Origin of the sequence: Nocardia pseudobrasiliensis NBRC 108224 (assembly GCF_001613105.1) — a bacterium.
Classification (GTDB): Bacteria; Actinomycetota; Actinomycetes; order Mycobacteriales; family Mycobacteriaceae; genus Nocardia; species Nocardia pseudobrasiliensis.
The window spans coordinates 110,871-168,541 of sequence record NZ_BDBS01000018.1 but is presented as its reverse complement, the minus strand read 5'-3'; the positions used below and the strand labels follow the sequence as shown (position 1 = coordinate 168,541).

41 protein-coding genes and 1 pseudogene (2 of these 42 cut by a window edge) are annotated in these 57,671 nt (G+C 66.8%); 16 read left to right on the top strand and 26 right to left on the bottom strand.

Features of this window, described 5'->3' with window-relative positions; translation table 11 throughout:
* Positions 1 to 1,457, bottom strand: partial view of a PucR family transcriptional regulator gene (locus tag NP4_RS16310; protein WP_067998530.1) — the 5' portion only. It extends 142 nt beyond the left edge of the window; the window shows 1,457 of its 1,599 coding nt (coding positions 1-1,457); the start codon lies at positions 1,455 to 1,457; the stop codon falls past the left edge of the window.
* A 136-nt stretch (positions 1,458 to 1,593) separates the two neighbouring features.
* On the opposite strand from NP4_RS16310, the gene NP4_RS16305 reads away from it, so the two are divergent.
* Genes NP4_RS16305 through NP4_RS16295 form a run of 3 tightly spaced genes read left to right on the top strand, consistent with a single transcriptional unit; the run spans position 1,594 to position 5,487 of the window.
* The gene (locus tag NP4_RS16305; RefSeq protein WP_067998528.1) at positions 1,594 to 3,084 is read left to right on the top strand and encodes a CoA-acylating methylmalonate-semialdehyde dehydrogenase; all 1,491 of its coding nucleotides are present in this window, start codon (positions 1,594 to 1,596) and stop codon (positions 3,082 to 3,084) included.
* Positions 3,085 to 3,099: 15 nt separating this feature from the next.
* Positions 3,100 to 4,464, top strand: coding sequence for an aspartate aminotransferase family protein (locus NP4_RS16300; RefSeq protein ID WP_067998527.1), 1,365 nt, complete (start codon positions 3,100 to 3,102; stop codon positions 4,462 to 4,464).
* 27 nt (positions 4,465 to 4,491) lie between these two features.
* On the top strand, positions 4,492 to 5,487 hold the full coding sequence (locus NP4_RS16295; protein ID WP_245998070.1) for an SMP-30/gluconolactonase/LRE family protein: 996 nt from the start codon (positions 4,492 to 4,494) through the stop codon (positions 5,485 to 5,487).
* Here NP4_RS16295 and NP4_RS16290 read toward each other — a convergent pair.
* Positions 5,468 to 6,337 carry a LysR family transcriptional regulator gene (locus tag NP4_RS16290; RefSeq protein WP_067998525.1) on the bottom strand — a complete coding sequence of 290 codons (870 nt, stop codon included), beginning with the start codon at positions 6,335 to 6,337 and terminating at the stop codon, positions 5,468 to 5,470. The two genes, NP4_RS16295 and NP4_RS16290, sit on opposite strands and share 20 nt — an antisense overlap.
* Before the next feature lie 94 nt (positions 6,338 to 6,431).
* Between NP4_RS16290 and NP4_RS16285 the strand changes: the two genes are divergently transcribed.
* The gene (locus NP4_RS16285) at positions 6,432 to 6,707 is read left to right on the top strand and encodes a YciI family protein (RefSeq protein WP_067998523.1); all 276 of its coding nucleotides are present in this window, start codon (positions 6,432 to 6,434) and stop codon (positions 6,705 to 6,707) included.
* Positions 6,708 to 6,919: 212 nt separating this feature from the next.
* Here NP4_RS16285 and NP4_RS16280 read toward each other — a convergent pair whose 3' ends face one another.
* Genes NP4_RS16280 through NP4_RS16265 form a run of 4 tightly spaced genes read right to left on the bottom strand, consistent with a single transcriptional unit; the run spans position 6,920 to position 10,974 of the window.
* Positions 6,920 to 8,404, bottom strand: a complete 1,485-nt coding sequence (locus NP4_RS16280) for an MFS transporter (protein ID WP_067998521.1) — start codon at positions 8,402 to 8,404, stop codon at positions 6,920 to 6,922.
* 57 nt (positions 8,405 to 8,461) lie between these two features.
* Entirely contained in the window at positions 8,462 to 9,700 is a 1,239-nt protein-coding gene (cobA, locus tag NP4_RS16275; RefSeq protein ID WP_067998518.1) for a uroporphyrinogen-III C-methyltransferase, read from the bottom strand.
* Between the two features lie 11 nt (positions 9,701 to 9,711).
* Positions 9,712 to 10,506 (bottom strand): enoyl-CoA hydratase/isomerase family protein, encoded by a 795-nt coding sequence (locus NP4_RS16270; RefSeq protein ID WP_067998516.1) that lies wholly within the window; start codon positions 10,504 to 10,506, stop codon positions 9,712 to 9,714.
* Between the two features lie 60 nt (positions 10,507 to 10,566).
* Complete coding sequence (locus NP4_RS16265) at positions 10,567 to 10,974, bottom strand: PPOX class F420-dependent oxidoreductase (protein ID WP_245998074.1); 408 nt, start codon at positions 10,972 to 10,974, stop codon at positions 10,567 to 10,569.
* A gap of 71 nt (positions 10,975 to 11,045) precedes the next feature.
* On the opposite strand from NP4_RS16265, the gene NP4_RS16260 reads away from it, so the two are divergent.
* Entirely contained in the window at positions 11,046 to 12,011 is a 966-nt protein-coding gene (locus NP4_RS16260; RefSeq protein WP_067998512.1) for a poly(ethylene terephthalate) hydrolase family protein, read from the top strand.
* 6 nt (positions 12,012 to 12,017) lie between these two features.
* Here NP4_RS16260 and NP4_RS16255 read toward each other — a convergent pair whose 3' ends face one another.
* The 8 genes from NP4_RS16255 to NP4_RS16220 form a co-directional block, all read right to left on the bottom strand.
* Positions 12,018 to 13,097 carry a branched-chain amino acid aminotransferase gene (locus NP4_RS16255; RefSeq protein WP_067998510.1) on the bottom strand — a complete coding sequence of 360 codons (1,080 nt, stop codon included), beginning with the start codon at positions 13,095 to 13,097 and terminating at the stop codon, positions 12,018 to 12,020.
* Positions 13,098 to 13,106: 9 nt separating this feature from the next.
* Entirely contained in the window at positions 13,107 to 13,463 is a 357-nt protein-coding gene (locus NP4_RS16250) for a nuclear transport factor 2 family protein (protein WP_067998507.1), read from the bottom strand.
* 13 nt (positions 13,464 to 13,476) lie between these two features.
* Positions 13,477 to 25,572, bottom strand: coding sequence for a non-ribosomal peptide synthetase (locus tag NP4_RS16245; protein WP_067998504.1), 12,096 nt, complete (start codon positions 25,570 to 25,572; stop codon positions 13,477 to 13,479).
* On the bottom strand, positions 25,569 to 30,563 hold the full coding sequence (locus NP4_RS16240) for a non-ribosomal peptide synthetase (RefSeq protein ID WP_067998503.1): 4,995 nt from the start codon (positions 30,561 to 30,563) through the stop codon (positions 25,569 to 25,571). Before NP4_RS16240 ends, NP4_RS16245 begins: the two co-directional genes overlap by 4 nt.
* Before the next feature lie 110 nt (positions 30,564 to 30,673).
* Positions 30,674 to 31,885: an NAD(P)/FAD-dependent oxidoreductase gene (locus NP4_RS16235; RefSeq protein ID WP_067998501.1), complete on the bottom strand. Its 1,212-nt coding sequence runs from the start codon at positions 31,883 to 31,885 to the stop codon at positions 30,674 to 30,676.
* The gene (locus tag NP4_RS16230; RefSeq protein ID WP_082875913.1) at positions 31,867 to 33,714 is read right to left on the bottom strand and encodes a non-ribosomal peptide synthetase; all 1,848 of its coding nucleotides are present in this window, start codon (positions 33,712 to 33,714) and stop codon (positions 31,867 to 31,869) included. Before NP4_RS16230 ends, NP4_RS16235 begins: the two co-directional genes overlap by 19 nt.
* Before the next feature lie 25 nt (positions 33,715 to 33,739).
* Positions 33,740 to 33,964, bottom strand: coding sequence for an MbtH family protein (locus NP4_RS16225; protein ID WP_067998497.1), 225 nt, complete (start codon positions 33,962 to 33,964; stop codon positions 33,740 to 33,742).
* A 65-nt stretch (positions 33,965 to 34,029) separates the two neighbouring features.
* On the bottom strand, positions 34,030 to 34,800 hold the full coding sequence (locus NP4_RS16220; protein ID WP_082875912.1) for a thioesterase II family protein: 771 nt from the start codon (positions 34,798 to 34,800) through the stop codon (positions 34,030 to 34,032).
* A 468-nt stretch (positions 34,801 to 35,268) separates the two neighbouring features.
* Between NP4_RS16220 and NP4_RS16215 the strand changes: the two genes are divergently transcribed.
* The 3 genes from NP4_RS16215 to NP4_RS16205 are packed head-to-tail and all read left to right on the top strand — an operon-like array spanning position 35,269 to position 37,478.
* Positions 35,269 to 35,652 (top strand): helix-turn-helix domain-containing protein, encoded by a 384-nt coding sequence (locus NP4_RS16215; RefSeq protein ID WP_169813745.1) that lies wholly within the window; start codon positions 35,269 to 35,271, stop codon positions 35,650 to 35,652.
* Between the two features lie 33 nt (positions 35,653 to 35,685).
* Positions 35,686 to 36,255, top strand: a complete 570-nt coding sequence (locus NP4_RS16210; protein ID WP_067998491.1) for a hypothetical protein — start codon at positions 35,686 to 35,688, stop codon at positions 36,253 to 36,255.
* Between the two features lie 41 nt (positions 36,256 to 36,296).
* Entirely contained in the window at positions 36,297 to 37,478 is a 1,182-nt protein-coding gene (locus NP4_RS16205; RefSeq protein WP_147287992.1) for an MAB_1171c family putative transporter, read from the top strand.
* A 1-nt stretch (position 37,479) separates the two neighbouring features.
* Here the strand turns inward: NP4_RS16205 and NP4_RS16200 are convergent, their stop codons facing one another.
* Entirely contained in the window at positions 37,480 to 38,604 is a 1,125-nt protein-coding gene (locus NP4_RS16200) for a DoxX family protein (RefSeq protein WP_147287993.1), read from the bottom strand.
* Between the two features lie 512 nt (positions 38,605 to 39,116).
* Here NP4_RS16200 and NP4_RS16195 point away from each other — a divergent pair.
* From NP4_RS16195 to NP4_RS16185, 3 genes are read left to right on the top strand one after another with little or no spacing between them, the layout of a single operon-like run.
* Positions 39,117 to 40,259, top strand: coding sequence for a phosphotransferase family protein (locus NP4_RS16195; RefSeq protein ID WP_067998486.1), 1,143 nt, complete (start codon positions 39,117 to 39,119; stop codon positions 40,257 to 40,259).
* A 14-nt stretch (positions 40,260 to 40,273) separates the two neighbouring features.
* Positions 40,274 to 41,392, top strand: coding sequence for an Rv3169 family protein (locus NP4_RS16190; protein ID WP_067998484.1), 1,119 nt, complete (start codon positions 40,274 to 40,276; stop codon positions 41,390 to 41,392).
* A gap of 41 nt (positions 41,393 to 41,433) precedes the next feature.
* Entirely contained in the window at positions 41,434 to 42,465 is a 1,032-nt protein-coding gene (locus tag NP4_RS16185) for a DUF2293 domain-containing protein (RefSeq protein ID WP_245998076.1), read from the top strand.
* 79 nt (positions 42,466 to 42,544) lie between these two features.
* Here the strand turns inward: NP4_RS16185 and NP4_RS16180 are convergent, their stop codons facing one another.
* The 3 genes from NP4_RS16180 to cobO are packed head-to-tail and all read right to left on the bottom strand — an operon-like array spanning position 42,545 to position 44,923.
* The gene (locus tag NP4_RS16180; RefSeq protein WP_067998480.1) at positions 42,545 to 42,907 is read right to left on the bottom strand and encodes a cobalamin biosynthesis protein; all 363 of its coding nucleotides are present in this window, start codon (positions 42,905 to 42,907) and stop codon (positions 42,545 to 42,547) included.
* Positions 42,900 to 44,312: a cobyrinic acid a,c-diamide synthase CobB gene (locus NP4_RS16175; RefSeq protein ID WP_067998609.1), complete on the bottom strand. Its 1,413-nt coding sequence runs from the start codon at positions 44,310 to 44,312 to the stop codon at positions 42,900 to 42,902. Before NP4_RS16175 ends, NP4_RS16180 begins: the two co-directional genes overlap by 8 nt.
* Positions 44,309 to 44,923 carry a cob(I)yrinic acid a,c-diamide adenosyltransferase gene (gene cobO, locus NP4_RS16170; protein ID WP_062510373.1) on the bottom strand — a complete coding sequence of 205 codons (615 nt, stop codon included), beginning with the start codon at positions 44,921 to 44,923 and terminating at the stop codon, positions 44,309 to 44,311. Before cobO ends, NP4_RS16175 begins: the two co-directional genes overlap by 4 nt.
* A gap of 141 nt (positions 44,924 to 45,064) precedes the next feature.
* On the opposite strand from cobO, the gene NP4_RS16165 reads away from it, so the two are divergent.
* Positions 45,065 to 45,532, top strand: a complete 468-nt coding sequence (locus NP4_RS16165) for a DUF2867 domain-containing protein (RefSeq protein WP_169813744.1) — start codon at positions 45,065 to 45,067, stop codon at positions 45,530 to 45,532.
* Positions 45,533 to 45,534: 2 nt separating this feature from the next.
* Here NP4_RS16165 and NP4_RS16160 read toward each other — a convergent pair whose 3' ends face one another.
* A complete protein-coding gene (locus NP4_RS16160) occupies positions 45,535 to 47,481 on the bottom strand; it encodes a magnesium chelatase subunit D family protein (protein ID WP_067998478.1) in 1,947 nt (648 codons plus the stop codon).
* A gap of 193 nt (positions 47,482 to 47,674) precedes the next feature.
* Positions 47,675 to 48,511 carry an aminoglycoside 6-adenylyltransferase gene (locus NP4_RS16155; protein ID WP_211335894.1) on the bottom strand — a complete coding sequence of 279 codons (837 nt, stop codon included), beginning with the start codon at positions 48,509 to 48,511 and terminating at the stop codon, positions 47,675 to 47,677.
* 164 nt (positions 48,512 to 48,675) lie between these two features.
* Between NP4_RS16155 and NP4_RS42625 the strand changes: the two are divergent.
* A pseudogene (locus tag NP4_RS42625) lies at positions 48,676 to 49,026 on the top strand (type II toxin-antitoxin system VapC family toxin); the annotation flags it as partial.
* Positions 49,027 to 49,070: 44 nt separating this feature from the next.
* On the opposite strand, the gene NP4_RS16145 reads toward NP4_RS42625, so the two are convergent.
* Together NP4_RS16145 and mqo are read right to left on the bottom strand one after the other, a co-directional pair.
* Complete coding sequence (locus NP4_RS16145) at positions 49,071 to 49,520, bottom strand: GNAT family N-acetyltransferase (protein ID WP_067998474.1); 450 nt, start codon at positions 49,518 to 49,520, stop codon at positions 49,071 to 49,073.
* Between the two features lie 21 nt (positions 49,521 to 49,541).
* Positions 49,542 to 51,035, bottom strand: coding sequence for a malate dehydrogenase (quinone) (gene mqo, locus NP4_RS16140; RefSeq protein WP_067998472.1), 1,494 nt, complete (start codon positions 51,033 to 51,035; stop codon positions 49,542 to 49,544).
* Positions 51,036 to 51,226: 191 nt separating this feature from the next.
* Here mqo and NP4_RS16135 point away from each other — a divergent pair, with 191 nt between their 5' ends.
* Positions 51,227 to 52,255, top strand: a complete 1,029-nt coding sequence (locus NP4_RS16135; protein ID WP_067998470.1) for an alpha/beta hydrolase — start codon at positions 51,227 to 51,229, stop codon at positions 52,253 to 52,255.
* 4 nt (positions 52,256 to 52,259) lie between these two features.
* On the opposite strand, the gene NP4_RS16130 is transcribed toward NP4_RS16135, so the two are convergent.
* The 3 genes from NP4_RS16130 to map all read right to left on the bottom strand — a co-directional run bounded on the left by NP4_RS16130 (position 52,260) and on the right by map (position 55,422).
* Positions 52,260 to 52,823 (bottom strand): hypothetical protein, encoded by a 564-nt coding sequence (locus NP4_RS16130; protein ID WP_067998468.1) that lies wholly within the window; start codon positions 52,821 to 52,823, stop codon positions 52,260 to 52,262.
* 41 nt (positions 52,824 to 52,864) lie between these two features.
* Positions 52,865 to 54,427 (bottom strand): cobyric acid synthase, encoded by a 1,563-nt coding sequence (locus NP4_RS16125; RefSeq protein ID WP_067998466.1) that lies wholly within the window; start codon positions 54,425 to 54,427, stop codon positions 52,865 to 52,867.
* Between the two features lie 131 nt (positions 54,428 to 54,558).
* Positions 54,559 to 55,422, bottom strand: coding sequence for a type I methionyl aminopeptidase (gene map / locus NP4_RS16120; RefSeq protein WP_067998464.1), 864 nt, complete (start codon positions 55,420 to 55,422; stop codon positions 54,559 to 54,561).
* A gap of 77 nt (positions 55,423 to 55,499) precedes the next feature.
* On the opposite strand from map, the gene NP4_RS16115 reads away from it, so the two are divergent.
* Together NP4_RS16115 and NP4_RS16110 are read left to right on the top strand one after the other, a co-directional pair.
* Complete coding sequence (locus NP4_RS16115) at positions 55,500 to 56,507, top strand: LLM class flavin-dependent oxidoreductase (protein ID WP_067998462.1); 1,008 nt, start codon at positions 55,500 to 55,502, stop codon at positions 56,505 to 56,507.
* 142 nt (positions 56,508 to 56,649) lie between these two features.
* Positions 56,650 to 57,189, top strand: a complete 540-nt coding sequence (locus tag NP4_RS16110; protein WP_067998460.1) for a DUF8020 domain-containing protein — start codon at positions 56,650 to 56,652, stop codon at positions 57,187 to 57,189.
* A 59-nt stretch (positions 57,190 to 57,248) separates the two neighbouring features.
* Here the strand turns inward: NP4_RS16110 and NP4_RS16105 are convergent, their stop codons facing one another.
* Positions 57,249 to 57,671, bottom strand: the final stretch of a protein-coding gene (locus NP4_RS16105) for an NB-ARC domain-containing protein (protein WP_067998458.1). Its footprint extends 1,677 nt past the window's final position; 423 of the gene's 2,100 nt are visible here — the last part of the coding sequence; its start codon lies beyond the right edge, outside the window; the stop codon is at positions 57,249 to 57,251.

Below are 57,671 nucleotides of genomic sequence, written 5' to 3'. Positions count from 1 at the left end.
TTCATCCGGCGGGCCAGTTCGGTCTTGTTGCCCGCGACGTCGAGGAATGCCCGCAGCGTGGTGGCGAGATCACCGCGATGGCGGATGTCGTGGCGCAGCAGCGCGCTCAATTCGGTCTCGGCGAAGCGCTGGACGCCGGGTTCGTTGCGGATCAGCGACAGCAGCCCGCGCAGGCGCACATCGCCGCTGCGATAGAACGGCCGCGGCTGCACCGAATTCAGCGACAGCGCCACCTCGGCCACATGTCCGGCGTGGGTCAGCTCGCGCGCGGTGTCGAGCAGCGATTCCGAATCCGCGCCCACGCCGATCGCCACCCGCGCGACCCCGTCGACCCGGCGCACCTCAGCGGCTATCGCCGCGCAGATCGCGCCCAGTCGCTCGTCGAGATCCCCGCCGCGTCCGACCGCGAGCACCAGGGTGACGCGCTGCTGATCGGCCGCACTCAATGCCGTCGCCTTGGCCAGGGCCACCCCGTGTCCGACCGCGTCGAGTAGGGCCGCGCCGCGCCGCTGCCGGGCGACCGGATCGGTTTCCGGCGGCGCCGAGATGTGCACGGCCACCGGCACATAGCGCGCCCGCCGCGCCAGGCCCAGGGCCGCCGCGCGGGCCACGGCGTCCTGTTCGTCGGCGAGGCGGCCGCTGACCATATCCTCGACGAGTCCGGTCTGCGCCTGCCGGTGCAGGCCGAAGCGGTCGCGTTCGATCATGCGGTGCAGGGTCAGCGTCTGCGCGGCCCGCTCGAGCACCATGCGGGCGCGGGAGGTGGGAATTCGGCTGGAGCGCAAGATGAGTCGGCCCCAACGCTCGGTATGCGGCCCGACCGGGACGATGTTCTGATCCTCGGCCAGCAGACGCGAGGTCTGCTCCCAGTTGTCCAGCAGTTCCGCCGTCGAGGTGTGCCGGGCGGCGAGGGTGAGTACGCGATGGGCCAGATCCTCCAGGATCACCGACGAATCCAGCAGATTCGCGGCGGTTTTCACGATCTCGGCCAGTGAGGCCCGGCGCACGCTCAGCGCGGTGAAGGTCTCGTGCACCGACTGCGCGAATTCGAGTTCGGCGTACTGGTCGGCCACGATCACCCGATGCACAGCCTCGGTGACCTCCACGAACCGGGTGACTCGGCGCAGCGCCACCACCGGCAGGCCCAGTCGATCGGCCGCGGCGGCGATCTGTGGCCCCAATTCCGTTACATAGCTGCCGATTTCGACGGCCAGTCCCGAAACGCCAGCCGCCGAAAGCGATTCCAGATAAGCCACACTCGCCCGGGTGCCGTGCGCCAGCGGTTGTCCGGTGGTGAGAATGAGCTCGCGCCCGGCCAGCAGCGCCGCCACATCGGAGACCTCGCCGACATGCACCCACCGCACCGGCCGTGACAGGCCCTGCGCGCCGCCGACCACGTCGGGCTCGCCCGCGCGGACGGCAGGCATGGCGAGGACGTCGGCGACGGTCGGCAGCATCGACAAATCGTAATACGAATCGCCGGATTGTCGACGTTTTGTCGCGCCGACCGGGTGCTGACCTAAGGGATAGTTTTCGCAGGGCCGGGGTGAGGTCCTGCCATGAAGTCCCGCTGACCGGATCGAGGAGAACCCCATGCAGACCATCGCGCACTGGGTGGACGGCAAACCGTTCACCGGCACCAGCGAGGCCACGCTGCCGGTGACCAATCCCGCGACGGGTGTGGTCAGCGGGCAGGTCGCGTTGGCGACCGCCGCCGACGTCCGGGTCGCGGTCGAGGCGGCCGCCGCCGCCTTCCCGGCCTGGCGCGATACCTCGCTGACTCGGCGCACCCAGATCCTGTTCCGCTTCCGCGAGCTGCTCAACGAGCGCAAGGAGGACCTCGCGGCCCTGATCACCGCCGAGCACGGCAAGGTGCTCGCCGATGCGATCGGCGAGGTCACCCGCGGCCTGGAGGTCATCGAATTCGCCTGCGGCATACCGCATCTGCTCAAGGGCGGCTTCACCGAGAACGCCTCGACCAAGGTCGACATCTTCGCCATCCGCCAACCGCTGGGCCCGGTGGCGGTGATCTCGCCGTTCAACTTCCCGGCCATGGTGCCGATGTGGTTCTTCCCGCTCGCGATCGCCTCCGGGAACACCGTGGTGCTCAAACCGAGCGAGAAGGATCCGTCGGCGTCGCTGTGGCTGGCGCGGTTGTGGGCCGAGGCCGGACTGCCCGACGGGGTGTTCAACGTGGTCCAGGGCGATAAGGTCGCCGTCGACGAACTGCTGGACAACCCGGGGATCAAGGCGGTGTCGTTCGTGGGTTCGACCCCGATCGCCCGCTACGTCTACCAGCGCGGCACCGCCGCGGGCAAGCGTGTCCAGGCGCTCGGCGGCGCGAAGAACCATATGGTGGTGCTGCCCGACGCCGATCTGGACCTGGCGGCCGACGCCGCGGTCAACGCCGGATTCGGCTCGGCGGGCGAGCGCTGCATGGCCATCAGCGTGGTGGTCGCCGTGGGCGAGGTCGCCGACGAGCTGGTCTCACGAATAACTCAGCGTGCCAACACCATTCGCACCGGCGATGGCACCCGCGGTACCGATATGGGGCCGCTGGTGACCCGCCAGCACCGCGATCGGGTCGCCGATTACATCGCCGCGGGCGAATCCGAGGGCGCCGCGGTGGTTCTCGACGGCCGCGAGGTACAGGCCGACGGCGAGGCGGACGGCTTCTGGCTGGGCCCGACGATTCTCGATCACGTCCGCCCGGAGATGAGCGTCTACACCGACGAGATCTTCGGCCCCGTTCTGTCGGTGGTGCGCACCGAAACCTATGACGAGGCACTGGCTTTGATCAACGCCAACCCCTACGGTAACGGCACCGCCATCTTCACCAACGACGGCGGCGCGGCCCGACGCTTCCACACCGAGGTCGAGGTCGGCATGGTCGGTATCAATGTGCCGATCCCGGTGCCCATGGCCTACTACAGCTTCGGCGGCTGGAAGGCCTCGCTGTTCGGCGACTCCCACGCCCACGGCATGGACGGCGTGCAGTTCTTCACCCGGACCAAGGCCGTGACCACCCGCTGGCTCGATCCCAGCCACGGCGGGCTGAATCTCGGCTTCCCGCAGAACAACTGACGTCAGGAGGACGCGATGACGCTTCCCAACGGACTTACCGTCGAGGCGGCGCGCGCGGAGGCCGAGCACGCCTACGATCTGGATCGACGGCATGTGTTCCACTCCTGGTCGGCGCAGAAGCAGTTGCGGCCCATGACGATCACCGCGGCACAGGGCAGCTACGTCTGGGACGGCGAGGGTCGGAGGCTGCTGGATTTCTCCTCCCAGATGGTCAATACCAATATCGGCCATCAGCATCCGAAAGTCGTTGCGGCCGTGCAGGAGCAGGCGGCCAAACTGTGCACGATCGCGCCCCAGCACGTGAACGCGGCACGATCGGAGGCCGCGCGGCTGATCGCCGAGCGGACCCCGGGCGAGCTGGATCGGATCTTCTTCACCAACGGCGGCGCCGACGCGGTCGAACACGCGGTGCGGATGGCCCGGCTGCACACCGGGCGGCCGAAGGTGTTGTCGCGCTATCGCTCCTATCACGGCGGCACCGAGACGGCGATCAATCTGACCGGCGATCCGCGCCGCTGGCCCAATGATCGCGGCGCGTCCGGAGTGGTGCATTTCTTCGGACCGTTCCTGTATCGCTCGAAGTTCTACTCCGGCAACGAAACCGAGGAATCCGAGCGGGCGCTGGCTCATCTGGCGGACGTGATCGCCTTCGAGGGGCCGCAGACCATCGCGGCGATCGTACTGGAGTCGGTGCCGGGTACGGCCGGAATCATGGTGCCGCCGCCGGGATATCTGGCCGGGGTGCGCGAGCTGTGCGATCGGCACGGCATCGTCTTCATCGCCGACGAGGTGATGTCGGGGTTCGGGCGGACCGGGAAATGGTTCGCGATCGACCATTTCGATGTCGCCCCGGACCTGCTGACCTTCGCCAAGGGCGTGAATTCCGGCTACGTCCCGCTCGGCGGCGTCGCGATCGGCCCCCGTATCGCCGAAACCTTCGACGAGCGGGCCTATCCCGGCGGGCTGACCTATTCGGGACATCCGCTGGCGACGGCGGCCGCGGTCGCGACGATCACCGCGATGGCCGAGGAGGGCATCGTCGACAATGCCGCCGAGGTCGGGGCGCGGGTGCTGGGACCGAGCCTGCGGGAGCTGGCCGAGCGGCATCCGAGTATCGGCGAGGTCCGAGGCCTGGGCGTGTTCTGGGCGCTGGAACTCGTGCGCGACCGGGCGACCCGTGAACCGTTGGCGCCCTACGGCGGGACGAGTCCGGCGATGGCCGAGGTCGTCGCCGCGTGCCGCGACGCCGGGCTGCTGGTGTTCGTGAATTTCAATCGGCTGCATGTGGTGCCGCCGTGCACGGTCACCGATTCCGAGGCCAAGGAGGGGTTGAACATCCTCGACGAGGCCCTCGCGGTCGCGGATCGTTACACCGTGTGAGAGCGCTCGCGCGCGGTACCGTGAGGCATGTCGTTCCAGCCTCAGCGGTGGTCGCCGCCGTCGGCCACGCCGCGCGCCCGCGAAACCCACAGCACGCCCCCGATGCCCGCGCCGCGGCTGCTGCCGCTGCCGGGTGTCGGGCCCGAGGATGTGGTGGTGGCGGCGGACGGCAGAGTGATCGCCGGGGTCGCCGAGGGTCCGGTGTTCGCGGTCGATCCGGTCGACGGCAAGGTCGACAAGATCACCGACACCGGCGGACGGCCGCTGGGTCTGCATGCCAATCCCGATGGCTCACTGCTGATCTGCGATTTCGAGCGGGGGCTGCTGCGGTTGGACAAGCCGCACGGCACGCTGGAGGTGCTGGTCGACGAGATCGACGGGCAGCGACTCTCGTTCGCCAGCAATGTCGTCGAGGATGTCGATGGCACGATCTATTTCTCGGCGTCCACCTCGCGCTACTCCCTCGATGAATACGTGGGCGACATCCTCGAGGGGTCGCGGACCGGCCGGCTGTTCCGTCGCACGCCGGACGGCACGGTCGAAACGCTTTTGGACGGGCTGAAATTCGCCAATGGCGTGGTTCTCGCGCCCGATCGCTCGTGTGTGCTCGTCGCCGAGACCGCGGGCTATCGCGTGACTCGCTGCTGGCTCACCGGGCCGAAGGCCGGTACCTCGGATCATCTGGTGGAGAACCTGCCCGGCTTTCCCGACAATATGGGCCTCGGCTCGGACGGGCTCGTCTGGGTCACGTTGGCCACGCCGCGTAATCCCCTGCTGGACAGGCTACTTCCGCTGCCCGGCATTCTGCGCCGGTTGGTGTGGGCGATTCCGCAATCGCTGCAACCCAAACCGGATAAGACGGCGTGGGTGCAGGCGTACGACTTCGAGGGGGTCCTCGTGCACGATCTACAGCGCGAGGGGGACGACTACGCCATGGTCACCGGCGTCGCCGAACAGGACGGCACGGTATATCTGGGCAGTCTGATCGAGCGCTCGATCGGGGTCATCGCGCGGCCGGAGTGAGCAGTCGCGCCCACACCGTATCGGCGCGGGCGGCCAGGGCCAGGGTTTCGCGCGGCGGATCGGGTTCGACCGGGAGCCAGACCAATTCGGCGTCCTCGCCGATGAGTGCGCGGGGGCGCAGGGCGATCAGGTCCGGATTGGTGAGCAGCGCGTGGCGGAACAGGGTGTGACCCGCGTGGTCGTCGATCACGATCGTCGGGTTCCAACCGTTGGCGCGCAGGCGCTCGAGGACAGCGCCCGCGTAGCCGGACGCGCGGGCGGCGGAGAACCACAGCAGTCGCATATCCGACAGGTCGGTCCAGGTCAGGCTCGGGCGTTCGGCCAGTGCGCCGCGCCGGTCGCAGACGATACCGAGCGGTTCGTCGCCGACTATGCGCAGGATCAGTCCGGTGTCATCGATCGGCGGGCGCAGGACGCCGAAATCCAGTCGGCCCGTGCGCAACAGCTCGGTCTGCCGATCCGAATCGACCGGCTCGTAACTGATGTCGAGCGCGCGCCCGCCGCCGATCATTTCGTCCACCCGGCCGAGTACGGTCCCCGGCACCCCGCGGCACAATCCGATCCGCGTCGGCAGCGACTGCTCCCGCGCCTGCGCGAGTCCGGCCCGTAGTTCGTCGACGGCGCGATTGACACTGTCGAGCAGAATTCGCCCCGACGGCGTGAGCCGCATCCCCTGCGGACCGCGATCGAACAGCCGCGCGCCCACCCGCCTTTCGATCGCCGCCAGCTGCTGACTCAAACTCGGCTGCGCGATCCGCAATCGCCGCGCGGCCTCGGTGATACTGCCCGTCTCGGCAATCGCGGAGAAATAGCGCAGATGCCGGAGGTCAATCTCCGGAAACCGGTCCATAACTCCCCTCCACAAGCCGCTATAGGCCCCACCCTATGCCACCCCCGAAAACCCATCTTGGCCCAACCCCACTCCCCCACCCTTCAATGAACTCATGCACCTGATCCTGCTGACCTACAAGGCCCCTGTGGAAACCATCGACGCCTTGAAGCAATCCCACTACACCAATCCGCGGGGCCTGTTCGCCAAGGGCATGGTCCACCTGGCAGGCCCACTGATCCCCCGAACCGGCGGCCTGATAATCGCCGAAGGCCCCCGCCCGGAAATCGAATCCGCCCTGGCCTCAGACCCTTTCATCCACACCCACGCCGCCGAAGCCCAACTGATCGAATTCCTCCCCACCTGGCGGCCAACCCCCACCACTCGCTGACGCTCGCGGCGGGGGAACAAGGGAAAGCCGCGCCTCGCGAAAGAGACAATCTCGAATCGAAGACCAGCCCACCCCACGCCCGTCTCCTCCCACCCGGCCCGCCGCGCCGGCACCAACCCCACTCGGCCCGCCGCGCCGGCACCAACCCCACTCGGTCCGCCGCGCCACCATTTCCCCACCCGGGCCGCGCAGCGGGCCGGGCGGGGCGAAACTCAAGCCTGCTGGGACTCTTCCTGCGCGTGCTGCGCCTGAGCCAATTGCTCGGGCGTATAGCTCAATGTCAGCACGACCAGCCCCACGATCACCACGGCCACCGCGCATACGAACAGCACCAGCGTGTATCCGCTGCTCAAAGCCGCTATCTGGGTTTCGGTCATATCGGCTGCCTTGCCGTTGGTGCCGCCTCGGGACAGGGTGCGGGAGAGGGCGACCGGGCTCAGGAGGCCGATGGCTACCGGGCCGCCGAGGTTGAAGGCCATCTGGCCGATCGCGGTGAGGGGGCCGATGTTGTTGACGGGGACGCCGACCAGCAGGCACAAGGGGACGACCACCATGGCGATGCCGACGCCGAAACCGATGACCGGCAACAGGATCAGCAGGGTGGGGACGTAGGAGACGTTCTGGTCGAGGGTGGAGCCGAAGAACAGTCCGACGGCCAGAACCACGGCCGAACCGCTCAGCAGCCAGCGCGGACGAACCAACTGCGCCAGCTTCGAGGAGGCCGCGCCGCCCACACCCACACCCAGCGTGAACGGAATCGCCGCCGCCCCGGCCATCAGCGGGCTGTAGCCGAGCACATTCTGCAAGAACTGCGCCACATAGAACGTCATCGCGCCCATCACGCCGCCGACCAGCACACACGCCGCGAAGGTCACCACCCGATCGCGCCGATCGAACAGCGACCACGGCAGCAGCGGATTGTCGACATGCCGTTCGGCGAAGACGAACACCGCCAACAGCACCACACCCGCGGCCATCGCGCCGAGGATGATCGGATTCGTCCACCCCATCTCGGGCCCCTCGGTCGCGCCGAACACGATCGCCACACAACCGAGCGTGCCCAGAATCGCCCCGCGCACGTCCAACGTCAGCCGCACATGCTCGGTATCGCGCAACCGATAGATCGCCCCGAGCACGATCAACGCGCCGATCGGCACATTGATCCAGAAGATCAACCGCCAATCCAACTGCGTCAACGCCCCACCGACAATGAGCCCGCCCACCGAACCGACGGCCATCATCGACCCGAAGATCGCCACCGCCTGATTGCGCGCCGGACCCGGCGCGAAGGTACTGACCACCAACGCCATCGCCGTCGGGGCCGCCACCGCCGCCCCGGCGCCCTGAATCGCGCGCGCCGCCAACAGCATCCAGTCGGTCTGCGCCGAACCGCACAGCGCCGAGGCCACCGTGAACAGCGCGACCCCGAGGATCAACATCCGCTTGCGTCCGAAGACATCCCCGAGCCGTCCACCGAGCAGCATCAGTCCCGCGAACGGCAGGCCGTAGGCCGTCACCGTCCACGCGCTGGCCGCATTGGACAGATGCAGATGTTCCTGCAGCCGCGGTATCGCGAAGATGACGACCGTGCCGTCCAGCACGACCATCAGATTGAGCCCGCTGAGCACCAGAATCGGCAACCCGAAGGCCCGCTTGGTCACCTGATGATGCGTCGTCGCAGCGGGGTTATCGAGCACAGTGACTCACTGTATCGGATATCCGCGATCACCCCGGACGACGCGGGACCGGGACGATTACGCGCTGCCCGCGGTGAACGCCGCGGTGGGTCCGATCACGATGATCGCGGGCGGCCGGATCGCCTCGGCGCGAACGCGTTCGGCGACGGTCGCCAGCTCCGCGCGCACCACCCGCTGACCGCGCAGGCTGCCCTCCTGAATCACGATCACCGGCGTATCCGCGGCCCGCCCACCGCTCATCAGCGCCGCCGCGAACTGCTCGATCCGTTCCACCGCCATCAGCAGCACGATCGTTCCACGCAGCCGGGCCAGCGCCGCCCAGTCGACCAGCGAATCCGGATGATCGGGTGCCACATGCCCACTGACCACCACGAATTCATGGGTCACCCCGCGATGGGTCACCGGAATACCGGCCAGCGCGGGTACCGAGATCGCACTGGTCACCCCGGGCACCACGGTCACCGGCACCCCGGCCTCGACACACGCCTCGAGCTCCTCGAACCCGCGCCCGAACACATAGGGATCCCCGCCCTTGAGCCGAACCACGAACTTCCCGGCCTTGGCCCCCTCGACGAGCGCGTTGTTGATCGCCTCCTGCGCCATCGCCCGCCCGTACGGAATCTTGGCCGCATCGATCACCTCGACCTCGGGCGAGAGTTCGGCCAGCAGTTCCGGCGGCGCGAGCCGGTCGGCGACAACCAGATTCGCCCGTGCGAGCAGTCGCCGCCCGCGCACGGTGATCAGATCCGGATCGCCCGGCCCGCCACCGATCAGCGCCACCCCGGCCGCCATCGGCTCGGCATCCTCGGCGACCACCCCGGACTGCAGCGCCTCCAGCAGTGCGGTGCGCACCGCCGCCGACCGCCGATGCCGTCCGCTCGCGAGCACTCCGAGGCTCAACCCCTCATAGCGCGCGGTCGCGGGCGTGACGGCCGTACCCAGCCGGGCGTTGTCGGCCCGCACGCAGAAGATCCGCCGCCGCGTGGCCTCCTCGACCACGGCCGCATTGGTCTCCGGCTCGTTCGTGCAAGCTATCGCGTACCAGGCCCCGTCGAGATCACCGTCGAGGTAATCGCGCAGCTCGACGGTAATCTGCCCGGCCGTGGCCATACCCTCGACGGCCGGAGTCACCGCGCGGCTGACGAGGTGAACCCGCGCGCCGGAGGCGATCAGCAGGCCGAGGCGGCGTTGCGCGACGGTACCGCCGCCGATCACGACGACTCGACGGCCCGCGAGATCGAGCCCGACCAAGTAGTTCGGGTCACCGGCATGCTGGTCATCTGGGTTGTTCGGCACAAGGTGCGAGCCTACGACCCGCCACGCCGCCGACCGGAATAGGACTCCATGTAGGCCCACACCTCGGCCTGTCCGGCCGCCAGGAGCTGGTTGCGATTCTCGAGCGCGATGGCCGCGCCCATACTCGGGGTGTCGAGGTTGTGCCACAACACCTCCTTGGTGTTGCGCAACCCGAACGTGGTGTATTCGGCGATGCCGCGCGCGGCGGCCAGCGCCTCGTCCCACAGCTGTTCGTCGTCGACGACGCGGGAGACGATGCCCATCCGCTCGGCCTCGGCCGCGTCGACGGTGCGCCCGGTGATGATCATGTCGAAGGCCCGCGCCGCGCCGATCAGCCGAGGCAGCAGATAGCTCACGCCCGCATCGGTTCCGGTGAGCCCGGTCCGGATGAACGCCGAACAGAACGACGCGCCGCGCGCGGCGAAGCGCAGATCGCACGCCAAGGCCAGCGACAAACCGCCACCGAACGCGGGCCCGTTCACCGCCGCGATCACGATCTGCGGTGTCGCGCGCAGATGCTCGGTGAGGCTGGCCAGGAAATTCTGTCCGGTCTGTCCGGCCGGATAGTGCCGGTGCGCACCGACTTCGGGCACCTCGCCGTAATCCTTCAGATCCAGTCCCGCGCTGAAGCCGCGCCCGGTGCCGGTAAGGATGACGACCTTGCATTCGTCATCGGCGGCCACCGCGTCGAGCGCGTCGTGTAGTTCGGCGACCAATGCGAAGTCGATCGCATTGAGCCGTTCGGGCCGGTTGAGGCGGATGGCCGTGATGTGTTCGGCCACCCGCTCGATCTCCACAGTCGTCACGATTTCCGACGCTACGGCCCGGGCCCGCGTCGGCGACAAGATTTCGCCCGCTGGGTGGAACTACAGCCGCCCGAGCACCTTGGTCGGGGTGATGCGCACGATCACGCGCTCGGCATCGTTGACCGAATCCGGATTGAACTCCAGATACGGCTTACCGGTGTACTTGTAGGACATCCGATCCGGCAGCGTCTTGTCCGGATCGGGAATGAGCGTCGCGGTGCCGCGAATCTCGGCATAGGCGTAGGGATTTTCCGGCGGATTGATCATCACCGCGATCCGCGGATCGCGCGCCAGATTCTTGTACTGCTGCCGCGACACCGTGGTCGAGTAGACCAGCTCGGTACCTTCGCGGTCGATCCAGTTGACCGTCAGGTGGGGCTGTCCGTCGCGGCCCACCGTGGCCACGGTGACGAAGGGCTTGCCGTCGTCGAGGTACTTCTTCAGATCTTCGGAGAATTCGACTGTCACATCGCATCCGAACTCGAGTCGCGCGCCGGACATTCCAAATAGACCTATCGGTCTGCTTATATGCTTCGACCATGCGACGAGCCGCATTCCGGATCCTCACGTCACTCACCGCCCTGCTACTGATCGCCGCGCCCGCGGCCACGGCCGACCAGCCGTATCAGCCCGCGGGCCCGACCGAGGCGAAGTACTTCGCCCCCGGCCCCTGGGCGGTCACCACACGGCAGGCCGTGGGTTGCTGCGACTCCACCGGGGCCGCCTACGACGTCTGGTATCCGACCGACCTCGGCGCGAACGGCATGCGACATCCGATCATCACCTGGGGCGACGGCACCTCGGCCGTCCCGCGCCAATACGACTATCTACTGCGACATCTCGCGTCCTGGGGCTTCGTGGTGATCGCGACCGAGAATCAGACCACCGGCTCCGGAGCCGATATCGTCTCGGCCGCACGGTATCTCATCGACAGCTCGGCGGATCCAGCGAATATCTTCCACGACAGGCTCGATCCCGACGCCGTCGGCGCGTTCGGTCATTCACAGGGCGCCACCGGGGTGCTCAATGCGATGATCAGATCCGACGGACTGATCAAAACCGTTGTGGCGGTAGAGACTCCGGCACAGGCGTTCTGTGGGGATACCCAGCGCTGCGCCGACGCCCACCGAGTCACCTCCGGCTCGGTATTTCTCGTCAACGGTTCCAGCGACGCGCTGATCTCCCCGTCCGAGCAACTGCCCGGCCTGCCCGTCGGCCTGCAATCCAATCGCGCCTACTACGAGGCGATCCCGGCGACGGCAACCAAGGCGTGGGGCACCCTGATCGGCCCGAATCACAATGACGTTCAGGGTCAACCCGACTGCGTGGGAGCCTCCAAACCCTGCACCACCGGCGTCTACGGCTACCTCGGCTATCCGACGGCCTGGCTACTGGCCCGGTTGCGGCACTGCCCCGGGGCCCAGCGCGCCTTCGCGCCGGGCTCCGGTGAGTTCTACGCCCCGAATCCGCACTGGACCAACCAGATCGGCGCGCAGGCGCACTGAGCGCGGTCACCGTTCGATGCGATACACCCACCTGTCCACGTCCGGCACGGTGCCGCGCTGGACACCGGTCAGGGCGGCACACAGCTCACGCGTCACCGGCCCGATCGGTCCGTCACCCACGGTGAACTGCCCGCCGGGTTCGCAGATGCGTCGAACCGGAGTCACGACAGCCGCTGTCCCGCAGGCGAACATCTCCGATATCTCGCCGTTCGCACATCCCGTACGGAGCTGATTGAGCGAAATCCGCTCCTCCCGTGGCGCATAACCCAGCCGAGAAGCCAGCGTCAGAATCGAATCCCGGGTAGCTCCCGGCAGGAGCGTCCCGGTCAGTTCGGGGGTTATCACCTCCGCATCCGCGCCGCGCCCACGCACGAGGAAGACGTTCATCCCGCCCAACTCTTCCAGCCAACGGTGCTCCATCGCGTCCAACCACAGCACCTGCTGACAGTCGGCCTGCTGGGCCCGCTGCTGCGCGACAAAGGTGGGCGCGTAGTTACCCGCGATCTTGACATCCCCGGTGCCTCCCGGAAACGCGCGGCTGTACTCGTCGTCGACCCACACCGAAATGGATTCCGTATCGTCGCCGAAGAAGCCGCCCGCCACGAATGCCATGAGCAGGAACCGGTATTCGCGAGCCGGCCGCAGCATCAGCGAAACATCCGTGGCGAACAGCAGCGGACGCAGGTAGAGGCTGCGTGAGAGGTCCTCGGGCAGACATGATCGATCCGCGACCACGAGTTCCTCGACCGCGCGCAGGAACAGCTCCTCGGGTATTTCCGGCATGGCCAGCCGACGGGCCGACCGTCGGAACCGGTCGGCATTCCACAGCGGACGGAACACGCCCATCTTTCCGTCGACCTGCCGATGCGCCTTGAGGCCCTCGAAGGCGACCTGCCCGTAATGCAATCCGACCGTCGCCGGATGCAGCGACAGGTACTCGATCGCGCGCAGACCGGCATCGTGCCAACCGTGCTGTTCGGACCACCGGGCACTGAACATATGCGCGGTGAAGTCCTCGCCGTGTCCCAGATTTCGCACCGGCCCGGCTTCCGCCGTGGCCGCCGAATTATGCAGTGTCGTTTCCATTCCCACCCCTCAGACCGCTGCCACGTCGAAGTAGGTGTTCCGCTCGATCACCATCCGACCGGCAAAGCGCCAGAAATCCGCGAAGCCGACCGACAACGGCCGATCATCACGGGATACGCCCTCGAAATAGCCTCGGACCGCCACCTCGTCCATATCGCAGACAATGGAACTGATGCGATGGCTGCCGCGCTGGATGATTCTCGTGCTGGCGTAATACTCCTCGATCGAGGCGCGACCGACCAGCGCGCTGTATCCGGGTCTGCGATATACCGCATCCGACGAGAAGCAGGACAGCGCGGTACCGAGGTCACCCCCGTCGATGTTCCGATAGTAACTGCTGACAACGTCATACAGATCCGATGTCATATCCCCTCCATAATCATGAGAACTTGCCGAAGAAACCTGTCCGTGTGAAGTAGTCGACGTATCGACCCAGGATTTCCGAGTCCATCCGCACCGGTTCGACGCCCGCTGCGGCGAGGAATTGTGCGGATTTCGAGTTCGTTCGCGGCGCCGACTCGCCGCCATGGTCGACCGTCTCATCGAGAATCAAATCCATGGTGTGGCGAGCGATATTCATCGACCCGTCGTCCGAGAGACGTTCGAGCTCCTCGACGAAACGAGCGGTCGGCACCACCTCGAGTGGGTATCCACGCTGCTCGAGCACCGCGATCAGCGCCGCGATCGGAGTCGGCTCGGCCGCGATCAGATTGTAGTTTCCACCGAGAGTTTCGGGCTCTCGAGCCATTCGCACGATCGCACGGGCCACGTAGTTCACCGGAAGCATGGCCACGACCGCATGCTGCAAAACCTCCGGCACCATGCCGATCGCGATCATCGCGCGCACGGCGTTCCAGAACGTGTCCTGTGCGGCCGCGGCTCCGGTCGACTGCTCGCCGGCGATCAACCCGGGGCGATATACCGACGCCGGGATCCCTCGCTCCCGCGCGCTCCGGATCATCTTCTCCGCAACCCATTTCGACCGCACATAGCCGGATTCGACGAGCCGCTCCGGAAGCACCCACTCGTCCTCGCCGACCATCGAGCCGGTGACCGCGTCCAGGAGCACCGAGCCGGTCGAGACGAAGTGCAGCGGTTTCACGTGGTGCGTTGTCGCCAAACGCAATAGCCGCTCGGTGGCGTCGACATTCGGACCGTGCAGCCGTCGATAGGTTTCGATGTGGTTGACCCGCGCACCGTTGTGCACGATCATGTCGATCGATTCGGCAAGCCGACCCCATTGCGGCACGGTCATTCCCAGCCGATCGCGGTCGAGATCACCGGGCACCACGACGATTCGCCCCGCCTCGATTTCTCGCCACGCACCGAACTCCCGCATCGCGTCATGTACACGGCGCAAGCCGTCGGCCTCGGTATCGGCGCGGACCAGACACCACACCCGGGCATCCGTCTGATCCAGCAGTTCACGCACCAGATGCGAACCGAGGAAGCCGCTCGCGCCGGTAAGCAGAATGTCGCGAATCCCGATGCGCGCCGGTGCGATTCCGGTCGCGCGGACGTCCTCGGGCAGCGCTCCGCATTCGGCGAAGTCGAGTTCGGCCACCGGACGGCCGTCCGATTCTATCCAGGCCGCCAAGTCCTCGACCCGCGAGTTGTCGAACAGTGTGGACATCGCCAGATCGATACCCAGCGCGGCATTGATCCGCTCGAGAACCGTCAGCATCAGCAGGGAATGCCCGCCGAGCGCGAAGAAGTCGTCGTCCAAGCCGACCGGGCCGATGCCGAGCACCTCGGCGAATGCCTCCGCGATCGCCGACTGAGTCGCGGAAACCGGTGTCCGGAAAGCGCCGCCGCCCGCGAATTCCGGTTCGGGCAGAGCCTGGCGATCCACCTTCCCGTTCGCGGTCAGCGGGAACTCGTCCACGACCACGATGACCGCCGGCACCATGTAGTCCGGCAACCGGGACGACAGGTGCGACCGCAGCACCGCGGGGTCCGCGCCGGAGCCCTCGACGTATCCCACCAGTTGCGGCCCGTTCCCGGCGTCTCGGACCGCGGCGACGGCGCGACGCGCTGAATGATGTTCGGCCAGTGCCGATTCGATCTCACCGAGTTCGATCCGGAAGCCTCGGACCTTGACCTGGAAATCGGAGCGGCCGAGATACTCGAGCGTCCCGTCAGGACGCCACTTCACCTGGTCCCCGGTCCGATACAGCCGCGAGTCCGCCGTGAACGGGTCGGCGACGAAGCGCGTGGCGGTCAGTCCCGCTCGTCCGGGGTAGCCGTGCGCCGTTCCGCTACCCGCGATGTACAGCTCACCGGTGACGCCGGGCGGCGCCAGCTGTAGCCGTTCGTTCAGGACGTACATCCGCGTATTCGCGATCGGACGTCCGATCGGAGGCGTTCCCGCGCCCGAGGACAGCACCGCGGTGGCCGACCAGATCGTCGTCTCCGTCGGGCCGTACATATTGGTCAGATCCCGCGACACGCGGAGCATATCCTCGGCGAGGGCGGCGGGCAGCGCCTCACCGCCGACCAGCATCCGCAGCCCGCGCAGACCTTCCGCATCGTGCGCGATCATCGCCTGCCACAGCGCCGGAGTCGCCTGCATGATCGTGATCCGCTGCCGGGCAATCACTCCGAGCAACTCGGCGGGCCGTAGCACGGCATCGCGCGGCGCGATCACCACGGCAGCGCCGGCCAGCAGCGGCAGGAACATCTCCAGCGCGGCGATGTCGAAGGCGATCGTGGTGACCGCCAGCAGCCGGTCCCGGTCGTCCATCGGGAACTGCTCACCCAGTGCGACGAGAAGGTTACCCAGCGCGACATGCGGGATCGCCACCCCTTTGGGTTTGCCGGTGGAGCCGGAGGTGTAGATCACATACGCCACATCGGCTTTCGATCGGCCGCTGACGACGGGAGCGCTCGCCGGCAATCGGCTCAGATCCTGGGCCAGCACCTCTTCACCGATCACCAGCGCCGCATCGGAATCGTCGAGGACGAATTCGATCCGCTCCACCGGATGGTCCGGATCCAGCGGCACGTAGGCGGCGCCCGCCTTCGACACCGCCAGCATCGCCACCAGCAGATTCGACGATCTCGGCAGTAGCAGGGCCACCCGCTGCCCACGTCGCACTCCACGCCCGATCAGCCAGTGCGCCAGCCGATTGGCCCGCGTGTCGAGTTGCCGGTAGCTCAGCGAGGTGTCGCCGAATACGACGGCCACCGCGTCGGGGGTCCGCTCCACCTGCCGATCGAACAGCTCGAGCACGGTCACACCCGCCTCGGGCGTGCGGCCACCATCACCCCAGCGCAACAACAGTTCTCGCTCGGCCTCGTCGACAGCCTCGATGGTTCCCACCCGGCGATCCGGCTCGGCGATCATCGCTTCGAGCAGAAGCTGCCACCGGGACACCAGCGATTCCACCGTGCCGCGGTCGAACACGTCCGTGCGGAATTCGACCACGCCACCGATGCCCGATTCGGCGCCGTCGTCACCGCGACGGTCCCCCAGGCTGAAGACCAGATCCATGCGCGCCCGGCCGGTTCCGACAAGCTCCTGGGTGACTCGCAGACCCGGCATCGTCAACTGGTCGGCGCCGAACTCGTTCCACCCGAACAGGACCTGGAATACGGGGTGGTGAGCCATCGAACGCGTTGGATTGAGGACCTCGACCAAACGCTCGAACGGCACATCCTGATGCGCGTAGGCATTCGAGCTGCGCTCACGCACCCGGCCCACGAGTTCACGGAAGGTCGGGTCGCCCGAGACGTCGGTGCGCAGGACGAGGGTATTGACGAAGAACCCGATCAGATCGTCGAGCGCCTCGTCGGTGCGACCGGCCGTCGGCGAACCCACCAGGATGTCCGGGCCCGCACCGACATTCGACAGCAGGACCGCCAATGCCGCGTCGAGAACCATGAATACGCTCGCATCGCAGGCTCGCGCGAAACTCCGCAGCCGCACGGAAAGTTCTCGGGGCCAATCGAACTCGAGGAGGTCACCGGCATGCGAGGCCTGCTGCGGATAGCTCCGGTCCACCGGCAGCGTGATCCGCTCCGGAGCACCCGCCAGCTGTCGCTCCCAGTACGCCGATTGGCGGGCTATCGGGCTGTCCGGATCCGACTCCAGGCCGAGGATCTCCCGCTGCCACAGCGCGTAATCCGCATACTGCACCGGCAGCGCCGCCCACCCCGGCGACCGTCCGGTACATCTGGCCGCGTAGGCGATGCTCAGATCGCGCAGCAGGACGCCCATCGACCAGCCGTCGGCGGCGATGTGATGCATGACCAACACGAGGACGGATTCGTCCGCGTCCACAGCGAGGTCGGGATCCGAATGAAACAACCAGGCCCGCAATGGAATCTCGGATTCCAGCCGGAACGCGTGCCGCACGGCATCGGCCACCGTGTACCGGTGGTCCACGCCGACGACCGTCAGACCGCAATCGGCGTCCGCAAGTGGTAGCACCCGCTGATACGCGACACCGTCGTCCTCGTGGAAGACCGTACGCAGGCTCTCGTGCCGAGCGACAACGTCATCCAGCGCGGCCGCCAGTGCCGCGGTGTCCAGCGCGCCGGACAAGCGCAGCACGGCGGGAATGTTGTAGGTCGGCGACGGACCTTCCATGCGATACAGGAACCACAGGCGGTTCTGGGCGAACGACAGCGGCAGGCGCTCCGGGCGCGGGCGCTGCACCAGTGCGGCGCGCGCCGCCTTCGCACCGGCGACCTCGCGCTGCAATCCGGCGACGGTCGGGTTGTCGAAGACCGCGCGCACCCCGAGTTCCACGCCCAGTACCGCGCGCAAGCGGCCGACCAGCCGATTCGCCAGTAGCGAATGTCCGCCCAGGTCGAAGAAGCTGTCATCCAGGCCCACTCGCTCGACACCGAGCACCTCCGCGAACAGCTCCGCCACCGTCCGCTCGCGCTCCGTCCGCGGCGCGCGATAGGCGTTGCGCGACAAGAATTTCGGCTCCGGCAGCGCTTTACGATCCAGCTTCCCGTTGACCGTCAGCGGGAACTCGTCGACCATCACGATCGCCGTCGGCACCAGATACTCCGGCAATCGCGACGACACGAACGCCCGCACGACCGCCACGTCCACACCCGCGGCGTCGGCGGCGGTCACATATCCGATCAGCTGTCCGCCGGTGGCGGTCTCACGCACAAGGACCACCGCTCGTTCGACCGAAGGGTGTTGCGCCAGAACGGCTTCCACCTCACCCGGTTCGATCCGGAAACCCCGCACCTTCACCTGATCATCAACCCGACCCACAAACTCGAGCTGCCCATCAGCCCTCCACCGCACCACATCCCCCGTCCGATACATCCGCGAACCCACCCCACCGAACGGATCCGCCACAAACCGAGACGACGTCAACGCAGAACGACCCGAATACCCCCGAGCCACACCAGCACCCGACACATACAGCTCACCCACAACCCCCACTGGAACCAACCGCAAACCCGCGTCCAATACCACCACCGACGCCCCCGAGAACGGATCACCGATCGGCAGTCCCCGATCGAGATCGAGATCGGGATCGACCCGGTAACTCGTCGTGAACGTCGTCGCCTCCGTCGGACCGTAACCATCGACAACCGTCAGCCCGGGACACGCCCGCACCACCCGACGCACCGCCTCCACCGACACCACATCACCACCGGTCCACACCTCCACCAGACCAGCCAGACACCCGGGTTCGACCGCTGCCACCACCTCGAAGAGCCCAGCGGTCAGCCACATCCCCGTCACCCCGTACTCGGCCACCAACCGACCGATCACCGCAGCATCCACCCGACCCGGCGGCGCGACCACCGCCGCACCACCATTGAGCAACGGCACCCAGAACTCATACGTCGACGCATCGAACGACGTCGGCGAATGCACCAACACCCGACCATGCGCAGCCAACCGAGAATCCGTCATCACCGCCACCACACCCCCATGCGTGACGACCACACCCTTCGGCCTGCCGGTCGACCCCGACGTATAAATCACATACGCCGCATTCGACCCACCGAGCACACCACGCCGATCGACATCAGTCACGGCAGCCGGACTCATCCGCGAAACCAGTTGCGCCACATCGGGATCATCGATCAATGCCAGCGGCACATCCCACGCGGCCAGCACTCCACCCAGTTCCGAGGTTGCCACCGCCAGCACCGGCGACACATCGCCGAGCATGAACCCCACCCGTTCCACCGGATACTCCGGATCGATCGGCAGATACACGCCACCGGCCTTCGACACCGCCAGCACTGCGACCATCAGTTCCACCGATCGCGGAACCGAGACCGCGACAACGGTTTCCGGTCCGACGCCTCGGTCGATCAGGTATCGCGCCCACCGATTCGATGCCTCATCCAGTTCCGCGTACGACAGGGTGGTCTCGCCGCATATCACCGCAGCCGCCTCCGGAACCCGTCGCGCCTGGCGCGCAAACCGATCCGGAACCGTCTCTGCCTCAATAGATTCCACCGTTGCGACACCACCCCAGCGCAGCAGTCGGTCCCGCTCGCCGCTGTCGAGCACATCGATCGCGCCCACCCGCATCTCCGGATCGGCCGCCACCGCCTCCAACACCCGCACGAACCGATCGATCACTCCATCGACTCTCGCGCGAGTGAGGACATCGGTCCGGAAGCCGAACCGAAGTCCGAGTCGAGCGCCCGGAAGGACCGCCACATCCAACGGATAGTGGGTGGCGTCCTCACCGCGGGCATCGGTGATGGACAGCGCGGAGCCGGGCACTCCGAACCCGTCCTCGTCGAAGGGGTAGTTCTCGAAGACGAGCAGTGTGTCGAACAATTCGTTGTTGCCGGTCAGGCGGCAGATATCGCCCAGACCGATGTGCTCGTGCCCGAGCAGCCGGACCTGATCCCGCTGCAGTCTCGTGAACAGCTCCGTCACCGGCGCGGAATCGTCCACGCGCACACGGACCGGCACGGTGTTGATGAACAGACCGACCATCGTCTCCACCCCGGGCAGTTCGGCCGGACGGCCCGATACCGGTGCTCCGAAGACGACGTCGGCGCGGCCCGTCATGCGGGCCAGGACAATCCCCCACGCCCCCTGGATCACCGAATTCAGGGTGATCCGATACCGCTCCGCTACCGCGCCGAGCGCCCGGGTCAATGCGTCGGACAGGGTCAGTTCGGTTCTGTCTCGCTGGAATTCGCCATTGCCGGGCGTGGAGTCCGGACGTACCGCCGCGACCAACAGAGTGGGATCGTCCAGCCCGGCCAGCACCTCCCGCCAGGCCGCCTCGGCGGCGTCCCGGTCCTGCCTGCCCAGCCAGTCGAACAACTCGCGCAGCGGTGTTACCGGCGCGAGGCCGGAGCTGTCGCCGTTCGCCGCGTAAATCGTGAACAACTCGCTCAGCAACACGGGCAGCGACCAGCCGTCCCACAGCAGATGATGGTGGGTCAGCAGCAGCCGATGCCGGTGGGCGGACATTCTGACCAGCATCGCGCGCAGCAGCGGTCCGTCGCCGAGGTCGAAGTCACGGGCCTTCTCCGCACTCCGAAGCCGATCCAGTTCCGTGGTCCGGCCCGGTTCGTCCAGCTCCGTCAGATCCTGCTGCCGCCACGGTACGGCGACCCGGCGCGGCACGATCTGCACGGGACGGTCGAGCCCCGCGCGGACGAATTCCGCGCGCAGGCCGGGCTGCCGATCCACCAGCGCCTGCAGAGCGGCGTGCAATCGCGCGGCCTCCAGCGGGCCGTCGAGTTCGAATTCCACCTGAGCGATATACGGGTCCCGGTCGTATCCGCCGAGCGAATCGTGGAACAGCAGGCCCTCCTGCAGCGCGGTCACGGGCAGGATGTCCTCGATCCCGCGCGATACCTTGTCCGCATCCGAACTCGCGGCGAAATGTCGTTCCACTGCTTCGATCTGGTGTTGGGTCAGCGCCGCCGAAGACAGGTCCGAGGGAGTGAAGCCACCGCCCGTACGGTCCACACAGTCGCCGACCGCCGCCAGCGCCGCGAACCACATATCGCTGAGCTCGGCCACATCGGCCTCGGTGGCGCACCCGCCGGCCCAGGTCCAGGTCGCCACCAGTTCGGGACCGTCCGCGGTGTCCTCGGTAACCGCGTTCAGCTCGAGTACGTGCGACATCGGCAACTCGGGCGGCAACTCGGGGCGGAACCCGTAGCGCGCGTCCGAACTCCAGGGCACGCAGTCCCGCGAGGACGACATCCTGCCGAGGTAGTTGAAACCGATCTCGGCGCGAGCACAGTCAATCAATTCCGCGCGGGCGGCCGGATCGAGGTAGCGCAGCAGGCCGAAACCGATTCCGCTACCCGGAACGGCGCGCAACTGTTCCTTGATCCGCTTCACCTCGGCGTCGAGTGCCGTTCCGGCGGAGAGGATTTCAGCCCATCCCGCGGTGGATTCGAGCCGGACCGGATACATGCTGGTGAACCAGCCCACCGTGCGGGACAGATCGACTCCGGGAGCGAGGGTTTCCTCACGTCCGTGCCCTTCCACGTCGACGAGCAGAGCGCTGTCCCGACGACCGCGCCGACGCGCCCATTCGACCGTCGCCATGGCGAATGCGCCCAGCAGGATGTCTTGGACTCCGGCGTGGAATGCGGCGGGGATCTTGCCCAGCAGCGGCGCCGTAAGGGCCACCGGCAGGCGGGTGGTCAGGCTGCCCGCGCCGCCGTAGACATGACGAGTTGGATCGAGCGTGACATTCGCGAGCACCGGCTCGGACCGGGCAAGAATCGCCTTCCACAGCGGCAATTCGGCCATTCGCGCGGGTGCGGTCGCCTGCTCGGCCAGCAGTGTCGACCACCGCCGCAACGACGTGCCCTCGGGCGGCAGCAGTAGCTCGCGGTCGGCGCGTATCGCCTCCCAGCCCAGCGCCAGATCCGATAGCAGGATGCGCCAGGAGACGCCGTCGACGACAAGATGGTGGACGACCAGCAGCAGTGTGCCCGCACTATCGGGGCCGGAATCGAACCACACCGCCTGCAGCAGCGCGTCGTCCTCGAGGCCCAACCGCCCCTTGGCCTTTCGATACGCGGTAGCGGCCGCCTCGGTGATCTCGTCGGCGGACAGCCCCGTACTGTCCAGGCACTCCAATACGCGATCGACGTCGAGAGATCCGGGCGGCCGCACCGACATCGACCAGTCGCCATCGGCCCGTACCTCGACTCGCATACGCAACGCGTCGTGCTGGTCCACGACCGCCCGCAGCAGACGAGCGAGATCCCTCGAACGCAGACCCGCCGGTGTGGCGATCAGCAACGACTGATCGAACCCGTCTGCGGCACAGGAGCGTTCGCGCAGCCATTCGATGATCGGCGTAGCCCGTACCGGCCCGACTGCCACGTCCTCGACCGTGTCCGGCTGCGCACCGCTCGCCGCGGCGGCCAGCGCCAGCCCGGAGGGCGTCCGGTGGGTGAAGACCTCCTGCGGTTTGATCAGCACACCCGCGGCGCGTGTCCGGCTGACCAGCTGGATAGCGGAGATGCTGTCGCCGCCCAGCGCGAAGAAGTCGTCGTCCGCCCCGATCCGGTCGATGCCGAGCACATTTGCGAAGGCCGCCGCGATCGCGATCTCGGTGTCGCCGCGGGGTCTGCGATAGCCGACCCCGGAGGTGAATTCCGGTTCCGGTAAAGCCCTCCGATCCAACTTCCCCCGCGAAGTCAACGGAAACTCATCCACAACCACCAACACCGACGGCACCAAATACTCCGGCAACCGCGACACCAAAAACGACCGCAACACCTCCACATCCACATCCACACCCGAACCCGCCGCGGTCACATAACCCACCAACCGCTTACCCCCCACCGACTCCCGCACCACCACCACAGCCCGACCCACCGAAGGATGCTGCGCCAGAACGGCTTCCACCTCACCCGGTTCGATCCGGAAACCCCGCACCTTCACCTGATCATCAACCCGACCCACGAACTCCAACAAACCATCAACCCGCCACCGCACCAGATCCCCACTGCGATACATCCGCGAACCCACCCCACCGAACGGATCCGCCACAAACCGCAACGCCGTCAACCCCACCCGATTCACAAACCCACGACCCACACCCACACCCGACACATACAACTCACCAACCACACCCACCGGCACCAACCGCATCGCAGCATCCAACACCACCACCGACACCCCCGAAAACGGATCACCAATCGGCACACCGCGCCCCAACTCGGCTCCGGGATCGATCCGGTAACTCGTCGTGAACGTCGTCGCCTCGCTGGGACCGTACGCATTGACCACCGTCAGATCCGGGCAAACCCGCGCCATCGTGCGCACCGCATCGGCGGATACCGCATCGCCCCCGGTCCACACCTCGACCAGACCAGCGAGCGCTTCCGGCTCCACTTCGGCTGCCGCCGCGAACAATCCGGCCGTGAACCACATACCCGTGATGCCATGGCTCGCGATCAGCCGACCGATCAACCCGGTGTCCACCCGGCCCGGCGGTGCGACCACCGCCGCACCACCATTGAGCAACGGCACCCAGAACTCATACGTCGACGCATCGAACGACGTCGGCGAATGCACCAACACCCGACCATGCGCAGCCAACCGAGAATCCGTCATCACCGCCACCACACCCCCATGCGTGACGACCACACCCTTCGGCCTGCCGGTCGACCCCGACGTATAAATCACATACGCCGCATTCGACCCACCGAGCACACCACGCCGATCGACATCAGTCACGACAGCCGGACTCATCCGCGAAACCAGTTGCGCCACATCGGGATCATCGATCAATGCCAGCGGCACATCCCAGCCCGCCAACACACCACACAACTCCGACGTGGTCACCACCAACACCGGCGACACATCGCCGAGCATGAACCCCACCCGCTCCACCGGATACTCCGGATCGATCGGACAGTACACACCACCAGCCTTCGAAATAGCCAACACCACCGCGATCAACTCCACCGACCGCGGAACCATCACCCCCACAACCGATTCCACACCCACACCCCGCCCGACCAGATACCGCGCCCACCGACTCGACACCTCATCCAACTCCGCATACGACAACTCACCCCCCTCCCACACCAACGCCACAGCATCCGGAACCCGCTCCACACAACAACCGAAACGACCCGGAATCGTCTCCCCACCAACAACTTCCGACAACCCCACACCACCCCACCGCAACAAAACATCCCGCTCACCCACACCCAGCACACCGATCGCACCCACCCGCACATCCGGATCAGCCGCCACCGCCTCCAGTACCCGCACGAACCGGCGGATGATCTCCTCCACCGTCCCCGGTTCGAAAAGATCGGCCGAGTACTCGACACCGCCCCGCAGCCCCGGAACGCCTACGGTCTCATGGATATCGAAGGTCAGATCGAATCGCGACGTACGGACCAGCGACGGCGGGATGTCGAGCATCGAGATCCCCGAACCGTCGTCCGCGGGCAGCAGGTGCTTCTGATAGGCCAACATGATCTGGAAAAGCGGATGCCGCGACAGCGAGCGTTCCGGAGCCAGCACATCGACCAACATGTCGAACGGCAACTCCTGATGCGAGTATGCCGCCAGGGCCTTCTCGCGCACCTGCTCGACCACCGTCGAGAACGGGAGATCCACCGTTACCTGCGTGCGGACCACCCAGGTGTTGACGAAGAATCCGACCAGATCGTCGAGCGCCTCATCGGTCCTGCCGGCGATGGGCGCTCCGAAGGCGACATCATCGGTGTTGCCGAGCTTGGACAGCAGTACCGACAGGGCGGCCTGGAAAACGATCGACATCGTCGCGTTGGATCGGCTCGCCAGGCGCTCGAGTGCGAGTTTGAGCGGCTCGTCGATTTCGAACAGGACGCCGCCGCCGCGGTGGGTCGGCAGCTTCGGGAGCGGTCGGTCCGCGGGCAGCTCCAACCCCTCCGGGAGGCCGTCGAGTTCTCGGCGCCAGTAGTCGGCTTCCTCCGCGGCGATGCTCTCCGGGTCGTCGACCGAACCGAGCAATTCCCGCTGCCACAGCGTGTAATCGGCGTACTGCACCGGAAGCGGTTCCCACGCGGGCGCGCTTCCCCGCATCCGCGCGCCGTAGGCGGCCTGCAGATCACGCAGCAGCGGCCCGAGAGACCAACCGTCGCAGGCGATGTGGTGCATCAGGAATACGACCACGGAGTCCTGGCCGCCGGTATCGATGACGATGACACGGAACGGGATTTCGGCATCGAGGTCGAATCGGTGGCCGATAGCCGCCGAGATCGCGTCCAGGACGGCCGCGTCGTCGGCGGCGGATACCGTCGAAATCGGCGCCTCGATCCGGTCGAGATCCAGTACCCGCTGATAGGCGATGCCGTTCTCGTCCTCACCGAATACGGTGCGCAATATGTGATGTCGATCGACCAGATCGCCGATAGCCGCTGTCAGGGCCTCGAGTTTCGGCTCCCGCCAGCGCAGTACCAGTGGCACGTTGTACACCGACGACGGGCCGTGCAGTTTGTGGAAGAACCACAGTCGCCGCTGCGCGAACGAAATCGGAATCATCGGGCACCCTCCCCATTGGTCATGGCACGCAGTGTCGGACGTTGCCGGCGCTTGCTCGCCGGCAGTTGTTCTGCCAATTCAGCGACCGTGGGGTGCGCGAATATGGTCCTGATCTCCGGTTCGATCCCGAGGGTCGATCGGATCCGGCCGACCAGCCGGGTCGCCGGCAGTGAATGACCGCCCAGTTCGAAGAAGTTGTCGTCGAGCCCGACTCGGTCGACCTCGAGCACCTCCGCGAACAGGCCAGCGAGAATCCGCTCCTGTTCGGTGCGCGGTGCGCGGTACGGCGTCGGCCCGGAGGTCTCCGGTTCGGTGGAGTTCGGGCGGCCGAACCGGTCCCGAAGCGGCGCTGGGAACGCATCCGCCGGGACGATCGCCGCCACGGCCGCATCCGGGTCGGCGGCCAGAGCCTCGAGCACCCTCAGCCACTGGGCGATCAAGTCCCGCACCGTATCCTCGTCGAACAAGTCGGCGCGGAATCCGACGCGCAGGCCCAGCCGCGGTCCCGGAATGACGGCGACGTCCAGCGCGTAGTGCGTGTAGTTGATGCCGTACGCCTCGGTGATCCGGACGTCGGTGCCCAGAACGGCGATGTCGCCACGTTCGAAGGGGTAGTTCTCCAGCACGAAGACCGTGTCGAACAGCTCCGCGTGGCCGGTCCAACGGTGGATCTCGCTGAGCCCGACGTACTGATGGTCGAGCGTGCGAATTCGCTCCTGCTGCAACTGTTCCAGCAGTTCGCGAACCCTCGTCGACGCCGACAACCGCACCCGGACCGGCACCGTGTTGATGAACAGACCCACCATGGTCTCCACACCCGGCAGCTCTGCGGGCCGCCCGGAGGTGGGCGTGCCGAACACCACATCCGCACGCCCGGTCGCCCGGGCCAGCACGATGCCCCAGCCGGCCTGCAGGACCGTGCTCAGCGTCACCGCGCACCGCTGCGCGACATCCTCCAAACCGCCCGACAATGCCTCGGACAATTGCGATTCCATCAGCTCCCGAACCGGTGCGTCGGCACCGTCCGTCGAAGGCGCGACCAGGGTGGGTTCGGCCAATCCGTCGAGGGCCTGACGCCACACCGCTTCGGCGGCGTTCGGATCGCGTTCGGCCAGCCACGTGAAAAAGTCGCGTAATGGTGTGACCGCGGCCAGTTCGTCGCCACGCCCGCCCGCTGCGTAACTGTCGAACAGTTCCTTCAGCACGATCGGCGCGGACCAGCCGTCCCAGATGATGTGGTGGTTGGTCAGCAGCAGCCGATGTTCGTCGGCGGCGGTCCGGACCAGGATCGCGCGGAACAACAGGCCGGTGGCGGGATCGAAACCGCGGGCCTTGTCCTGCTCGCGCACCCGCAACCAGGCTGCCTCCCGGTCGATCTCGTCGATGGTGGTGAGATCGAGGTACTGCCAGGGCAATTCGACATCGCGCGTGATCACCTGAATCGGCCGCTCGAACTCCCCGTGCACGAAGCGAGTCCGCAGACCGGCATGTCGATCCATCACCGCCTGCAATGACGCCTGCAATCGCCGCACGTCCACCGGCCCCTGCAACTCGAGACACATCTGCACCACGTACGGGTCCGCCGCGGGATCGGCGTACAGCGCGTGGAACAGCAACCCCTCCTGCAGCGCCGTCACCGGCAGTACCTCCTCGAGTCCCGGATACCGTTCCTCCAGCCCCGTCAGCTGCTCTTGCGTCAGCGAAACCAGCGCCAGATCCGACGGCGTGAAACCACCCGCGCCGCGCTGCACACAGGCGGTGATCGCCGCCAGCGCCGCGAACCACAGCCCCGCCAGCTCGTCGACCTCGGCCCTGTCCAACACCGCGCCGGCCCACGTCCAGGTGGCCCGCAGCTCCGGCCCCGCGGCCGAGTCATAGGTCACCGCATTCATTTCCAGCACATGCGGCAACGGCATATCCGCCGGGGCGCCGTCCAGCAGTGCCCCGAATCGGGTGTCGGGCGCCCATTCCGACCGCCCTCCCGGCGCGGCGATGCGTCCGAGGTAGTTGAATCCGATCTCCGGCGCACGTCCCGCAGCGAGATCCGCCCCGGTCCGCTCGTTCAGATACCGCAGCAGCCCGTAACCGAGTCCACCCCCCGGCACCGACCGCACCTGCTCCTTGATCGCCTTGACACACGCCGCCAAAGCACGATCACCAGCAACGATGACATCCCAGCCCACCGAACCGGCATCCAGACGCACCGGATACAAACTCGTGAACCACCCCACCGTCCGCGACAGATCAAGCCCCTCACCGATCGCCTCGTCCCGACCATGACCCTCGACATCCACAACAACCGCACCATCACCCCGACCCCGCCGACGACCCCACTCCGTCACCGCCAGCGCAAAACCCGCCAACAGAACATCCTGCACCCCAGCACGAAACGCCGCAGGCACCGCACCCAGTAGCGGCGCGGTCCGCTCCGCCGGCAACGACACCGTCAGCTCCCCCGCACTACCGAACACATCACGCACCGGATCCACACCACACCCCACCAACGGCGTCCAGGGAGCCGTGATCGACTGCCACACAGGCAATTCCGCCACACGCGCCGCCGCCTCCGCAGCCAACACCTGCGACCATCGCCGAAACGACGTACCCACCGCGGGCAACACAATCGGCTCACCCGCCCGCACCGACTCCCACCCCGACGCCAAATCCGCCAGCAACACCCGCCACGACACACCATCGACAACCAGATGATGGATCGCCAGCAACAATGCCCCGGCTCGACCCGGCCCCGCATCGAACCACACGGCACGCACCATCGAATCCGCGTCGGATTCGAACAGGTTCGCGGCCGATTTATGGAGATGGGCGATCCGCCCGGCTGTCTCCTCGACGGATATGCCCGCGCAGTCGACGTGTTCGACGAACGGTTCCACACGCGCCGACCCGACCGGGCGCACGGCCAGCGACCAGGTTCCGTCGGCATCGGCTATCCGGAGCCTCAGCATGTCGTGCCGGTCCAGCAAAGCCTGTAGCAGACCGAGCAATTCGGGCTGCCGCAGTTCGGCCGGGGTGGAAACCACGACGGCCTGGCAAAACCCGTCGGCGATCCGGCTGCGCTCGGCGAGCCATTCGATGATGGGCGTCGCGGTGATCGTTCCGGTACCGATGTCGTCGATCGGATCGGCCGCGACCGTGGCCGCGGTCGCGATCCTGGCCAAGGCGTCGGGAGTCCGGTGGGTCAGCACATCCTGAGATTTGAACCGCAGGCCCGCGTGACGTGCCCGACTGACCAACTGGATCGAGGAGATGCTGTCGCCGCCCAGTTCGAAGAAATTGTCGTCGACACCTACCCGCGCGTGCCCCAATACCTGTGCGAACAGGTCCGTCAGCAGCCGCTCACGCTCCGTCCGCGGCGCGCGGTACGCCGTCAGCGATGCGAACTTCGGTTCCGGCAACGCCTTCCGATCCAGCTTTCCGTTCACCGTCAGCGGGAACTCGTCGAGGACCACGATCGCGGCGGGTACCAGGTATTCCGGCAGCCGGGCGGCGACGAACGACCGCAGTGCTTCGGCCTCCGCACCGGGCGCGGTGGTCACGTAGCCGACCAACTGTTTGCCGGTCACCGACTCGCGTACCACGACTCGGGCCTGTGTCACGGAAGCATGCTGAGCCAGAACCGATTCCACCTCGCCGGGTTCGATCCGGAAGCCGCGGACCTTCACCTGATCATCAACGCGACCCACGAACTCGAGCACACCATCGGCTCGCCATCGAACCAGGTCCCCGGTCCGATACAACCGTGCACCGGCGGCGCCGAACGGATCGGCCACGAACCGTGCCGACGTCAAACCGGCCCGACCCGAATATCCCCGGGACACACCGGAACCCGACACATACAACTCACCCGCCGCCCCGACCGGCGCCAATCGCAGATCGGCGTCCAGCACCACCACCGACGCCCCCGCCAGCGGAACACCGATCGGCACACCTCGATCGAAAACGCCTCCGGGGTCGATCCGATGGCTCGTCGCGAACGTCGTGGTCTCGGTCGGCCCGTAGCCGTCGACGATCGTCAGCTCCGGGCATGCCCGCGCCACCCGGCCCACCGCCTCCACAGACACCGCGTCACCACCGGTCCACACCTCGGTGAGACCGGCGAGACAATCGGGTTCCACCGCGGCGACAGCCTCGAAAAGTCCGGCCGTCAACCACATTCCCGTCACCGCATGCTCCGCTACCAACCGCCCGATCACCGCGGCATCGACGCGCCCCGGCGGCGCGATCACCGCGGTACCGCCGCCCAGCAGCGGTACCCACAGCTCGTAGCTGGACGCATCGAACACCATCGGCGAATGCACCAGCACCCGTGTATGCGCCCCGCCCGCGAACTGAGGAGCACTCGCCAGGCCGACCACACCCGCATGCGTGGCTACCACGCCCTTCGGCGTGCCCGTCGAGCCCGAGGTGTAGACCACATACGCCGCGTTCGATGGATGCAGCGCACCTGATCGATCGACATCGGCGATCACGGCCGAAGGTTGTTCCGAAACCGACTGCGCGACAACAGGATCGTCCATCGCCACCGCGGCCACGGACTGCCCCGCGACCACCTCCCGCAGCCCGGCGGTGGTCAACACCAGCACCGGCGACGCGTCCCCGAGCATGAATCCGATCCGCTCCACCGGATACCCCGGATCGATCGGCAGATACGCACCACCAGCCTTCAACACCGCCAGCACCGCGACAATCAGCTCCACCGAACGCGGAACCATCACCGCCACAACCGACTCCGGACCAACACCCAACCCGATCAAATACCGAGCCCACCGACTCGACACCTCATCCAACTCCGCATACGACAGCGCCACATCCCCGAACACCACCGCGGCGCCGGCCGGAGTCTTCTGCACCCGAGCAGCGAACAACTCCGGAACCGGCACCCCGTCGCGGAGTTCGCCACGATGCACACCGCCCCAACTCAACAGTCGGTCGCGCTCGATTTTGTCGAATTCGGGAGTCGTCGGCTCGTTCATATCTTGTTCCTCACTAGAACGTTCACGATCCGGTGTGAATCCATCAGGGCGCGGCAGAGCAGCGCCGATTCACACCACGGTGTCGGCTATCGGAAAACGGACCGGCGCAATCAGTCCCGCAATGTATTCAGTTCATGCGCGTCGACCAGGTCCAGCAACTCGGGGGTGACGAATTCGTCGATGGGACAGACGCCGGACCACGTCGAGAAGAATCGGTCGACCATATCGGGTTCTGTCGCGATCGCACGCAGCATCGTCAGTCGATGTTCCGGCGGCGCGAGTTTCGCGGTCTCCAGGGTGTTGCGGTATTCCGGCAGCAGCACCTCGGTGCGCTCGACGGCGAATCGGTCCAGCGCCCGCGTCAGCCGGACGGGATCGTGCAGCTCGGTGCCGACCCGCTCGACAAGCAGCTGCGCCTGCCGGAACGCATCGGTGATCCCGCGCGCTGTGATCGAATCCTTGTGATGGCCCGCGTCTCCGATGAGCGCCCAACCCGGCCCGGCGGCCTGCCGGAAGTAGTTTCTCTGATCACCGGTACCGAACAGGCGCTCGGCATTGCGGCCGCCCGCCAGCCGCTCGCGGAGTTCGGGAGAGGTCTGCTCGATACTCGTCAGAAATGATCGCATCGCGTCGTTGCGAATGCTGCCGAACTGTTCCTGCGGAAAATAGGAGGCGACCAATGTCAGATCGTCGTTCGTCGGCACGAGCCCCACCCAGTGCCCCGGCTCGTCGTACAGTTCGAAGCCCGAGGGCAATTCGGCCCAATAGCTGTAATAGGCGCAGGAGGCGGTGGAGTCCTCCCGGACCATCGGCGCCCCGACCGCGGCGGCCACCGTCGACCGCATACCATCCGCTCCGACGACGAGTGTGGCCCGCTCCACGATCTCCCCGGAAGCCCCACCGTTCACGCGGACACCGACGACGCGTTCATCGTCGAACACCACCCCGCGCACAGCGCAGTTGTCTCGAAACTCGACGCCTGCGGCCACGGCCGCGTCGGCCAGGATCGAATCCAGCAGATATCGGCGCGGCGCATAGGTGATGCGATGTCCGGCGGCCGGCCAGGAGCAGCCCTCGAGGGTCAAACCCCCTGTGGTGTAGCGGGTTCCCTTGATGGGCGAGCATCCGGTTGCCTTGATCTCGGCGAGCACCTGCCATTGGTCGAGCAGCGCGACCGCAGGCTGATGCAGGTACAGCGTGGACAGGGTGTCCTTCGGGAAGCGCGACCGTTCCAGCAGCAGCACTCGATAGCCGAGCCGGGCGAACAGCATCGCCGCTGGGGCGCCCGCGACCCGCGCACCGACTACGATGACGTCGTACACGGCGTCTCCTCATCCGGAGCGTGGAGATGACCGGCCAGCTGCTCGGGTGTCGGAGCCCCGAAAATCGTTGTCACAGTGAGCTCTACGCCGAGCCGCTGCCGTACCCGGCGGATCAGCCGTGCGGCGAGCAGCGAGTAGCCGCCGAGGTCGAAGAAACTGTCCTGCACTCCGACCCGCTGCACACCGAGCACCTCGGCGAACAACTCCGCCAGCACTCGCTCACCCTCGGTCCGCGGCGCGCGGTAGGCCGCGTGTGCGAGGAACTCCGGCTCCGGCAGCGCCTTACGATCCAGCTTGCCGTTGACCGTCAGCGGGAAGTCCTCGACCACCACGATCGCCGCCGGGACCATGTGTTCCGGCAATCGCGACGACAGGAACGACAGCACCGCGGTCACATCCACCGCCGACTCGGCGGCCGTGACATATGCCACCAACTGCTCGCCGGTGACAGTCTCGCGGGCCACCACGACGCTTCGCCTCACCGAATGATGCTGCGCCAGTGCGGCTTCCACCTCGCCGGGTTCGATGCGGAAGCCGCGGATCTTGACCTGATCGTCCACCCGGCCGACGAATTCGAGATCGCCGTCCGGTCGCCACCGCACCAGGTCGCCGGTGCGGTACAGCCGGGAGCCCGCGGGGCCGAACGGATCGGCCACGAATCGTGCCGCGGTCAGTCCGGTGCGTCCCGAGTACCCACGCGTCACACCCGAACCGGCGATGTACAGCTCGCCCGCGACGCCCAGCGGAACCGCATCGAGCCGGGAATCCAGCACCACCACCGACATCCCCGACAGCGGACCTCCGATCGGTACCGGCCCCTCGCCCACCACATCATCGGAGGCGAACCGCCGTCCGGTGGCGAAGGTTGTCGCCTCGGTCGGACCGTAGACATGTACCAGCCGTGCGGCGATCGTGGCGAGCGCTCGATCGAACAGCGCCGGCGGCATCTGCTCGCCACCGGTCCACACCTCGGACACGCCCTCGAACGCGCCTGGATACTCCTCGACCAGCACCTCGAACAGGCGAGTCGTCGCGAATACCGCCGTAATACCGTGTGCGGCAACCAGGTTTGCGATCATTCCCGCATCGACCCGCCCCGGCGGGGCCACCACGACGGCACCGCCACCGGACAGCGGCACCCATATCTCATAGGTCGAGGCATCGAACACCATCGGCGAATGCACCAGCACCCGCGACTGCCGATCGCCGGCGAACCGCGGATCGGTGACCAGCCCCGCGACGCCCGCATGCGTGGCCACCACACCCTTGGGCGTGCCGGTCGACCCGGAGGTGTAGATCACATACGCCGCGTTCGACGGACGCAATGCGCCGGCGCGGTCCGCATCGGTGACCGAACTCCCGTCACAGACCGAAACCGACTGCGCGACACCAGGATCGTCCATCGCCACCGTGGCCACGGACTGCCCCGCGACCACCTCCCGCAGCCCCGCGGTGGTCAACACCAGCACCGGCGACGCGTCCCCGAGCATGAATCCGATCCGCTCCCCCGGATACCCCGGATCGATCGGCAGATACGCACCACCAGCCTTCAACACCGCCAGCACCGCGACAATCAGCTCCACCGAACGCGGAACCATCACCGCCACAACCGACTCCGGACCAACACCGCGACCCACCAGATACCGAGCCCACCGACTCGACACCTCATCCAACTCCGCATACGACAGCGCCACATCCCCGAACACCACCGCCACCGCATCCGGAACCCGCCGCACCTGCCGAGCGAACAACTCCGGAACCGGCAGAGCGTCAACAGGATCGGCGAACCCCACACCGCCCCAACTCAACAATCGATCCCGCTCGTTCATGCCCTTCTCCTCTGAGTACGCTCGCTCAGCTCCGGTCGGCGGTATCCATCGACTCGCGCAGTGACCTGGGGCGCAGATCGGTCCAGTTGGTCTCGACGTAGTCCAGGCACTGCTGCCGACCGGCCTCGCCGAACACGATTCGCCAGCCGGCCGGAACCTCGGCGAATGCGGGCCAGAGCGAGTGCTGGTCTTCGTGGTTGACCAGCACATAGAACGAGCCGTTCTCGTCATCGAAAGGGTTGGTGCTCATGGGTCATCTCCTGGTGAGTCCGTGTGATCGGTGTGACAGTTGTGGCCGTGCCGCGGCGATTGCCGTCAGGAGGCCAGCAGCGTCCGGCAGATATGAGCGAGCACCCCGGTGCCCTCGCTCAGAAAGTAGAAGTGCCCGCCCGGGTAGAGCTGGGTATCGAAACCCGCGCTGGTGAAGGCGCGCCAGCCGTCGAGAGTGTCTATGGGGGCCCGGACATCGGCATTCCCGCACAGCACACTGACCGGAATGTCGAGCAGCGGCCCAGGGGCCACGCGGTGGCGCTCCCAGATCTCGAAGTCCGCTCTGACGATGGGAATCAGATCGTCGAGAATCCTCGGATCCTCGACGATCTCGGAGTCGACGCCACCCAGTTCGACTATCTCCGCCCGGAAGTCCGCATGGGACAGCCGATGCAGCTTGGGCCGGGCCGAAAAGGCTTGTGGCGAGGGCTGACCGGACAGAAACAGGCGGCGGGGCATCGGGTGACCCGCGGCCCGCAACGCACGTGCGACTTCGAAGGCCAGCAGCGCGCCGCAGGAATGTCCGAAGAAGGCGACCGAACCCTCCAGCAGCGGCAACAGCGCCTCGGTCACGGCCTCGATCAGCGCGTCGGCGGACGCGGGCAACTTCTCGTAGATCCGATTCTGCCGCCCCGGCAGCTGCACGGCCGCCAGCTCGATCTCCGGGGGCAGCTGCGCGGCCCAGCTCGCGAAGGTCGCGGCGCCGCCGCCGCCGTGCGGAAAGCAGATCAGACGGTGTCGCGCTCCCGGCCGTTTCGCCCGCCAGATGTACGGCGTATCAGGGAGCAGTCTCACCTTGGTTACTACAGAATTCATGCGCAAATCCCTCGAATTCGAACAAACAGCGAATCTCCACCGTCGACAGACAGACCTCACCCTCGGACGCAGTGAGTCCGAAGGCTGATCGCCGATACGCATGCGACTGCGTTCTACGCCTCGGGCTGAGATTTGGAATACGGGTCGACAGGGACCCGCGAAATCAACGAACGACACCATCCGGTGTCGAAGAATCACGCATTCGTTGCCCCTCCATGATATCTACAGCGGCCGCTCCCTCGGCGCCCCCTATCGGTATACCGATAGCTCGCTGTGAGCCTTACATGAAGCAAGACCGCTGTCAACAGCTGCGGCGTGCCAGGCGTCCGGCCCCGCGGGCTCGTCGTGCGCGTGTTCGGACACACCCGGTAACCTGAGAATCGTCGACCGACCAGGACAGGCGGGGGCAATGCGGAGGCATCGAGAGGGGGCGCTTTGAACAGCGGGAATCCGGCGGGAGACCGATCGTTGCGGGACAAGCTGAACTACCTGTTCGAGACCGTGCACCCGAAAGACCGTGGGCCGTGGTCACATCCCGAGGTACATCGGGCGACGGGTGTCGCCATCAGCACCCTGTCGGATCTACGGACCGGGAAGAACGCGAACCCGACGTTGGAGACCCTGCAGCGGCTGGCACGCTTCTTCGGTGTCGATCCGGCCTACTTCTTCGACACGCCCCGGAGCGATCGAATTCGTGAGCAATTGGATCAGGTAGCCGAGCTGCGCACGCTCGCGGCCGCACTGGAAGACAACGATGCCGAGCTCATACTCGCCCGCATGTCCACGTTTTCTCCAGATAGTCTTCGCGAAATGGCGGAAATACTGAAAACGCTGCGCGATTCCGAGAAATAATCCACACACGAGCACGGGGGGTACTGAAGTCGCATGGTCGACGCATGCCATTGGATACCATTTTCCGAGACGTTCAGATCGCGCCGACAATTCCGCGAGATGCAGCGGCGCTGCGATCGACTGATTGCCGGCTTGAATGTTCCGCTCCCCTTCGACATGGAGACGTTCATCGCGCGATCGGGCGAAACTCTCGGGCGCCCTATCGTTCCGATACCGATGAGCCTGCCACCGCACGGACCGAGCGGTCTCCTGATTCAGACGAAGGCGAAGGATTACATACTCTTCCAGCGCCTGACATCACGGGTCCATCAGGAGAACATCATTCTGCACGAGTTGGCTCATCGGTTCTGCGATCACAAGGGAATACACGACCTCGATGAGAATCGGGCGCTGGCGCTGTTCCCCGATCTGCAACCCGATACGGTGATCAGCATGCTCCGCCGGTCGGCATATGCCGACCACCAGGAGCACGAGGCGGAGTTCTTCGCCTCGATGCTGCGCATCCGAATGGCATCCTGGGCGCCGCATCCGAATTGGAGCATCTCGTCTGAAATCGCCGAGGCGGTCGAGCGCATCGAACGCGTGTTGGGCTCACCCCGGTAAGGCCGCCGATGAGTACGACTCTCTATTCGGCCTGTGTGGTCGTGGCCCTGCTGGCACTGCTGCTCCGACTCCCTGCGCTGTTCCGAAGGCCCGAGCCGGGGTTGGCGGCACTCTGTGCCTACTTCGTTGTTTCGGCATTCACCTTCACGATGGCATTGCCGGCAATTTGGGTGCCGGTGAACAGTTTCCTCGGGGTACCCAACCTCACCGGACTGATATCGCAGTGCGGCGGCCTGTCCATTGCGGTTGCCCAACAGGCCGTCGTCCTGGCCTGGGCATCCCCATGGGCGGAGGCAAAACGCAAGATCTATCTGCGCGCGGCACTTCTGCTGGTCGCACTGGGGAGCATGGTCACACTCTTCGCCATGTCGGTGCCGCACATGTCCGACAGTCCGCACAGCTTCGTACCGGACGCGGCCAAGATTCCGACCTATTCGGTCTACCTGATCGTCTTCCAATGCTCTTTCCTCATCGGAACCATCGAGTCGATGCGGTTGTGCTGGCGCTATTCTCTGCAGGTCGGACCCGGCTGGCTCGGTCGCGGACTGCGCACGGCGGCCCTCGGTTCCGGCCTGGGCCTGCCGTACTCCGCGGCCCGCATCGCGGCCGTCTTCGCCGAACGGCTGGGGGCCGATGCGCAGCGCTGGGAGCCGATCGCACGCCTCGGGGCAAGCGTCGGGACACTGCTGGTTCTGATCGGATGGACCGTGCCGACCTGGGGACCGCCGCTGTCGGAGCTCGCCGCTCGCATCGACCGCTACCGGCGATTTCGTCGACTCGGGCCGTTGTGGCGAGCGCTGTACGACGCCGTCCCCGAGATGGCGCTGACCCCACCGCGACGGACCGGACTCCTCGGCGGACCGGGCCGCAGGCTCGACTTTCGGCTGTACCGACGCATCGTCGAGATCCGTGATGCGCGGATGGCGCTGCTGCCCTTCTTCAGTATCGAAGTGGCCGACACTGTTCGACGCCACGCCGAGGCACGGGGATTGTCCGGCCGCCGTCTCGATGCCGCCGTCGAGGCCGCCAATCTCGCCGCAGCGATCGCCGCGAGGAAGCGCTGGAACCAGGCTGCGACGATGCCGCAGATCGCCGCTGCCGAGTTCGATCACTTCAATCGCTTCGGAGAGAACCTGTACGACGAACTCGACTGGCTCGTGTTGGTCGGCGCGGAATTCACCCGCGCGTCGCCGGACACGCGGGTAGCGGTCGCGACGCCCTGACTCAGAAGTTGGCATAGTCCATCACCCAGGAGAACGGATGACTGCGCTGGGGCAGCGTGTCCGGATCGAGCCGAGTGAAGGTGATCTCCACGTGATGACCGTCGAGTTCACCTGCCAGGCGCAACCGGTCCGCGGCCGGCTGATCGTAGGAAAACGATCCGCTCACCTCGGGCATGGGTCGCGGTGTCGGCCGAAACGGCGCCGCCTCGGTCGCGGTTTTCAGTTCGAGGCGACGGGCGGCGGTGTCCACCTGCGCCCGCGCGGGACCGAAGCTGCCGTCCATGCGCTGAAACTCCATAATCTCCGGCACATCGAATACCACTCGCTGCCAACGACTTCGGTCGGTCAACAGCGGAGGTACCGCCTGATCGTCGCGTATGAACTCCTGCACGTTCCAGATGCCGTACAACGGCGGCTTGACTCGGTCAGGGCCCTCCTGCTGCAGTTGCGCCCAGGAGATGTGCGCGGCGTAGACGCCCACCCAGATACCCAGCAGTATCTGCACGGCGCCACCGACCAACCGGGATCGCCTGGTATGAAAGGGATACGGCGCCGTCGACGGCGGTGTGGTTCGGTTCAGCACCAGCATGCTCACCAGCCGATGCGCCTCGGGGGCGAGCAGTACCAGTGCGGCCAACATGAGGTGCCCGGACAGAATCTTCACCGGCACATCGAAGTTCACGTCCAGCACGAACACCTGGGCCATGGCGATCAGACTGAGCATCGCACCCGGCAATGCGGTTCGCGGGATGAACAACATGATTCCGCCCAGCACCTCGGCTGCCCCGAGCAACATCTGATATGTGGGCGATCCACCGACCTGATTCCACAGCACCGACATCGGCGTCAGATTGCCGTACGGCTCGAGCAGCGTCGCCAATGCCGGCTCCGGCATCTGGGCCGGAATCAGCTTGCCCAGACCGAACCACAGCATTTGCCCCGCCACGCACCACCGGATGAACATCAGCAGCCATCCCGCCCAGCGGCGGTGCTCGCCGCGGCGGCTCACGATACTCCAGATCAGCGTGCCCACGGCCGCGATAATCATCAGACAGAACAGCTGCACCCAGAAGATCCGCTGATCTCCACTGTGACTGCCCTGATACGAGATATCGACGCCGAACATCGTGCTCCCGACCGCCCGAAGCGGTGTGTCCAGCACATGGATCTGCCATTCGATCGCATTTGGTGGCAGATACTCCAGGAGCCAACCGAGAAAAACGTTGGTCGGCTGCGGAATGGTCAGGAAGAAAAGTCCGAAATACAGGAATGAAAACCGAAAGACAATGCGGGTGAACGGGTTCCAGTCAGACCGCTCCGATGGCTCCTCACAGGTCCGCACACATTCGACAACCGCGGTCCCAGCACTCACATTCGCCGCCTTTCCGGATACTTGGGACCTCCCGAGCATATGAGCCCACATCCGGGCCCGGAATCGGGAACGACCCCGAATTCCCGCTACGCACAACGACTTACGTATCGCCCCCACCACCGCGGTGGTGCTGGCACCACCCGGTGACCGCAACCCACGTCCCAGTCACCGGTACTGAACGTATTGGCCCGTGGATTCCGCTCCGCACACTGATTGCAACGAGTTACTTTCCCTCTACCAATTACTTTTGCTCAGGAGGGCAGATCATGACGGTCGATCCCGACCGCGACCCCGGGGATCGGTACGAGCTGACGATCAGCGCCCGCGACCTCGACGACCTCGCCGAGCGGCTCGCGCGCTGGCTGGCCGGGAAGGTCCACGCCGACGGCACTCCGAAGATCACCAACCTGTCCCGCCCGCAGTCCGGGGGGATGTCGAGCGGCTCGGTGCTGTTCGACGCGTCGTGGGAGAGGGACGGCCGTACCGAGACCGGATCGTATGTGGTGCGCATGCCACCGGAGACCGGCGCGATGCCCGTCTTCGAGACCTACGATCTGACGACCCAGTACGGGGTGATGGCCGGTGTGGCCGAGCACACCGATGTTCCGGTGCCGCGGTTGTACTGGCTCGAGGACGACGAATCCGTCCTGGGCTCACCGTTTTTCGTGATGGGCAAGGTCGACGGGCGCATCCCCGAGGACAATCCGCCGTATGTCTTCGTGGGCTGGCTGTTCGACAGCACCCCGGAGGAACGGTTGCGGCTGACCCGCAATACCGTCGACGTGATCGCGCGCATTCACGCCATCGAGGATCCTGCCGCGAAGTTCCCCATGCTGGCCTCGAGCGGCGAGGGTTCGTCGCTGCGGCAGCAGCTCGAGCGCGACCGCCGCTGGTACAACTGGGCCCTCGCCGACGACGGCTACCGAATTCCGTTGCTGGAGCGGACTTTCGACTGGCTCGAGAAGAACTTCCCCGCCGATCCGGGACCCGATGTACTCAGCTGGGGCGATTCCCGGCCGGGCAACATCATCTACAACGGGTTCGAACCGGTGGCCGTATTGGACTGGGAGATGGCCACATTGGGGCCGCGCGAACTCGATGTGGCGTGGGTGATCTTCATCCATCGCTTCTTCCAGGACATCGCGACGCAGTTCCATCAGCCCGGGCTGCCGGACTATCTGCGCCGCGAGGATGTCGTCGCCCACTACGAGAGCAGCACCGGCCACACGCTGCGCGATCTGGATTGGTACATCATCTACGCCGCGCTGCGTCACGGCATCGTGATGGCCCGGGTCAAGCGCCGGATGATCCATTTCGGCGAGGACCAGGACACCGACGACCGCGACAACTACGTCATGCACCGGGCGAGCCTGGAGTCACTGCTCGCCGGAACATACGAATGGGATTGAACGACTAGGAGGTCATGGCTGTGTCAACCAGCCACTCACCCGTCCCCTTGGACGAGTACCCGATCCATCAAACTCCGCTGTCGATGGCGCGCGTCGGCACCAGCGACCGTAACTTCTACGACCGCAGCTATTTCAACGCCCACGACCGCGACGGCGGCACCCTGTTGATCACGGGCATGGGCGTATATCCCAATCTCGGCGTCACCGATGCCTACGCCATCGTGCGCCGCGGCGACATCCTGCGGTCGGTCCGGTTCTCCGACGCGCTGGAACAGCGGGATCTGGATCTGCGGGTCGGCGGCTACCGGGTCGAGATCCTGGAACCGCTGCAGCGCATCCGGCTCATCTGCGAGCACGACGATCTCGGCTTCGACCTGACCTGGGAGGGATCGTTCCCCGCGATCAACGAGGAGCCGCACACCATCCTCACCGGTAGTCGGCCGATCATCGATGCGCAGCGCTTCGCTCAGGTCGGATCGTGGGCGGGCACACTGCATGTCGACGGCGTCGATATCACCGTGGATCCGGCGGTGTGGATGGGCACCCGCGACCGGTCCTGGGGTATCCGTCCCGTCGGCGAGGCCGATCCGCCGGGTCGCGCGGCCGCCGAGGGTTCGGGCGGGTTCTGGTGGCTGTATGTGCCGCTGCGCTTCGACGAGTTCTCCATCGTGGTAATCCTGCAGGAGAATCCGGACGGTTTCCGCACCCTCAACGACGCCGTGCGCATCTGGCGCGACGGCCGCGTCGAGCAGCTGGGCTGGCCGCGGGCGCATTTCGAATACCGTTCCGGCTCACGGCATCCGATCGCGGCACGGCTGGATCTCACCACCTCCGACGGCAAACCGCTCGAGATCGAGATCCGCCCGCACACCTTCATCCCGCTGCATATCGGCGCGGGCTACGGCGGCGACCCGGACTGGCAGCACGGCCGCTGGATGGGCCGCGACTGGTCCTCGAGCGTCCGCTACGACCTGTCCGATCCGGAGGTCGCGGCCCGCATCCCGTGGGGCGTGATCGACCACGTCGGCCAGGCCCGCTGCGGCGACGCCGAGGGCTGGGGCCTGTTCGAACACGCCACCATGGGCCGCCACGACCCCACCGGATTCGCCGACTGGTCTTCGGTGGCGCCGTAGGCTCAGCGGTTCGCGCGTCGTATGCGCTAGGGTTCGAATCCGTGTCCTCGCTGCGACAACGAGTGGTCGAGGCCGCGGAGGCGGCGCTGGCTCAACGCAAGTACGTCTCGGCCGTCGAGGTGTTCACCCGGCTGCGGTGGGCGCGGGCGGCTGAGATAGAGCGTTGGCGGCACGGCCAGGTGGATTCGCTCGAACAGGTACTGGCCGTAGATGGTTCGCGCATGCGCGATGCGGCGGATCTGCTGGGCAGGTGGGCACGCGAGCAGGGGCTGACGGCGGGCAGCGCGGCGTATGTCTCCGGTGGCCGCGACCGCGAGGAACTGCGGTTCGCCGAGGACGGCGACGACGAGATCTTCCGAATCCACTGGCTGTCACCGCAACTGACACCCGCGCGGCGCGAACAGGTCCTACAACGCCAGAACAAGGCCCCCGATCTCATGGTGATCGAGGCGGCCGAACCGTGGACCTGCGTCGAATGCGCCGAGACCGGACCGCGTTTCATCTCCTCCGGCGCGGGACCGCTGTGCCTGACCTGTTCGGATCTGGATCATCTGGAATTCCTCCCCGCCGGCGACGCCGCCCTGAGCCGCCGCGCCAAGAAGGAGAGCCGCCTGGCCGCGATCGTGGTCACCTACAACAAGCGCCGCAAGCGCTACCAACGCCTGGGCATCCTGATCGAGGGGGCGGCCCTGGCCCGCGCCGAAGAACAGTGCCTGGCCGACGAGGACGCCCGCACCCGCCGCCGCGACCGCGACCGAATCCGCCGCGCCGCCCAGGACATCGAATTCACCGCCCGCATGGCCGAGGAAATCCGCCGCCTGTTCCCCCACTGCCCACCCGACCGCGCCACCGAAATCGCCGACCACGCCGCAGTCCGAGGCAGCGGCCGCGTAGGCCGCTCCGCCGCAGCCAAACTCCTCTCCCCCGAAGCCCTCACCCTCGCCGTAATAGCCTCCATCCGCCACCAAGACACCCCCTACGACCACCTCCTCATGACCGGCACCCCCCGAACCCAGGCCCGAACCCAAATCCGCCCCACCGTGGACCAGGTCCTGAACTCCTGGCGCGGCTAGCCCACCCCCAGCTACCGAACACCAAGCAGCCCAACCAATCCCCGCCAACACAGCCACACAGCCCACCCATTTTCCCCACTCACCCCGGCATTCGAGCGACAGCGATGGTCACCCCGTCGTGGATCCGCTTGGCCACGAACAGTTCTCCCAGCCCGGCGGCTAGCAACGCCGCGGCCTCCGCGACGCTCGGTATACCGAGCGCGGCGGTCGTCACCGACGAAGGATTCGGAACCCTCACCCCCGCAAGTTCTTCCACGCTGAACCCGACGATCGGCACCACCAGTTCGGTGGCAGCATCGATCAACGCCGAGTCAGCGGCTCGGCGGTCCACGGTAGCCAGGCAGTGGATACGGTCGGATCCTGTCACCGCTCGAATTGCGGCGAGTAAGGCGTGAGTCGAGGCGCCGGGGCGGAAGCCGATACCTACGGCCAGTTCAGCCATCTACTCGGCTGTCGTCGAATTCCCTTGCCGCACTCACGAAACGCTGCACCATCCCCGCATTCCCCGCCGGATGCGTATGTAGATACGAGGCGTGCACCCGATGAACCATCGCCCCCTCACGCACCGCCTCGCCCGTCGGCGCGCGCCAACCCCACGCGGCCGCTGCGGTTCCCGCTTCGGTCAACCGCGTGCGGTGGAATTCGTGACCGCGTACGCGAGATCCCGTGGGCCACAGCGCGGAATCGGTGAGCGCGACCGCGTCTCGGTAGCCGAGGGTGAGGCGGGGACCGAATTCGGCGGTGGCGTCGAGGACTCCGGACATGCGGTGGCCGTCGAGGGAGCGGGTCAGGTACAGCAGGCCCGCACATTCGGCGTGGATCGGCATGCCGTTGTGGGCGGATTCGGCGATCGAGGACAGTAGCGGCGTATTGGCGGCCAGGTCGGCGGCGTGTTCCTCCGGGAATCCGCCGGGCAGCACCAAACCGGCTGTGCCGAGCGGCAATTCGTCGTGCAGCGGGTCGAATACGGCCACCCTCGCACCGGTGGCCTCGAGCAGTTCGCGATGTTCGGCATAACCGAAGGTGAAGGCGGGGCCACCGGCGATCGCGATCACCGGGTCGGAAGTCGAAACATCCTGCCGCACAATGGACTCGTCAACTCCAATCGCCTCGACGGGATCCCACGCCGCCCCGGAGACATTCACCGCCGCCAACCGAACGACGGCATCCAGATCGACATGCGCCGCCACGAGCGCGGTCATGGCCTCGACCGCATCCTGCGCCGCACTCCCGTGCTCGACCGCCGGAATCAATCCCAAATGCCGTGAGGGAACGACCAATTCCGCCATCCGAGGCAACGCGCCCAGCACCGGCAGTCCCACCCGCGCACACGCCGCCCGCAACACCTCTTCGTGCCGAGGACTGCCCACCCGATTGAGAATCACCCCGCCGAGCCGAATCCCGCTGTCGAACGTCGCGAAACCGTGCAGCAGCGCCGCCAAACTCTGACTGTGTCCGCGCGCATCCACCACCAGCACCACCGGCGCACCGAGCAACGCGGCCACCTGCGCGGTCGAACCCTCCGCGACCGGCGCGGCGTGGTTCTCATCGATCCGGCCGTCGAACAGGCCCATCACGCCCTCGACCACCGCGATATCGCAACCCCGTCCACCGTGCCGATACAGCGGAACCACTCGATCCGTACCGACCAGCACCGGATCGAGATTGCGCCCGGGCCGCCCGGCCGCGAGCCCGTGATAGCCGGGGTCGATGTAGTCCGGCCCCACCTTGTACGGCGCGACCCGATGCCCCGCCGCCCGTAGCGCACCGATCAAACCCGTTGCGAGCGTGGTCTTTCCACTGCCCGACGCGGGTGCGGCGATGACGACCGCGGGCGGGGAGTTCACCACTCGATGCCCCGCTGGCCCTTACGACCCGCGTCCATCGGATGTTTCACCTTGCTCATCTCGGTGACCAGATCCGCGGCCTCGACCAGCGCCTGGGGCGCGTCGCGGCCGGTGATGACGACATGCTGATTACCCGGTCGATCCCGCAGCGCCGTGACCACCTCGTCGACATCGATCCACCCCCACTTCAGCGGATAGGTGAATTCGTCGAGCACATAGAACCGATGCTGTTCGGCCGCCAGCCGCCGCGCGATCTCCCGCCACCCGGCCAGCGCATTGGCGGCATGATCCTCATCGCTGCCCTGCTTGCGAGTCCAGGACCACCCCTCGCCCATCTTGTGCCACTCCACCGGCCCGCCCACTCCGGTATCGGCATGCAACTGCCCGAGCGCACGAAAAGCCGCCTCCTCCCCCACCTTCCATTTGGCACTCTTCACGAACTGGAACACGGCGACGTCGAATCCCTGATTCCAGGCCCGCAACGCCATCCCGAACGCCGCGGTCGACTTCCCCTTCCCCGGCCCGGTATGCACAGCCAGCACCGGCTGATTACGCCGCTGCCGCGTGGTCAACCCATCATCGGGCACCGTGGCCGGAACACCCTGGGGCATCGCGTCTCCCTTCCGCATCCTTCACTGCCGCCCACGTTGCCATACGGGCGGCCGTGGACTTCGGCAGACCCACGGATGGCGACCATTGCGCGATCGCGACAATGAATACTACGTTGAGTAGTATTAACGGGAGGGATCGAAATGACCTCGCAGCGAGCTCGGCGCACAACGGTACCCGTGAACGCGCCGATCAGCGACGATATGGAAACAGCCGACTACGCCCAAGCATTCGAGCTGGCGACGAACGCCACCCGGCGGACCGGCGAACAGTGGGCACGGTCGGTATTCGAGGGCGCTCCCGCGGCGGTACGGGCGGTGGTGCCGCTGGGCTGGCGGCTGGTGCTTTGTCTGCGAATGGGCCCACCCACCGGACCCGATCACGTACTGGGCTGGCGGATCGTCGCGCGCGACTCGAATTTCGTTGTCCTCGAGGCACATTCACCGTTCCTCACGGCGCAGAACATCGTCACCACCACCGACTCGACGGTCACGTGGTCTACGCTGGTGCGATACGACCACCGCATCGCCCGCGCAATCTGGGCGATCGTCGCGCCGTTCCATCACCTCACGATCCCGTACCTGCTCCGGTATGCGGACCGCGAGGCCTGAGCTCACGCCGCTCGAGCGGTCCCTGACACACCCGCGCGGACGACCCCGGCAACGGAATCGCCTGTCAGCTCGGCCAATTGGAGATACGTCGCCCGCAGATCCCGCGCGAGATCGGCGGCCAGGCCCAGCCGGATCATGCCGCGCTCGCAGTCGATCACCACGCCGGTCACGCCGTCACCGGCCAGCAGCCGGGCCGCCACACGAGCGCGCGGCACCGGGTCCGCGCCGCCGGTGGCGCGACCGTCGGTGAGCAGTACGACCATCGGACGGCGCTGCGAATCGCGCACCCGCTCGCGCCGCACGACCTCCCGAACCTTCAGAAGTCCCTGTGCGAGCGGCGTTTTCCCGCCCGTGCGCAGATCGGCCAGGCGGCGCACGGCGATATCGACCGAGGAGGTGGGCGGCAGGACCAATTCGGCCTCGGCCCCGCGCATCGTGATGACGGCGACCTTGTCCCGGCGCTGATACGCATCGCGCAACAGCGTCACGATCGCACCGGTCACCGCCGAGAGCCGGTCTCGCGCGGCCATCGAACCGGAGGCGTCGACGACGAAGACGACCAGATTGCCTTCGCGCCCTTCGCGATACGCGCCACGCAGATCCTCCGTCCGAAGCTCCAACGCTCCAGCGACCCGGCCGCGCACCTGCTGATGCGGCGCGGCGGCGAAGACCGTTCCGAGCAGATGCAGCCCACCCGCGGTGTCGTCGGTGGACCGAACCACCCGGCCGTGCCGGGTCTGTGCGCGCGAGCGGCGTCCCGGCGCACCCTCACCGACACCGGGGACCTCCCAGCGAGGCGCGCGCGCAACGGAATTCGCCGGAGCACCGGCACGCCCCTCCGGCGCACCGCCGCCCGGTCCGCCCTGCGGGGTGTCGGGACCACCGTCGGGATCATCGGGCCCGTCGGGATCATCGCCGAGATCCTGCGGACCCGGTGCGTCCGGATCCGTTGGCCCCTCGGGCTTTTCGCTTCGAGATGCCTGTTCCTCGGCCTGCCGCATCGCCTCGTCGAGCTGATCCTCGCTGATACCGGGTTCGTCGAATGGGTCACGCCGACGCCGATGCGGCAGGGCGAGTTCGGCCGCGATCCGCACATCCTCGGCCGTGACGCGATCGCTGCCCCGCCATGCCGCATGCGCGGTCGCGGTGCGCGCCACTACCAGATCGGCCCGCATACCGTCGACATCGAAGGACGCGCACAGCGCCGCGATCCGCCGCAGCTCCACATTGTCGAGATTGACCTCGCCCAGCCGGGCGCGCGCGACTCGAATACGCTGCGCCACTTCACGATCCGCCTCGCGATAGCGCCCGGCGAATCCGGCGGGATCGGCCTCGTAATCCAGTCGCCGCCGCACGACGGCCATGCGCACGTCGACCTCGCGGGAGGCGGCCACGTCCACGGTCAGCCCGAACCGATCCAGCAGCTGCGGGCGCAGCTCGCCCTCCTCCGGATTCATCGTGCCGACCAGCACGAATCGTGCCGGATGCGAATGCGACACCCCATCGCGTTCGATATGCACCCGTCCCATCGCCGCGGCATCGAGCAGCACGTCCACCAGATGGTCGTGCAGCAGATTCACCTCGTCGACATACAGCACGCCGTGATGGGCGGCCGCCAGCAATCCGGGCCGGAACGCCTGCTCGCCGTCGCGCAGCACCCGCTCGAGATCCAGCGACCCGACCACCCGGTCCTCGGTCGCCCCGACCGGCAGTTCCACCAGCCGCGCGGGCCGCTCGCCGCGCTCGTCGACCACCGGGGGCAGCAGTTGGGCCAGCGCCCGCACCACGGTGGACTTGGCCGTGCCCTTCTCCCCGCGCACCAGCACACCGCCGATGCCGGGATGCACCGCGCACAGGATCAATGCCAGCTGCAGCCGTTCCTGCCCGACGACCGCCGAGAACGGGAAACCCGGCTCCCCGGCCGAGTTCGTCGAATCCGGGCGCAGCATGACAGAGCTCGTGGAATCGGACACGCCCCAACTCTAGGCGCGCCGCCGAATCCGGCCGATCCGACCCTCCTGTGAATCAGCGCACTCGCACAACTCTTCGCAGTGCGGCTCAGCGGCCGGGCAACCGGTCCAGTGTCGACCGAATGGCGACCTCGATCTCCGCGAGATAGCGAAATCCACTCGCAGCGCGAACTCAGCGGCTGGGCAGCCGTTCCAGCTGCGGCCTGATCGCCCGTTCGATCTCCTCGGGATAGCGGAATCCGCGCGCCGCGGCGATCTCGCGGGTCAACTCCGCGAACAGATCACCCGCGGCCTGGGCTTGCCGCAGCGGATCGGCGATCGCGAACATCGCCTCGACGCGCTCCCACACACCGGGCGCGGTCCACTCGCGCATGCGCGTGCCGCCGTGCCAGATATCGTGGTCCGCGCCGAAATGCGCCAGCGCGTGCCACTCGATGGCGGTCAGCAGCAGCTCCTTGGTCTCCCAGTCCCGTGATTTCACCACCCACAGCTCCCCGCGCGCGAGATAGCGTGGCAGATGGGCGATCTCGAACCAGAACTCCGCGCAGTGCGCCCGGAATCGCGCCGCATCGGGCGTCTCAGCGCGAGGCGCGGCACCGGTCGCCGCGGGCAACGCGGCCGTCGCGCCGTCGCGTTCGAACAGCACCTGATACCCCCGCTCGTGCAGTTCGTCCAGCCCGTCCTCGACGAACTCCGCCAGCAGATCCAGCGGAACCACCTGCAAGTCGGCCTTCGTGCCGTCGGCGAACACCACCAGATGCGCGGGATTGTCGTAGGGACCCTCGAGTTCGATATTCACCGCCACCGCACCCAGCTCGCCCACCCAGGCATCGGTTCCGGCGTACTTGTCGACCTCACTGGTGAACAGCTCGATATCGTGATCGGACAGCGCGTCCACACGCCCGTCGCCCCGCGCCCGCGACCCGGTGCGCAACACCGCCCGAATATCGGAACGCGAACGCGCCCAGTCGATCACCCGGGCGACGAATACCTCATCGTTGTCGGTCACTCCGACCACAGTAGCGACCCGGGCCGGTCAGCCCGCCCGCGCGGCCTCGTCCGGATCGTAGGCGTCGAGCAGCTCCTCGTAATGCTCGGTCGTCCACGCGCACATCACCTGCAGCGGACCGAGCACACTGCGCCCCAGCCCGGTCAACCCGTAGCTGACCTGCCGCCCCTCGACCGCTCGAGCGTGCGCAACGTGCTACCTACCTCGAACTGTCGATCGTCATCGAGAGCAGGTACGGCGAGGCAGGGGGCCGAGAGCTCGATCTCTGGCTGCATCGAGCGGCAGTCGACCTGGTCGCTGTTCACCCTGAGCACGCCCATCGAGCCCGCCTGGCTTACCGGGAGTTCGGCAAGGGGCGCCATCCGGCCGGTCTCAACTTCGGGGATTGCTTCTCGTACGCTCTGTCGAAGGTCAGCGGAGAGCCGTTGATGTTCAAGGGCGAAGAATTCCCCCGAAGCGACGTCACGCCGGTGCGGTTGCCAGAGACCGGACCGGCCGAGGAATCCACCCCCTGAAATAAACAGTCCCGCAACCATTCTGGTTGCGGGACTCGGTCCACTCAGCCGCGCCGCATCGGAATGTGCGGGATTCCGTCCTCGACGTACTCCTCGCCGTCGGTCTTGAAACCGTGCTTGGTGTACATGTCGACCAGATAGGTCTGGGCGTTCAAACGCACGGTGGCAGAACCGGTTTCAGCGAGGGCTGCCTGCAGCAGGCGGGTGGTGTAGCCGTGCCCGCGCGCCTCGACCGAGGTGCACAGGCGGCCGATACGGAACGACTTCACACCGTCGTTGTGCTCCTCGAGCAGACGCAGGGTGGAGATGATCTCGCCCTCGTCGTCGAGCCAGAAGTGCCGGGTCTCAGCCGACAGATCCAATCCGTCCAATTCCGGATACGCGCACTTCTGCTCGACGACGAACACCTCGACGCGCAGTTTCAACAGCTTGTAAAGGGTCGCGGTATCCAGATCCGCGGCCCACGACCTTTTGAGTGCAACCGTTGACATCATCGCGTCTTGCTATCACAAAGATCAGTTCGGCGCCAGAGCGGACGTGTTGTCGGTCAGATGCAGAGCCTTGTTCGTCCAGTCCCAGACCTCGTGATACAGCGCCTGATTCTCCGACAACTTCACACCCAGCGACGGCACCATTTCCTTCAGCTTCGGGGCCCAACCGGCGTACTCGCCGGGGAAGCAGCGCTGCAACACATCGACCATGGCGCTGACACCGGTGGACGCGCCCGGGGACGCGCCGAGCAAACCCGCGATCGACCCGTCCTGCGCGGCAATCACCGCGGTGCCGAACTCGAGTACGCCGCCCGCACCCTTGCGGCGGATGACCTGCACGCGCTGTCCGGCGGTGATCAGCTCCCAGTCGTGGCCGTCGGCGCGCGGGACGAACTCCTCGAGGGAGTTCACCCGGCCGCTCGGCGACTTCAGCAGCTCCGAGATCAGGTACTTGGTCAGGCTCATCTCGGTGAGGCCGACGCCGATCATCGAGAAGATGTTGTTCGGCTTGACCGACTTGAACAGATCGGAGTTCTTGCCGTCCTTGAGGAACTTCGGCGTCCAACCGGCGTACGGGCCGAACAGCAGGCCGCGATTGCCGTTGATGACACGGGTGTCCAAGTGCGGCACCGACATCGGGGGCGCGCCCACCGCGGCCTTGCCGTAGACCTTGGCCTCGTGCTGCTCGATCAGGTCCGGATTGGTGCAGCGCAGGAACAGCCCGCTCACCGGGAACCCGCCGATTCCGGCCATCTCCTTGATGCCGGACTTCTGCAGCAGCGGCAGCGCGTAGCCGCCCGCGCCCACGAAGACGAACTTCGCGTTGACCGTGCGGTCACGGCCGGTGCGAGTGTTGCGCACCTTGACGTTCCAGCTGCCGTCGGACTGCTTGGACAGATCGCGCACCGCGTTGCCGAAGCCGATGTTCACCCCGGCCCGGCCCAGATAGGCCAGCAGCTGCTTGGTCAGCGAGCCGAAGTCGATATCGGTGCCGCCGTCGGTCCAGTTCAGCGCGACCGGATCGGAGTAGTCGCGGCCCTTGGCCATCAGCGGTAGTCGCCGCGCGAATTCGTCGGGCGTGTCGATGTACTGCATGGTGTCGAACAGCGGATGGCGTGACAGCGCCTCGTAGCGCTTGCGCAGATAGTCCACGTTGTCCGCGCCGTGCACGAAGCTCACATGCGGAATGGGGTTGATGAACTGCGACGGGTCGCCCAGGACGCCGTTCTCCACCCCGTAGGCCCAGAACTGCCGCGACACCTGGAAGCGCTCGTTGATATCGATCGCCTTGGAGATGTCGACGGAACCGTCGGCGTTCTGCGGGGTGTAGTTCAGTTCGCACAGCGCGGAGTGCCCGGTGCCGGCGTTGTTCCACGGGTCGCTGCTCTCCGGCGCGGCCGCGTCCATACGCTCGAACATGGTGATGGACCAGTCCGGCTGCAGCTGCCGAAGCAGTGCGCCCAGGGTGGCACTCATGATGCCGGCACCGATGAGGACTACATCGGTCTTTTCAGTCATCGCAGCGTTCGGCACGGCGTGTTCGACTTCCTTGTCCTGCGCGGGTCAGCAACTTCAGCGGGAAGGTTACCCGCCGTTCACTTCAACCTGATTCTGCCCCTGGCCATGCCCGTTTCCGAAGACGACAACCCCGGATGTGACGGATTCGGCTCGGCGATGCCGACCCCGAGCGGGTCGAATATCGTGGAGCTGTGACGAACGAAACGCAGGTCACCCGCACGAATACCGGGACCTGGCAGCCGGATGTGCTGGGTGCGGACTACGAACAGCTGACCATTCCGTTGGGTCCCGATCCCGACGGTGAGGGCACGGTCGAGGCGACGCTGGTGCGCCATCTCGCCGAAACCGACGACACCGCGCACAGCGCCGTTCTGTACCTGCACGGATTCACCGACTACTTCTTCCACAAGCATGTGGCCGAGCACATGGCCGCGCGCGGACATCGCTTCTATGCCCTGGATCTGCGCAAGTGCGGCCGCTCGCGGCGGCCCGGGCAGACCGCGCACTACGTCACCGATCTCGCGCTCTACGACGCCGAACTCAATCGCGCCCTCGAGATCGTGCGCAAGGAGACCAAGCTGCCGGTGCTGATCCTGGCCCACTCCACCGGCGGCTTGGTGAGCTCGCTGTGGCTCGATCGGCTCAATCGGTCCGAAGGCGTTGCGGCGCACGAGCTCACGGGTCTGGTGTTGAACAGTCCGTGGTTCGATCTGCAGGGTCCGTCCTACTACCGCGGCATCGGCACCGCGCTCATCAACGGCCTGGGCAAGTTGCGCTCGATGTCGCGGCTGCCGGGCGGCGATGTGTCCACCTATGGCTCCAGCCTGCATCGCACCGCGTCCGGCGAATGGGACTACAACCTGGACTGGAAGCCGCTGACCGGTTTCCCGGTGCATTTCGGCTGGCTGCGCGCGATCCGGCAGGGTCACGCGCAATTGCAGCGCGGGCTGGATGTGGGCCTGCCGACGCTGGTGCTGCGGTCGAAAGTGACCAAGTTCATGCGCCAGTACGGCCCGGCCGCGGACGTCTCCGATGTCGTGCTCGATGTGCGCCAGATCCAGCGCTGGTCGGGCTGCCTGGGCGACCGGACCTCGATCGTGCCGATCGAGGGCGCTCGCCACGACGTATTCCTGTCCGCACCCGCGGTGCGTGACAAAGCGTTCGAGGAACTGGACGCCTGGCTCGACTGGCTGGCGGTGTTCCTCGCCAAATCGAGTTAGGAACTCACCACAGTCCGGTGCGCAGGACGATCTCGGTGGCCAGTTCGCTGTCGGCCTCGGTGGCCGGGTCGCCGACATCGACCTGCGCGACCCGGAATTCGCCGTAGACATACCGCGCCGAGCCCTCGGCCACGGCCCACGGCAGCTGCTTGGTGGCCACCACCGTGGTCGGAATCTCCACCGCCGGACAGCTCGCATCCGCGACGCTGCCGTCGGCCCCCGGCGCGGCTGGATGCCCGCGACCTGCCGCCACCAGCCCGATGAATCGCCCGAACCCACGCGAACACAGCTGCCACGCCAACTCGGCCCCGGCGCCACAGCCGACCACATTGGCCCACGGCACCTCGAGCTCGTCGAGAATCGCGTACACCGCCGCCGCGTCCAGTCCCTCGACCGTCTCCACCGCGATCGTCCGCAGATCCGAATTGTGCAGCCGAGCGCTCACGGCGTCGTACACATCGGCCGGATTACCGGCATCGGGCAACAACAGCACCGTATGGCGAGACTGCGGACCGCCGACTCGCACGGTCCACTCGCGGTCTCCCACCGCGATCCGCCGATCTTCCATGCCGCCCCACGCTACACCGCACCCCCGCCCCGGACCGCGTGTCACTGAACACCATTCGACCCGGTCACCGAGAGTGTCCGCAAACCCATCGGCGCGCCCTGGGTGATCAGACGGTGCAGGTGGTCGAGGTCGAGGTTTTTTTCCACGAGGTCGGCCAGCAGGTCCAGTTGTTCGGTGCGGGTGGCGGTGACCGAGGTGTCGGCAGCGACGGTGAAGCCGGTGCGGCCCGCGTGGGCGGCTACCTCGCGCAGCCAGGTGCGGCGGAATTCGTCGGCTTCCAGGAGGCCGTGTAGGTGAGTGCCCCAGACGGGGACGCGGGCGCTGCCCTCGGGAACGCCGTCGAGGGTGAGCCAGGGTGGGTCCGTGGTGCGCTGGACTCGGCCGTGGTGGATTTCATAGCCGTGCACGGGGATCGCGTGGGGGCCGTGGCCTTCGGCGCGGCGCAGGATCTTCGGGTCGGCGAATTCGATGTCGAGGTCGAGCAGGCCGAGGCCCGCGACCTCGCCCGCCCGGGATTCGACCCGGTCGAGGATGCGGCGGCCGAGCATCTGGTAGCCGCCGCAGATGCCGAGGATCGGACGGTTCGCGGCGGCGCGGGCGACAAGGGCGTCGGCGATTCCGGTGCGGCGCAACCATTCCAGATCGCTCACCGTGGCCTTGGTGCCGGGCAGGACCACCAGATCGGCGTCGATCAGGCGCGACGGCTCGGTGACCCAGCGCACCGCGACACCGGGTTCGCAGGCCAGAGCCTCGACATCGGTGGAGTTGGAGATGCGGGGCAGCCGAATCGCGGCCACGGTCAACCACTCCCGGCCGATCGGCGGGCGCGGACGGCCGACGGGGGCGTCGGCGACGGTGCCGAGGGAGTCCTCGGCGTCGATCCACAGTTCCTCGGCGTACGGCAGCACGCCGAGGGTGGGTCGTCCGGTCAGGGCGGTCAGCTGATCGAGTCCCGGCCGCAGCAGATCGACGTCACCGCGGAACTTGTTGACGATGAAGCCCGAGATCAATTGCTGATCTTCGGGTTCGAGGATCGCGACCGTTCCGAACAGATGGGCCAGCACCCCACCGCGATCGATGTCACCGACCAGCACCACGGGCAGCCGTGCCGCCCGCGCCAAACCCATATTCGCCAGATCGGTTGCCCGCAAATTGATCTCGGCGGGCGAGCCCGCCCCTTCGCAGATCACCACATCGAATTCGTCACGCAGCGAGGCCAATTCGGCCGCCACCACATCCCGCAGCCGCTCCCGATGCCGGAAGTAATCCGCCGCGCCCACGGTATCCACCGCCCGCCCCCGCACCACCAGTTGCGAACGCCGATCACTGCCCGGCTTCAACAACACCGGATTGAATCGCACGCTCGGCTCCAGCCCACAGGCCCGCGCCTGCAACGCCTGCGCCCGCCCGATCTCCCCGCCATCGAGCGTCACCACCGAATTGTTCGACATGTTCTGCGCCTTGAACGGCGCCACCCGCACCCCCCGCCGCGCCAACATCCGGCAGATCCCGGCCACGACAACGCTTTTGCCCGCATCGGAGGTGGTGCCTGCGATCAGCAGGGCACCCCTCGCCTTCGGCTCGGGGACAGAGGAGAACGGCACCCCCGGGACAGAGGAGAACGGCACCCCCGAGGCAGAGGAGAACGGCACCCCCGAGGCAGAGGTGAACCACAGCGGCGAATCGGGAGAATGCCGTAGCTCGGCATCGGGAGGATCCGCGGGGCGGGCGCCCGTCACGGCAGGGTGAGGATCTCTGCGCCGTCGTCGGTGACCACCAGGGTGTGCTCGAATTGGGCGGTCCACTTGCGGTCCTTGGTGACCACGGTCCAGCCGTCGTCCCAGATGTCGTAGTCGATACCGCCGAGGTTGATCATCGGTTCGATGGTGAAGGTCATACCGGGTTCGATGACCGATTCGATGGCGGGCTGGTCGTAGTGCAGGATGACCAGACCGCTGTGGAAGGTCGGGCCGACGCCGTGGCCGGTGAAGTCGCGGACCACGCCGTAGCCGAAGCGATTGGCGTAGGACTCGATGACCCGCCCGATCACATTGAGCGCCCGGCCCGGTCGCACCGCCTTGATGGCCCGCATGGTCGCCTCGCGAGTGCGCTCGACCAGCAGCCGCGCCTCCTCGTCCACATCGCCGGACAGGAAGGTGGCATTGGTATCGCCGTGCACGCCGTCGATGTAGGCGGTGACGTCGATATTGACGATGTCGCCGTCCTCGATAACCGTCGAATCCGGAATGCCGTGGCAGATCACCTCGTTCAGCGAGGTGCAGCAGGACTTGGGAAAACCCTTGTAGCCCAGCGTCGACGGATACGCGTTGTGATCGCACAGATACTCGTGCACGATCCGGTCCAACTCATCGGTCGTGACACCCGGCGCGACGGCCTTACCCGCCTCCTCGAGCGCCTGCGCGGCCAGCTTGCCCGCCAGGCGCATCTTCTCGATCGTCTCCGGCGTCTGCACCCACGGCTCGCTGCCCTCGTTGACGGTCTTCTTCCAGGCATACTCCGGACGCTCGATCGCGCGCGGGACCTCGCGGGTCGGCGAGAGGGTTCCGGGGACGAGCGGCTGGCGGGTGCGGACAGACATGCCACCAAGCGTATCCGCAGCGACCGACTCACCGAGGACCGGGGAATTTATCCGGACCGTGGTCCGTTTAAGCGGATATGGAACTGGGACTGACCACCTTCGCCGAACGCCACGCCGTCGCCGATCGCCCCGCACCGAGCCCGGGCGAACGCCTGCGCGAGGTGATCGAGGAGGCCGTGACCACCGAACGCGTGGGCTTGGACGTCTACGGCGTGGGCGAACATCACCGCGCCGATTTCGCCGCCTCGTCCCCCGCGGTCGTACTGGCGGCCATCGCGGGCCGCACCGAACGCATCCGATTGACCAGCGCGGTGAGCGTGCTGAGCTCCGACGATCCGGTCCGGCTGTATCAGCAGTTCGCGACGCTGGACCTGGTCTCGAACGGTCGCGCCGAACTGATGGCGGGCCGCGGCTCGTTCACCGAGAGCTTTCCGCTGTTCGGTTACGACCTCACCGACTACGACGACCTGTTCGACGAGAAACTCGCCCTGCTGCTGCGTATCCGCGACGACGAACCGGTGAGCTGGTCCGGCCGCTTCCGCCCCGCACTGCACGACGCGATCGTCCATCCCCGCACCGATCGCCCGCTGCCGGTGTGGATCGCGGTCGGCGGCTCCCCGGAGTCGGTCGCCCGCGCCGGACTGCTGGGTCTGCCGCTGGCCATCGCGATCATCGGCGGCCAACCGGCCCGCTTCCGCCCGCTGGTCGATCTGTATCACCGCGCGCTCGAACAGGGCGGCCACGAGCCGCAACCGATCGCGGTGCACGCACACGGCTACATCGCCGATACCGACGAGCAGGCGATCGCCGACTTCTACGAGCCCTACGCCACCGCCATGAGCGGCCTGGGCCGCGAACGCGGCTGGGGCGCGATGACCCACGCGCAATTCCAGGCGCTGCGCTCCCCACAGGGCTCGCTGTTCGTCGGCACCCCCGACTACGTCGCGGAGAAGATCGCCGACATCCGCGACACCCTGAGCCTGGACCGCTTCATGCTGCATCCGAGCGTGGGCACCCTGCCCCACGACAAGGTCCTGCACAGCATCGAACTGCTGGGCGAGAAGGTGGCTCCGCAGGTCCGCTGAGGGGTGTCCGAATCCGACCGAAAACCCGATTCGAACTGCTGAAACACCCAATGGACAAGATCGGGAACACGGGCGCATGATGATCGTCCAGCGCCGTTCGTCGGGGGAACGTCACAGGAACCCCCGCACGATCGGAAAGACCATGTACATCAGGAAGTTGGTGGCGACCGCGGCACTCGCGATAGCGGCCACCACAATCACATTGGCGACCGCGCACGGAGAGGCGCAGCTCGCCGACACCACCCTCAGCGCAACGGACGGCTCGGTCGGTTACACGACCACACTCGCGGCCGATCATTCGAATGCCCTGGTCACCTTGGCCTCCGGCAAATTCGTCGTAACACCCGACGCGGTCCAGGTGGTCGCCGATGACGGCACGGTCGTCGGCGCGATTCCAACCACACTGCGCGTCGACGCCGGGCGAACCCTTTCGGTCACGCCGACATTGGCCAGTGACACCGAATTGACCCTCACCCCGAACGGCGGCCCGACCTCCGCGGCGCTCAGCTCGCAGTCGGTGCCGTTCATGCACCAAACCGGCGGCGGCGGAGCCATTCTCGCGGGCGCGGTGGTCGGCTGCGTCGTGGGAGTCCTTATCGGCATCTGGTTCTTCCTCGTCGGCGCGATCATCGGCTGCGCGATCGGAGCCGCCATCGGCGGTTTCGTCGGCGCGGTGTCGTAACCACTTCCCCCGGAACGGATTCGGGCCGGACGGCAGTCGTCCGGCTCGTATCCGTGCGCTCATCGACGCATCGAGCGGACGAAGCGGGCCACATTGCCCGGACTCCACGGCCGGATCCGGGCGAGGAACCGCTCGATCTCCGGTTCCAGATCCAGGGTGCCCATCGACCGCAGATCCACCAGCGCCTCGGAGGCCAGCCGTGCCGCCCGCCGGGGCCTGCCATTGCCGTACGCGAGGTAGGCGCGTCCGAAATTCGTATACGCCCTGCCCTCGAGGGTCGGACGAGGATGTTCGCGGGACCGTTCGAGTACGACCCGCGCCTCCCGCGGCGATTCCCCCATCGCCAGCATCAGCCCGTACAGCGCGAACTGTGTGGGCGGCTCGTAACCATCACTGCCCCTGCGCATCTCGACGACATCGCGATACATGCGCGCCGCGGTTCGCCACTGCTGGTCGAGCACCGCCACATAGGCCCGCACCGC

What these genes read in the sequence shown, in the direction of transcription:
- NP4_RS16305 (WP_067998528.1), top strand. Translation starts at nt 1,594, where the DNA reads ATGCAGACCATCGCGCACTGGGTGGACGGCAAACCGTTCACCGGCACC.
- NP4_RS16300 (WP_067998527.1), top strand. Translation starts at nt 3,100, where the DNA reads ATGACGCTTCCCAACGGACTTACCGTCGAGGCGGCGCGCGCGGAGGCC.
- NP4_RS16295 (WP_245998070.1), top strand. Translation starts at nt 4,492, where the DNA reads ATGTCGTTCCAGCCTCAGCGGTGGTCGCCGCCGTCGGCCACGCCGCGC.
- NP4_RS16290 (WP_067998525.1), bottom strand. Translation starts at nt 6,337, where the DNA reads ATGGACCGGTTTCCGGAGATTGACCTCCGGCATCTGCGCTATTTCTCC.
- NP4_RS16285 (WP_067998523.1), top strand. Translation starts at nt 6,432, where the DNA reads ATGCACCTGATCCTGCTGACCTACAAGGCCCCTGTGGAAACCATCGAC.
- NP4_RS16260 (WP_067998512.1), top strand. Translation starts at nt 11,046, where the DNA reads ATGCGACGAGCCGCATTCCGGATCCTCACGTCACTCACCGCCCTGCTA.
- NP4_RS16255 (WP_067998510.1), bottom strand. Translation starts at nt 13,097, where the DNA reads ATGGAAACGACACTGCATAATTCGGCGGCCACGGCGGAAGCCGGGCCG.
- NP4_RS16250 (WP_067998507.1), bottom strand. Translation starts at nt 13,463, where the DNA reads ATGACATCGGATCTGTATGACGTTGTCAGCAGTTACTATCGGAACATC.
- NP4_RS16245 (WP_067998504.1), bottom strand. Translation starts at nt 25,572, where the DNA reads ATGATTCCGATTTCGTTCGCGCAGCGGCGACTGTGGTTCTTCCACAAA.
- NP4_RS16240 (WP_067998503.1), bottom strand. Translation starts at nt 30,563, where the DNA reads ATGAACGAGCCGACGACTCCCGAATTCGACAAAATCGAGCGCGACCGA.
- NP4_RS16230 (WP_082875913.1), bottom strand. Translation starts at nt 33,714, where the DNA reads ATGAACGAGCGGGATCGATTGTTGAGTTGGGGCGGTGTGGGGTTCGCC.
- NP4_RS16225 (WP_067998497.1), bottom strand. Translation starts at nt 33,964, where the DNA reads ATGAGCACCAACCCTTTCGATGACGAGAACGGCTCGTTCTATGTGCTG.
- NP4_RS16220 (WP_082875912.1), bottom strand. Translation starts at nt 34,800, where the DNA reads ATGAATTCTGTAGTAACCAAGGTGAGACTGCTCCCTGATACGCCGTAC.
- NP4_RS16210 (WP_067998491.1), top strand. Translation starts at nt 35,686, where the DNA reads ATGGTCGACGCATGCCATTGGATACCATTTTCCGAGACGTTCAGATCG.
- NP4_RS16200 (WP_147287993.1), bottom strand. Translation starts at nt 38,604, where the DNA reads ATGTTCGGCGTCGATATCTCGTATCAGGGCAGTCACAGTGGAGATCAG.
- NP4_RS16195 (WP_067998486.1), top strand. Translation starts at nt 39,117, where the DNA reads ATGACGGTCGATCCCGACCGCGACCCCGGGGATCGGTACGAGCTGACG.
- NP4_RS16190 (WP_067998484.1), top strand. Translation starts at nt 40,274, where the DNA reads ATGGCTGTGTCAACCAGCCACTCACCCGTCCCCTTGGACGAGTACCCG.
- NP4_RS16180 (WP_067998480.1), bottom strand. Translation starts at nt 42,907, where the DNA reads ATGGCTGAACTGGCCGTAGGTATCGGCTTCCGCCCCGGCGCCTCGACT.
- cobO (WP_062510373.1), bottom strand. Translation starts at nt 44,923, where the DNA reads ATGCCCCAGGGTGTTCCGGCCACGGTGCCCGATGATGGGTTGACCACG.
- NP4_RS16165 (WP_169813744.1), top strand. Translation starts at nt 45,065, where the DNA reads ATGACCTCGCAGCGAGCTCGGCGCACAACGGTACCCGTGAACGCGCCG.
- NP4_RS16160 (WP_067998478.1), bottom strand. Translation starts at nt 47,481, where the DNA reads ATGCTGCGCCCGGATTCGACGAACTCGGCCGGGGAGCCGGGTTTCCCG.
- NP4_RS16145 (WP_067998474.1), bottom strand. Translation starts at nt 49,520, where the DNA reads ATGATGTCAACGGTTGCACTCAAAAGGTCGTGGGCCGCGGATCTGGAT.
- mqo (WP_067998472.1), bottom strand. Translation starts at nt 51,035, where the DNA reads ATGACTGAAAAGACCGATGTAGTCCTCATCGGTGCCGGCATCATGAGT.
- NP4_RS16130 (WP_067998468.1), bottom strand. Translation starts at nt 52,823, where the DNA reads ATGGAAGATCGGCGGATCGCGGTGGGAGACCGCGAGTGGACCGTGCGA.
- map (WP_067998464.1), bottom strand. Translation starts at nt 55,422, where the DNA reads ATGTCTGTCCGCACCCGCCAGCCGCTCGTCCCCGGAACCCTCTCGCCG.
- NP4_RS16115 (WP_067998462.1), top strand. Translation starts at nt 55,500, where the DNA reads ATGGAACTGGGACTGACCACCTTCGCCGAACGCCACGCCGTCGCCGAT.
- NP4_RS16110 (WP_067998460.1), top strand. Translation starts at nt 56,650, where the DNA reads ATGTACATCAGGAAGTTGGTGGCGACCGCGGCACTCGCGATAGCGGCC.